The sequence below is a fragment of the Chamaesiphon sp. VAR_48_metabat_135_sub genome, from assembly GCF_031418915.1.
GTDB lineage: Bacteria > Cyanobacteriota > Cyanobacteriia > Cyanobacteriales > Chamaesiphonaceae > Chamaesiphon.
Window position 1 is genome coordinate 1 of the sequence record NZ_JANOJV010000206.1, and the last position, 44658, is coordinate 44658.

The 44658-nt window shown below is 44.6% G+C and carries 44 protein-coding genes and 1 pseudogene; 26 read left to right on the forward strand and 19 right to left on the reverse strand.

What is annotated here, in order from left to right; all coding sequences use genetic code 11:
- Nucleotides 1–891 (forward strand): TIGR04168 family protein (locus RMO55_RS14815; protein ID WP_310427674.1); only part of this gene is annotated, 891 nt, incomplete at its 5' end.
- 69 nt (nt 892–960) lie between these two features.
- Here RMO55_RS14815 and RMO55_RS14820 read toward each other — a convergent pair.
- Nucleotides 961–1452 (reverse strand): thioesterase family protein, encoded by a 492-nt coding sequence (locus tag RMO55_RS14820; protein WP_310427676.1) that lies wholly within the window; start codon nt 1450–1452, stop codon nt 961–963.
- Nucleotides 1453–1481: 29 nt separating this feature from the next.
- On the opposite strand from RMO55_RS14820, the gene RMO55_RS14825 reads away from it, so the two are divergent.
- Nucleotides 1482–2537 carry an aromatic ring-hydroxylating dioxygenase subunit alpha gene (locus tag RMO55_RS14825; RefSeq protein WP_310427677.1) on the forward strand — a complete coding sequence of 352 codons (1056 nt, stop codon included), beginning with the start codon at nt 1482–1484 and terminating at the stop codon, nt 2535–2537.
- Between the two features lie 64 nt (nt 2538–2601).
- On the opposite strand, the gene RMO55_RS14830 is transcribed toward RMO55_RS14825, so the two are convergent.
- The 3 genes from RMO55_RS14830 to RMO55_RS14840 form a co-directional block, all read right to left on the reverse strand.
- Nucleotides 2602–2940 carry a DUF760 domain-containing protein gene (locus RMO55_RS14830; protein ID WP_310427678.1) on the reverse strand — a complete coding sequence of 113 codons (339 nt, stop codon included), beginning with the start codon at nt 2938–2940 and terminating at the stop codon, nt 2602–2604.
- Nucleotides 2941–3138: 198 nt separating this feature from the next.
- A complete protein-coding gene (gene scpB, locus RMO55_RS14835) occupies nt 3139–3714 on the reverse strand; it encodes an SMC-Scp complex subunit ScpB (RefSeq protein ID WP_310427680.1) in 576 nt (191 codons plus the stop codon).
- 120 nt (nt 3715–3834) lie between these two features.
- Nucleotides 3835–4098 carry a TIGR02450 family Trp-rich protein gene (locus RMO55_RS14840; RefSeq protein WP_310427682.1) on the reverse strand — a complete coding sequence of 88 codons (264 nt, stop codon included), beginning with the start codon at nt 4096–4098 and terminating at the stop codon, nt 3835–3837.
- A 49-nt stretch (nt 4099–4147) separates the two neighbouring features.
- Between RMO55_RS14840 and RMO55_RS14845 the strand changes: the two genes are divergently transcribed.
- A complete protein-coding gene (locus RMO55_RS14845) occupies nt 4148–4333 on the forward strand; it encodes a DUF1272 domain-containing protein (RefSeq protein ID WP_310427741.1) in 186 nt (61 codons plus the stop codon).
- A 32-nt stretch (nt 4334–4365) separates the two neighbouring features.
- Here the strand turns inward: RMO55_RS14845 and RMO55_RS14850 are convergent, their stop codons facing one another.
- The 3 genes from RMO55_RS14850 to rpmG all read right to left on the reverse strand — a co-directional run bounded on the left by RMO55_RS14850 (nt 4366) and on the right by rpmG (nt 7157).
- Nucleotides 4366–6372 carry a ribonuclease R gene (locus RMO55_RS14850; protein ID WP_310427684.1) on the reverse strand — a complete coding sequence of 669 codons (2007 nt, stop codon included), beginning with the start codon at nt 6370–6372 and terminating at the stop codon, nt 4366–4368.
- Between the two features lie 320 nt (nt 6373–6692).
- Nucleotides 6693–6908 carry a 30S ribosomal protein S18 gene (gene rpsR / locus RMO55_RS14855; RefSeq protein ID WP_310427686.1) on the reverse strand — a complete coding sequence of 72 codons (216 nt, stop codon included), beginning with the start codon at nt 6906–6908 and terminating at the stop codon, nt 6693–6695.
- A gap of 54 nt (nt 6909–6962) precedes the next feature.
- Entirely contained in the window at nt 6963–7157 is a 195-nt protein-coding gene (gene rpmG / locus RMO55_RS14860; RefSeq protein ID WP_310427688.1) for a 50S ribosomal protein L33, read from the reverse strand.
- Nucleotides 7158–7287: 130 nt separating this feature from the next.
- Between rpmG and RMO55_RS14865 the strand changes: the two genes are divergently transcribed.
- On the forward strand, nt 7288–8019 hold the full coding sequence (locus RMO55_RS14865; RefSeq protein WP_310427690.1) for a cytochrome c biogenesis protein CcdA: 732 nt from the start codon (nt 7288–7290) through the stop codon (nt 8017–8019).
- A gap of 297 nt (nt 8020–8316) precedes the next feature.
- Nucleotides 8317–9708, forward strand: a complete 1392-nt coding sequence (locus RMO55_RS14870) for a cytochrome c biogenesis protein (RefSeq protein WP_310427692.1) — start codon at nt 8317–8319, stop codon at nt 9706–9708.
- A gap of 39 nt (nt 9709–9747) precedes the next feature.
- On the opposite strand, the gene RMO55_RS14875 is transcribed toward RMO55_RS14870, so the two are convergent.
- Nucleotides 9748–12042 carry a PhoD-like phosphatase gene (locus RMO55_RS14875; protein WP_310427693.1) on the reverse strand — a complete coding sequence of 765 codons (2295 nt, stop codon included), beginning with the start codon at nt 12040–12042 and terminating at the stop codon, nt 9748–9750.
- Nucleotides 12043–12085: 43 nt separating this feature from the next.
- Entirely contained in the window at nt 12086–13279 is a 1194-nt protein-coding gene (locus tag RMO55_RS14880; protein ID WP_396134332.1) for a glycosyltransferase family 4 protein, read from the reverse strand.
- Between the two features lie 671 nt (nt 13280–13950).
- Between RMO55_RS14880 and RMO55_RS14885 the strand changes: the two genes are divergently transcribed.
- A complete protein-coding gene (locus RMO55_RS14885) occupies nt 13951–14166 on the forward strand; it encodes a hypothetical protein (protein ID WP_310427697.1) in 216 nt (71 codons plus the stop codon).
- A 41-nt stretch (nt 14167–14207) separates the two neighbouring features.
- On the opposite strand, the gene RMO55_RS14890 is transcribed toward RMO55_RS14885, so the two are convergent.
- Entirely contained in the window at nt 14208–15374 is a 1167-nt protein-coding gene (locus RMO55_RS14890; protein WP_310427699.1) for a pyridoxal phosphate-dependent aminotransferase, read from the reverse strand.
- Nucleotides 15375–15578: 204 nt separating this feature from the next.
- Between RMO55_RS14890 and RMO55_RS14895 the strand changes: the two genes are divergently transcribed.
- The 5 genes from RMO55_RS14895 to RMO55_RS14915 all read left to right on the forward strand — a co-directional run bounded on the left by RMO55_RS14895 (nt 15579) and on the right by RMO55_RS14915 (nt 18917).
- Nucleotides 15579–15941 (forward strand): VOC family protein, encoded by a 363-nt coding sequence (locus RMO55_RS14895; RefSeq protein WP_310427701.1) that lies wholly within the window; start codon nt 15579–15581, stop codon nt 15939–15941.
- Between the two features lie 173 nt (nt 15942–16114).
- The gene (locus RMO55_RS14900; protein WP_310427702.1) at nt 16115–17206 is read left to right on the forward strand and encodes a DNA polymerase beta superfamily protein; all 1092 of its coding nucleotides are present in this window, start codon (nt 16115–16117) and stop codon (nt 17204–17206) included.
- A 263-nt stretch (nt 17207–17469) separates the two neighbouring features.
- A complete protein-coding gene (locus RMO55_RS14905) occupies nt 17470–17982 on the forward strand; it encodes a GNAT family N-acetyltransferase (RefSeq protein ID WP_310427703.1) in 513 nt (170 codons plus the stop codon).
- A 36-nt stretch (nt 17983–18018) separates the two neighbouring features.
- Complete coding sequence (locus RMO55_RS14910; protein WP_310427704.1) at nt 18019–18228, forward strand: glycogen debranching protein; 210 nt, start codon at nt 18019–18021, stop codon at nt 18226–18228.
- 68 nt (nt 18229–18296) lie between these two features.
- Nucleotides 18297–18917 carry a PIN domain-containing protein gene (locus tag RMO55_RS14915; protein WP_310427706.1) on the forward strand — a complete coding sequence of 207 codons (621 nt, stop codon included), beginning with the start codon at nt 18297–18299 and terminating at the stop codon, nt 18915–18917.
- A gap of 1 nt (nt 18918) precedes the next feature.
- On the opposite strand, the gene RMO55_RS14920 is transcribed toward RMO55_RS14915, so the two are convergent.
- From RMO55_RS14920 to secE, 5 genes are all read right to left on the reverse strand, one after another.
- Entirely contained in the window at nt 18919–19305 is a 387-nt protein-coding gene (locus RMO55_RS14920; RefSeq protein ID WP_310427707.1) for a VOC family protein, read from the reverse strand.
- Nucleotides 19306–19569: 264 nt separating this feature from the next.
- Nucleotides 19570–20277, reverse strand: coding sequence for a 50S ribosomal protein L1 (rplA, locus tag RMO55_RS14925; protein WP_310427708.1), 708 nt, complete (start codon nt 20275–20277; stop codon nt 19570–19572).
- 67 nt (nt 20278–20344) lie between these two features.
- The gene (gene rplK, locus RMO55_RS14930) at nt 20345–20770 is read right to left on the reverse strand and encodes a 50S ribosomal protein L11 (RefSeq protein ID WP_309731566.1); all 426 of its coding nucleotides are present in this window, start codon (nt 20768–20770) and stop codon (nt 20345–20347) included.
- Nucleotides 20771–20783: 13 nt separating this feature from the next.
- Nucleotides 20784–21416, reverse strand: coding sequence for a transcription termination/antitermination protein NusG (gene nusG, locus RMO55_RS14935; RefSeq protein WP_310427710.1), 633 nt, complete (start codon nt 21414–21416; stop codon nt 20784–20786).
- The gene (gene secE, locus RMO55_RS14940) at nt 21413–21649 is read right to left on the reverse strand and encodes a preprotein translocase subunit SecE (protein WP_310427711.1); all 237 of its coding nucleotides are present in this window, start codon (nt 21647–21649) and stop codon (nt 21413–21415) included. Before secE ends, nusG begins: the two co-directional genes overlap by 4 nt.
- A gap of 469 nt (nt 21650–22118) precedes the next feature.
- Here secE and RMO55_RS14945 point away from each other — a divergent pair, with 469 nt between their 5' ends.
- The gene (locus RMO55_RS14945; RefSeq protein WP_310427714.1) at nt 22119–22898 is read left to right on the forward strand and encodes a sigma-70 family RNA polymerase sigma factor; all 780 of its coding nucleotides are present in this window, start codon (nt 22119–22121) and stop codon (nt 22896–22898) included.
- A gap of 119 nt (nt 22899–23017) precedes the next feature.
- Here RMO55_RS14945 and RMO55_RS14950 read toward each other — a convergent pair whose 3' ends face one another.
- Nucleotides 23018–23455 (reverse strand): NUDIX domain-containing protein, encoded by a 438-nt coding sequence (locus RMO55_RS14950; protein ID WP_310427715.1) that lies wholly within the window; start codon nt 23453–23455, stop codon nt 23018–23020.
- 118 nt (nt 23456–23573) lie between these two features.
- On the opposite strand from RMO55_RS14950, the gene RMO55_RS14955 reads away from it, so the two are divergent.
- Complete coding sequence (locus RMO55_RS14955) at nt 23574–24227, forward strand: glutathione S-transferase N-terminal domain-containing protein (RefSeq protein WP_310427717.1); 654 nt, start codon at nt 23574–23576, stop codon at nt 24225–24227.
- A gap of 23 nt (nt 24228–24250) precedes the next feature.
- Here the strand turns inward: RMO55_RS14955 and RMO55_RS14960 are convergent, their stop codons facing one another.
- Nucleotides 24251–25894 carry an HD domain-containing phosphohydrolase gene (locus RMO55_RS14960; RefSeq protein WP_396134334.1) on the reverse strand — a complete coding sequence of 548 codons (1644 nt, stop codon included), beginning with the start codon at nt 25892–25894 and terminating at the stop codon, nt 24251–24253.
- Between the two features lie 213 nt (nt 25895–26107).
- On the opposite strand from RMO55_RS14960, the gene RMO55_RS14965 reads away from it, so the two are divergent.
- From RMO55_RS14965 to RMO55_RS15005, 8 genes are all read left to right on the forward strand, one after another.
- Complete coding sequence (locus RMO55_RS14965; RefSeq protein WP_310427720.1) at nt 26108–27724, forward strand: mucoidy inhibitor MuiA family protein; 1617 nt, start codon at nt 26108–26110, stop codon at nt 27722–27724.
- 36 nt (nt 27725–27760) lie between these two features.
- Nucleotides 27761–29065 (forward strand): hypothetical protein, encoded by a 1305-nt coding sequence (locus RMO55_RS14970; RefSeq protein WP_310427721.1) that lies wholly within the window; start codon nt 27761–27763, stop codon nt 29063–29065.
- 160 nt (nt 29066–29225) lie between these two features.
- Nucleotides 29226–30683, forward strand: coding sequence for a chlorophyll a/b binding light-harvesting protein (locus RMO55_RS14975; RefSeq protein ID WP_396134331.1), 1458 nt, complete (start codon nt 29226–29228; stop codon nt 30681–30683).
- A 445-nt stretch (nt 30684–31128) separates the two neighbouring features.
- Entirely contained in the window at nt 31129–32175 is a 1047-nt protein-coding gene (locus RMO55_RS14985; RefSeq protein WP_310427723.1) for a chlorophyll a/b binding light-harvesting protein, read from the forward strand.
- A 209-nt stretch (nt 32176–32384) separates the two neighbouring features.
- On the forward strand, nt 32385–33353 hold the full coding sequence (locus tag RMO55_RS14990; RefSeq protein ID WP_310427724.1) for a chlorophyll a/b binding light-harvesting protein: 969 nt from the start codon (nt 32385–32387) through the stop codon (nt 33351–33353).
- Between the two features lie 82 nt (nt 33354–33435).
- Nucleotides 33436–33942 carry a flavodoxin FldA gene (fldA, locus tag RMO55_RS14995; RefSeq protein ID WP_310427727.1) on the forward strand — a complete coding sequence of 169 codons (507 nt, stop codon included), beginning with the start codon at nt 33436–33438 and terminating at the stop codon, nt 33940–33942.
- An 83-nt stretch (nt 33943–34025) separates the two neighbouring features.
- Complete coding sequence (locus RMO55_RS15000) at nt 34026–34763, forward strand: alpha/beta hydrolase (protein WP_310427728.1); 738 nt, start codon at nt 34026–34028, stop codon at nt 34761–34763.
- A gap of 3 nt (nt 34764–34766) precedes the next feature.
- Nucleotides 34767–34991 carry a hypothetical protein gene (locus RMO55_RS15005; protein ID WP_310427729.1) on the forward strand — a complete coding sequence of 75 codons (225 nt, stop codon included), beginning with the start codon at nt 34767–34769 and terminating at the stop codon, nt 34989–34991.
- Nucleotides 34992–35349: 358 nt separating this feature from the next.
- Here RMO55_RS15005 and mutL read toward each other — a convergent pair whose 3' ends face one another.
- Together mutL and RMO55_RS15015 are read right to left on the reverse strand one after the other, a co-directional pair.
- Entirely contained in the window at nt 35350–37053 is a 1704-nt protein-coding gene (gene mutL, locus RMO55_RS15010) for a DNA mismatch repair endonuclease MutL (protein ID WP_310427730.1), read from the reverse strand.
- Between the two features lie 334 nt (nt 37054–37387).
- A complete protein-coding gene (locus RMO55_RS15015; RefSeq protein WP_310427731.1) occupies nt 37388–37525 on the reverse strand; it encodes a hypothetical protein in 138 nt (45 codons plus the stop codon).
- Nucleotides 37526–37646: 121 nt separating this feature from the next.
- Here RMO55_RS15015 and RMO55_RS15020 point away from each other — a divergent pair, with 121 nt between their 5' ends.
- The 5 genes and pseudogenes from RMO55_RS15020 to RMO55_RS15040 all read left to right on the forward strand — a co-directional run.
- Nucleotides 37647–38663, forward strand: coding sequence for a TOBE-like domain-containing protein (locus RMO55_RS15020; protein WP_310427733.1), 1017 nt, complete (start codon nt 37647–37649; stop codon nt 38661–38663).
- A 155-nt stretch (nt 38664–38818) separates the two neighbouring features.
- Nucleotides 38819–40558 carry a hypothetical protein gene (locus RMO55_RS15025; RefSeq protein ID WP_310427735.1) on the forward strand — a complete coding sequence of 580 codons (1740 nt, stop codon included), beginning with the start codon at nt 38819–38821 and terminating at the stop codon, nt 40556–40558.
- A 171-nt stretch (nt 40559–40729) separates the two neighbouring features.
- Nucleotides 40730–41272: pseudogene (locus tag RMO55_RS15030) on the forward strand (RNA-guided endonuclease InsQ/TnpB family protein); the annotation flags it as partial.
- 545 nt (nt 41273–41817) lie between these two features.
- Nucleotides 41818–42297 (forward strand): universal stress protein, encoded by a 480-nt coding sequence (locus RMO55_RS15035; protein WP_310427736.1) that lies wholly within the window; start codon nt 41818–41820, stop codon nt 42295–42297.
- A 169-nt stretch (nt 42298–42466) separates the two neighbouring features.
- Nucleotides 42467–44658: chemotaxis protein CheB (locus RMO55_RS15040; RefSeq protein WP_310427738.1), on the forward strand; the 2192-nt coding region annotated here is incomplete at its 3' end.

Here is a 44658-nt window from a genome sequence, read left to right on the forward strand (position 1 = left end):
GCCATCGTCGGGGATGTTCACGACCAATGGGACAAAGATGATGCGATCGCTCTCGAACATTTGGGCGTAGATTTGGTATTATTCGTCGGGGACTTTGGCAACGAGTCGGTGGAGGTAGTCGCCCGCATTGCCAGTCTAGACATCCCCAAAGCGGCGATTTTTGGCAATCATGACGCTTGGTATACTGCCAGCGATTGGGGTCGCAGCAAGCGCACTTACGACCCACTGGTAGAAGATCGCGTTCAACAACAAATCGATTTATTAGGTGCGAGTCATGTCGGTTATGGGAAATTAGATTTACCCCAATTCAATCTGTCGATTATCGGTAGTCGTCCTTTTAGCTGGGGTGGCCCAAGTTGGAAGTATAGTGACTTTTATGAAGAGCGATATGGTGTTGATAGTTTTGCCGCTTCGACTGGGCGGATTGTGGAGATGGGCAATAATTCTACATGCGATCATCTAATTATCATTGGGCATAATGGCCCAACTGGACTAGGTGAAGAGCCGGAATCTATCTGTGGTAAGGATTGGGGGGAACCAATGATTGGTGGCGATTATGGCGATCCTGACTTGGAAGAGGCAATTTCCATCCTCCAAGCGCAGGGGAAATCGATTCCGCTGGTAACATTTGGGCATATGCACCATAAACTCAGGCATACGAAGGAACGCCTACGTCAGCCAATTATCGTCGCTCCAGATGGGACAGTTTATCTCAATGCGGCAAGGTGTCCGCGCATTCTGGCGACGATCGAACGTACCCTTCGTAACTTTTCGCTGGTTACTATTGTAGGTGGTCGGGTAATTCAAGCTGGTTTAGTCTGGATGACTGAAGATTTTCAAGTAGGTTTAGAAGAAGTCTATTGGAAGAGAATTGATTCTGATGACGGGTAATTAAACTCTAAAATTGTCTAAAACCTAGATGGTGGATATTGCCCACCCTGTTCACTATCCACTTCCCCACTACTCTCTCATTTTCACCAACGCATCTTTAACCGTATTTGGCAACTGACGCATAATTTTACCCTTTTCTCGATCGACAGCTACTAGTGTCACCATCCCAGTTAGATAAGTAATTTCTCGATCGATCGATTGAATCTCATATTCCCACACGATTCGCACGCCTTCCATATCGATCGTTCGAGTCTTGATAATTGCCGACTCACCCATCTTCAAAGCGCGGTGATAGCGAACAGATAAATCTACTACAGGTAAATCGCAACCCATCCCCACTAAATCGGCAAAATCAATCCCGATCGATGTCAAACATGCTACCCGTGCTTCTTCCATCCAAGTTAGATAAGTACCATGCCAAACAATCCCGCCATAATCGGTATGATGGGGATATACCACGATCGGGTATTCAAACCAGTTTTCGGAAATGGCTTGGTAAGCCAATTTTTCAATCGCACTCTCGGGGGGGATTTGGGAACGAATATCCGTAGATTCTGACATAATTGGTAGTTTTAATTAATAGAATAAAGATGTTGGCGATCGAACAGAAGCAAAATTTCCTCCGCAATATTTGGTATTATGCTTTACCTGGAGGACAACTTAAAACAGGTCAGATGTTTGCGAAACAACTCCTGGGCGAACCAGTTGTGTTTGGGCGGACTCTTAGCGGTGAGGTATTTGCACTGCGAGATATCTGTCCCCATCGGGCTGTACCTTTGAGTTGTGGACAGTTTGATGGTACAGAAATTGAGTGTGCTTATCATGGCTGGCGATTTGATGAAGCAGGTGAGTGTAAGCTGATTCCAGCTCTGAATGACAAGCAAGATTTGGATTTGAGTAAGTTTCAAGTTCGCAGGTATCCAGTACGGGAAGTACAGGGGAATATCTGGATTTATATGTCCGAGGGGGAAAGGGATCGCACCGAACCCACGCATCCAGTTCCGGTGGTGGCTGGATTTGAAGGTATGACTTATCAATCTGCATTTACGATGAAGTTTCCCTGCTTTATCGATCATGCCGTGGTAGGCTTGATGGACCCCGCCCATGTACCGTTCGTTCATCGGGCTTGGTGGTGGCGATCGGATGCTATTCTGACAGATGAAATCAAAGCCTTCGATCCTTCTCCCTATGGCTTTACCATGCGCCGTCATCGGTTGGAGCGACAAACATTCTTTTACAAGTTAATTGGTGGCGATGCGGAGGTAGAAATCGCCTTTGGGCTACCTGGGGTGAGGATCGAGCAAATTATTACCAATACCAATCGCGTTGCAAATCTAACTGTTATCACCCCGATCTCTGAGACAGAGACAGAAGTAACCACACTGTTTTATACGACGATTGGATGGGTTAAACCATTGCAGCCACTAATAACGCCATTTATCCGTACTTTTCTCGGTCAAGATCGGGATATGGTGGTAAAACAACAGATCGGATTAAAATACAATCCCCCATTGATGTTGATTAGAGATGCTGACACTCAGGCAAAATGGTATTATCAACTAAGATCGGAATTCACGAAGTCGAATGCCGAAGAGCGCGAATTTGTCAATCCAGTTAAATCGCAAGTCTTGCACTGGCGCAGTTAATCAGTTCGAGCAGATCGATGTCATCCCACCCGCTGCTGGTGGGAACGCTCCAAAATCCAAAATCCTAGGACCGATCGCCGTCGATCGAACTCGAACCTGTTAACATATCTTCCAGCTCCATGCGCTGTTCCATTTGACGCAGAAAATAGCCTGTCATCATTGCCGAACCCAGTAGATTCGCTAGGTTGTCTCGATCTGTGTTCACTTGGACGCTAAAGCCATCACTCGGCAACATTCCCAGTAAGCCTTGAATGTTGTGGGTGATAATATCTTTTACCTGGGGAGTTGTAGCCTTAGCGATTTGGGCTAAGACTTCTGGGGATTGATGTTGAAGATACTTGAGTAATTGGTTTACCTGAGCGTCTTCAGATTTGCGTTCCAGAAAATCAGGATTAAATGCCATTATGACTTAGTTAGATGGAGCGAGGTGAAAATCGGTTTAGTTTAAACTATTGACGTGATATGAATATGATACTGTGTTATCGATCGAATCGTAGTGAGAATATCGCTGCTATTAGTGTGCCCTCAGAACGGTTATCCGCATTCACCCACTTGAAATTAAGTTTAAAGCTAAAAAGATCGGCTGCCAATTGTACATTACTTAGTTTGACTCGGTAGTGAAATCCACCCCGTCATGCTCTTCATGCTCCACAGCAATAGTTTCTGCCTCATTTGCACTAATTGGCTCGGTAGTAGCTAATCCTAACTGTTGGATTGGTAAATCATTGAGTTCGTAGGTGCGGTTAAATTTATCTGTCACCTGCAATAGTGAGGAGCGACTTCCTGCTTGACGGCGTTTGCGGACGAATCCGACTTCGACGAGTTCTTGAACGTGTTGATAGGCACCACTTCCCCTTAATTCTACCAGATCGGTCTGGGTAATCGATCCCTTAATTGCGATCGCCGCCAATGTCCGTAATGCACCCGTACCGATTTCGGCGGGAATCATTTTGTCGATTAAAGTTTGGAAGGAGCCGCGTAACTGGAGCGTATAGCCAAGTGGGGTTTCGACTACTTCGAGGGCACTATCACGGTGGGCGTAGTCGTCCATTAGTTCCATCATCGCAGTTTCAGCGGCATCTCGATCGCACCCCGCACATTCAGCAATAAATGCTAAATCGAGGGGCTGTCCCTTGAGATATAAGATGGCTTCGATTTGACTGGCGAGACGAAACATTCTTTAGGGGTTAGGGATTAGGTTTTCATGTTAGTAGTTTAGACACTGCTCACCATCTAGGTTCGATCTCGATTTTAATCCAATAGATTTCGATCTGCTGACTGTACAGGCCACTCAATCTTACTCGAATAACACCAATTCATCTTTTTCTAGTGCCATTTCGTCGAGAGATTGCCAGCCTGGTTTCCATTGATTCGTATCTTTGGTGGCTTGAGCATTGATCCAAAACCTGACACTAGGATCGCAGGATGATAGCATTTCGGCAAATACCCACGGACCTTCATTCTTGCGATTGACTACTTGAAAATGTCGCCATCCCCACATTTTCTGGCTAGCCGTCCATTTCGATCCGAGTAAGTGAGGGAATTTTTGTTTTTTTGCCATGAGCGTGCAGTGGATTTGGTGAGAGATTAACCTAGTAGCAATAAATAACATTAGGAAAAATGCGCTCGAACTCAGACCAAATTGCGAACATTGTCATAAGATGTTGCTACCAGACTCGATCGAGGCACACATTTGTACCTGTGAATGTATATTTTGTGCTACTTGTACAGATGGCATTTCAGGCAATAATATTTGCCCAAACTGTTGTGGTGGCTTTGTTTTAAGACCGATTTGATCGTCAAAAAACTAGTGAGTAAGTCAAGAACCCTAATCTGATTGACTGATGATTTCCCGCAGATGAATGATATCCTGACGTGGATCGACTAGCACGACTTGAACTTGGATACGTTCGCCGATATCTGCCCAGCGCGGGAACTTCATTGCGAGTTCGATCCCTAAATCTTCGATCATAATTAGGGCTAGGCTTTCGTCTTCACGCAACCAGCGTAAGAAGATTGCATCCCATTCCCGCTCACTCGATCGATTAAAATACTCTAACGTCCAGTAGCGATTGGTTTGGCGTTCGACCATATTCGCTTCATAAATATTCGTCCCCAAACCGAGCATAATTTCCTGTAAGCGTTCGACTGTGAATGGTAGTTCGTCGCCGCGTAGGTGTGCTTTGATTTGGAAATGGGAGATTAAGTCGGTATAGCGGCGAATGGGCGACGTTACCTGAGAATAGGTGTTTAAACCCAATCCAGCATGTCTGGATGGAGAAGTTGACATTTCACTGCGTGGCATACAGCGACGGACGGCACAGGAGCGGGCAGGGCCGACTGGGATGAGAATTAGTTCTTCTTCGGGTGGTAGTTCTGGTTGAGGTTGTCCGCGATAGGGGAGAGGAAGATTATGATCTTGCCCGTACTTCGCCGCGACTTCGCCAGCGAGAATCATCATTTCGGCGACTAATTTCCGCGCGCGATTGTCTTCGATCAGTTCGATCGAGACTTCATCGCCATGCACTTTGACTGTAGACTCTGGCATGTTGATGTTAATCGAACCTTGGGAGAGTCGCCATTGCGTCCGCAATTTAGACGCTTTCGCAATTGTCTCAATTTCGCGTTCGCCAGGAATCCCCAATTGGAGCATTTCCTCAACATCCTCATAAGTGAGGCGGTAGGTCGGCTCGATCGTGCTTGTAGTTATCTCATATTCCGCCACCGCACCAGTTGGATCGAGAATTACCCCAAAACTAATGGCACAGCATTTTTGTCCTTGTCGCAGGCTCATTGGCCCTGTAGCCAGCTCCGGCGGAAACATCGGAATCATCCCTGTGGGGAGATAAATTGTGACGGATCTTTTCCGTGCTTCCAGGTCGAACCGATCTTCAGGCGATAATAGCCGAGTGGGATCGGCGATATGAATCCATAATTTTTCGCGTCCATCTGGCAATATTTCCAGACTCAAGCCATCATCGATCTCTTGGGTACTCTCGTCATCGATCGTGTACACCTTATGATGAGTAAGATCGACTCGGTGTGCTAAATCGAGATCGACAGGCGGATTAGTTAGTAGTTCATGCGCCACGGTTTGCATCTGGTGTGAGAAGTGAACGGGAGTCTGAGCGCGGCGCAGATGAATGTTTTCATGGATGCTCCACCAGCCCAATTCTACGAGTAGACTAAATACCGCTTGCTGAGTTTGAGATCGATTGAGGGCGGTCAGATATTCTCCCAGCTTTTGGGGTGGGGCATCAGGATTGAGGACGTATTTTTCGAGCACCTCTAGCCGCTGTTTGTCGGTGTCTTCCCATTTGACGGCGGTACCTGCTAGTTGCTGTTGAACTCGATCGATAAATCCTTGCTGTTCCCGTTCTTTTTGCTCTTTGACGGTGGCTTGGTGCTGGAGTTCGGTAACTTGAGCGCGACTGCGGGCTTCGTATTTGTCTTCTTTCTTGTTCTTAAAATAAATCTTATCGCCTGACAGCAGCACATGGGCAGCATAACAGAGGACGGGGGTGCGATCGGAATATAATAAGTCTGCTAAGGTCGGCGGATCGACAAGCTCGCCATCTTCTACTAACATTTCCCAAGCAACTTCTAGATTATCCGGATCGATATTCGGGGCGACTTCGGTGCTAAATTTATTAATCTCTGCTGGCTGTTTGCAGCTAATCCCAGCAACTTCATAGGTAATATCGCGAGGATGGAGCGTATGCGATTGAGTCCGACTATCGATCGCAACCCAGTGTTTTTTCCCTTCTGGACGATCGGCAATGGCTAAGCGACGTTCTCCATTGTGCCAAAATTCAACTAGAGTTCCCTTCTCCACCCCTATACTCTTCCTTTGCAGCAGTTAATTACTACATGTTATTTAGTTAGATTTCAGTCTTAGTGCTCCAACGGAGTCTTCTCCAGTCTAATGCGAATACAGGACAACCGCTAAATTTAACTAACAGCTAAAAATTTCGCCTTCAACTTTCAACTTCTTGCACCGATCTTAGCCGTAGCGTTGGCGATAGCCTGCTGTAGGCACAGCGTCTCCGTCAGGAGAAGTGTCAACTTTCCACTACATATGGGGGAATGTGAAGACATGAAGTTTGCTGGAAACATGTAAGCCACTAGCAACCCTCAGTCCTCATCCCTTGCTATTTAGCCCTCGACGTTGATGAATGGCATCAAAGCGATTTGACGAGAGCGTTTGATTGATAGTGTCATGTCTCGTTGTTGTTTAGAAGTCAAACCCGTGATTCTGCGGGGTAAAATTTTTCCACGTTCGGTGACAAACTTGCGGAGTAAATCTACATCTTTGTAGTCGATTGGTTCACCTGGTTTGATGGGCGATAACCGTTTGCGAAAATAAGCCATAAATGTTAGAGGGTAGTGGGTAGGGGGTAGGGAGTAGTGAATTTCACTAGTTACCTACTTAATCTCTTTGTGAGTCGTGTGCTTGTTGCAGTAACGACAGAACTTGCTCAACTCTAACCGTGCGGTGGTGTTCCGACGGTTTTTCATAGTTGTGTAGCGGGATACACCAGCAGAGCGTTTAGCAGTATTGCTACGGCACTCGGTGCATTCCAATGTGATGATAATACGAACGCCCTTTTTAGCTGCCATAATCTTTACAGACCCAACGCGGGAATAAAATAGACACAGTCTATAATTATCTCATGACTGTTACTCGATCGGCAACTAATTATCGATCGATTGTTAATTGTCATTGGCGATACTTTGTTATTTTATCCCTATGACTGACATTCAGACTGCATTATATCAACTCGAACACTTTGCCGATCGACTAGTCACTCAGCAACTGACTCAGATTACCTGGGTATCTGTCGTGACGATTTTCTCCGCTGGATTGCTCACCAGTCTAACGCCTTGCACCCTGTCGATGTTGCCAATTACGATCGGCTATATTGGTGGCTACGAATCCAAGAGCCGTTGGCAAGCAGCGCTACAATCGACATTTTTCTGTGGGGGCATCGCCACAACGTTAGCTGGATTGGGGATTTTTGCGGCGGTAGTCGGAAAAGTCTACGGTCAAATTGGCGTGGGATTGCCGATCTTCGTGAGTATCATCGCCATCCTAATGGGCTTAAACCTCCTCGACGCTTTACCCTTTCAACTTCCAGATTTTGGTGGGATGGATTGGATTTCCAAAGATTTACCGAGTGGGGTGCGTTCTTATCTATTGGGTGTCACCTTCGGTTTAGTTGCATCACCTTGTAGCACTCCAGTACTAGCAAGTTTACTCGCGTGGGTGGCGAGTACTGGAAATATTTGGCTGGGGGCAGTCTTTTTGCTAGCATACACCGCTGGTTATGTGGCACCATTGATACTAGCAGGTACATTTACAGCTTCAATTAAAAAGTTATTAGAAGTACGTAAATGGTCTGGTTGGATTACCCCGACTAGTGGGGTGCTATTGATTGGATTTGGGGTGTTTTCATTAATAACTAGAATTCCAAGCTTTTGATATTTGAGTTTGTTTGAATCGCCGCTTAGATCTTTACCCCACCCCAGCTTTCCCATTTATAAGGGTCGCTTCATACAAGAAAAAAATTCCTAGTTCACTTCAGTGAACTATTGCTATCAGCCCGAAATTCATTTCAGGGCGGTTGAAGACTAAGCCGTAAGGTTTTGCATCTTTCTTTTCTTGTGTAAAATTACCCTGCTTTATAAGGGGGGTTGAGGGGTAGATTAACCTAATCAGAATTCTAGTTAGAGTTCAACATTAAGTATCAAGACAAAGACAAATAAAAAATAGTAACAGATGACGATCGAATCTAACCAATCCAACGAAATATCCTCAATTAATATCCTCCAAATTTCCCAACGCTGGTGGAAGAAGAAAATAGTACCAGTCATTGCCAATCTTAAATTTGCGATCTCACTAGTACTAGTTATTGCCGTCTTGAGTATCACTGGCACATTAATCGAACAAGGAGAAACACCAGGATTTTATCAAACTAATTATCCCGAAAAGCCTGCCTTATTCGGCTTTTTGAGTTGGAAAGTAATTCAAGTTGTTGGGTTAGATCATGTTTACAGAACTTGGTGGTATTTAGGGATACTAGTACTGTTTGGAATTAGCCTCCTAACTTGTACCCTGACAACACAGCTACCGATGCTCAAGTCAGCACGGAAGTGGAAATTTTATGATAATCCTAAATTCTTTCAAAAGTTAGCCCTGAGTGCCGAAATTGACGATCGAGATATGGCCGCACTCACCGAACAATTGCAGGTAAAGAAATATAAAATATTTACAGAAGGAGATAAACTTTACGCACGGAAAGGTTTGATTGGTAAAATTGGGCCGATCGTCGTTCATGTCGGAATGATTCTAACTTTGCTCGGCGGTGTCTGGGGAGCAATGACAGGTTTCATCGCCCAGGAAATGGTAGCAAGTGGAGAAACATTTCAAGTCAAGAATATCCTTGATGCCGGCCCTTGGGCGAGCGGACAAATACCAAAAGATTGGTCTGTCAAAGTGAATCGATTCTGGATTGACTATACACCTTCAGGTACTATCGATCAATTCTATTCCGACCTGTCAGTCATCGATAATAATAGCCAGAAAGAACTCGATCGACAGACAATTCATGTTAATAAACCACTAAAATATCAAGGAGTTTACTACTATCAAACTGATTGGTCGATTTCTGGAGTGAAAATTCGCCTGAATAATAGTCCGATCTTTAGACTACCTATGGCTCAATTAGGCGACGGTGCTCAAAACCGAATTTGGGGAACTTGGATTCCCACCAAACCAGATTTAAGTGAAGGCGTTTCACTCCTCGCCAAAGACTTGCAAGGAACATTACTCGTTTATGATACCAAAGGACAATTAGTCTCCAGCGTGCGAGCTGGTAGCTCCGTCGAAGTTAATGGCGTAACTCTAAAAGTCCTCGAAGTAATCGGTGGTACAGGGTTACAAATTAAAGCCGATCCTGGAATTCCGGTCGTTTATTTAGGCTTCGGTTTATTAATGTTAGGTGTAGTCATGAGCTATTTCTCTCACTCTCAAATTTGGGCAGTAATTAAAGACGGTAAATTGTATCTAGGCGGCCGCACAAATCGCGCTCAAGTGGTGTTCGAGCGCGAAACGATCGACATCATCGAACGGCTCCAGTCTGTGGGTGAAGCTCAAGTTATCAGTAATTAAACCCGATCTCGTGGATACTGAATCGACTCATTACTTGGTTCAGTTCAAACTATCTGTTGGCAGCAGTCTTGCTTGGGAGCATCGATTTTGATTCACCTCCATTGCAATTTGATATCTGGAGATCGATAGTGGCACATCCACAGGATCGGACTTACATTGATGATAGTCTAAGTCAGCGATCCAGTAAACATCTTGGATAGCAACAATTGTTAGATCGTCTCGATGCCAACTAACGATCGCTAGATTATTAAAGCCAATTACTTCGCCACCACTATAAAAATATCTGCGAATTAATCGGTGTAATTGAACTAAGATATTATGTTCGACTGAGGTATTCTCTTCTAACTTAATTATTTTAAATCTAATCAATCGTAACTTTCCCCACCAATCCGGTTTAAAATCTCGATATAAATTGGTAAATAATCCTTGCCATTTCATCCTTGGTGGTGAAAATGTGCCCACACAAGTTCGCCTAAATTCTGGCAACAACAATGCTTTTAGCTTACTTTGGAGTATCTTAGCTAATCGCTCCTCGTTTTTGCAAGGACTGGCAGTAAATTGGACGAGTTGAGTCGAATTATGCTCTCGATCTCGATAGGTAAACTCCATCGCTCCGGCGTAATGAATATCGCCAGTGAGGACGATCGCTCGATCGCGAGTACGCGCGATCCGATCGAGTAATTCTGCCACTGCATCGAGGCGAATGTTCCAAGCATCACCGACATCAGTGGCGAACATTTTACCGCGATTGATTTGATGGTGATGTACCCAGTCGATTGCTCTGAGTCCGAATAAATTAGTCGGCAAAATAATCAACACTTCTTTGCCCTGAGCGAGATCTGAATTTAAGTAAGTAGTAATTTGAGCATCCAATCCAGACTTGCTTAATAACCGTGGGGGGGCATTCAGTTTAGCATTTTGAGGATAACCCCGCTGAGTCCGTGTATCACAGACGATCGCCAGATATCCACCACAATCGATCGTGTAATGCCAAGTTAAAGATTGCCGATCGCGAGCTAAAATTAAATCCTCTCCATCGATCGCAAACTCCGGTAAATTAGAGTGAGACTGGCGGGGCGGTAATCCCACATATCGACCAATTTCCTGTTCGATGGATTCATCATATCCCCGCGTATAAATTAACTCTTGTAACCAGCCAAACAATCGATAACCGCTCGTTCCTGGCTCGAATTGTGCTGGAGTATTACCCCATCCTTGAAATAAACTGTAGGCGAGTAACGCATTACTCACAACTCGTCGCCCTAGCGGTTTGCCCAACACCCGCAGACACCAAGCCTGATTGAGATTCCAGTCATCGCTGACATCATGATCGTCAAAGATTGAATAGGTGACAGTATTCGCCAAAACTCGACGCACAGCCCACAGCGACTGAATAAAGCTATGCATATCTGCAACTTCTCGATCCCAGGCTGCGGCTAATTTCACCCCGTCACAGCCCATCTGTGCCCCACTGGGTAACTGTTTTGGCCAAACTATCGGCGACCAAGCGAGTAAATAAGCAGCACAATATTCGCCCAATCCAAATAGGTGACTATGGACTTTCGATCGCTTGCGATGCAATCCCGCTGTAAAGCCACCGACTTTCGTAGCAATTTCACCCCGTTCGCCGCTCGGTAATTCCTTGAGTGTGCTATATCTAGGTCGATCCCATGTGCCGATTGGTAATTTTTCATCCCAGCCCAAAATTAATTCCCCTAAATGTGTCGCCACCCAAAGTAGGGGACTGGCGACATCATCACCATAGATTTGATCGCCTGTCAAAAATAATTGCTGGGGACGAGTATCCGGTGCATCGGCATTGGCAGCTAAAAGGCGATCGAGAATGGCGAGAGCATCTTGTCCGTCACCGTGGGGCTTGCGACAAGAACCGTGGGCAATTTTGACGCGATTGAGATCGATTGGTGGTAAGACAAAGGTCGGCAAATCGTGAGGGAAATAACTCACGCATACCGATGGATATTCAGCAGAAGTTAGAGCTGTAGCTAAATTATATTTAGTCTCCCCGATGGTAAATTCCAGATCGTAGGCATAAATTTCACCCCGATTTAATGTTTTTCCTTCAGGATTAGTAGCGGAGATCGTCACGATGTGGAGCGATGTCCCGACGGTGACTGTTTTCCGCACCCCATTCGCGATCGGTAGGTCGATCGTGCTACCGCAATCGAGAGTACTATATACCTGCAAAGATACCTGTGCAGGCAACCGCAAAGCTAACCACACTGTCACGACCTCCGTCGTCGTATGTCGCAACATCGGCCCCGCTAGGATGAGTGGCAGTCGATCGATATTTAATTCTGGAGAATCGTTAACCATACCGAACGATGATGATTGGTACCGTTATTCTACCTACTTTAGCCTAAAGCCGAATAGACTCTCTTACTCTTGTCAGCGCAGTAGTATAGACAGTCTCAGTTTGAACGGCAATTTTCCGCCAATTAAAGCGTTTCCCCAGTTCCTCATAGGCATTGTCTGTCAACCACTTCGCATAGCCAGGATTTTTTAGGACTTCCAAGATTCCCCAAGCCAGGGAATTGCAATCCCACTTCCAGGTGACTATCCCCGTTTTGGTATGCCTAACTACTTCCGCCAGTCCCCCAGCATCAGAAACTACTACTGGTACCCTAGCGGCGAAACTTTCTAGTGCGACGATTCCAAAGGGTTCGTACAGACTGGGAAATACCGCACAATCGGCAACGGTTTGGAATTTATCTAAATCTTCGTCAGACATAAAGCCAGTGAAAAAGCACTTCTCCCAAATCCCTAAATCCCAAGCCTGTTTTTTTAATCCATCGGTATTACCACCGCCGATGAAGATGAGTTTGGCATTACCACCCAGCTCCCACAATACTTTAGGCGCAGCATTGATCAGGACAAATATTCCCTTTTCATAGGTCATTCGTCCCACATAATAGACTATTTGTTCGTGGTCGGCGGCAAACCTGCGCCGAAAATCCCAGAAATCAAAATCTTTAGGACGTTGTTTTTTCTCAGGGCGAATTCCGTTGTAGATGATGCTAATTCTTTCCCAGGGACAGCGGAGGATTTGCCCGACTTCCTGGCGCATGTACTGACTACAAACGATCGTTTGTGCGGCTGCTTCCACTAATCGTGTTTCTTGAGAGTGGACGTATTCACTGCTGGGATTGTGAATGCCATTATGTCTTCCAAACTCTGTCGCATGAATGGTTGCAACGATCGGGATTTTAAAATTTTCGCTCAGAGAAATCGCTGTATCTGCTACCATCCAGTCATGAGCGTGGATCAGGTCGAAATCTTGAGTCATCTCCAGCAATTTCGCGCCATATTTGCTCATACTGTAATTCATATTGCCAATCCAGTTAAAGATATCTTGGCTGAATCCAGCGACGGGGACACGGTGGACGTAAATACCTTCGATAATTTCTTTGGCTGGTGCTTGACTGAATTCGACAGTAATGAGATGAATCTCATGACCTAATTTAACAAGCTCTGGGTACAACTCAGCACCGTGACGAGCGATTCCCCCAACGAGGCGCGGTGGGAATTCCCAAATGAGAACTAAAATTTTCATCGCTACTGGTTGCACTACCGTCCTTTTCCCTAATTGGCGATCGACCATTTGGCATTGGATTCAAATGCTGTGGACAATGGGAACTGAGAATATCTGAAACTCGATCGATCTTGCTAGATTTTGATGGTGGTAGCTAGATTCCTTCTATTATATCCAGAGATCGTTGGCGTTGGCGCAGCCTGCCGTAGGCACAGACTCTCCACTGGCGAATCGATTGGGTCTTTTACAAGGAGGAACCGAAAATTATATTCAATCCCGTACACTCATCGTAAACCTTCACAGCCGATTCACGATCCTTCCGACCTAAATTCTTAACAAAAAATTCCACAACTATTTGAGGGTTTTGTGGATTAATATGGGAAAGTCGATCCCCATGTCGATCGAGTGTGAATTAGCAAGTTTTGCCTCGATCCCTAAAATATAGTAACTAACCCAAGTTGCTAGTTATAGGTTTTTAGTGGGATGGGTGTTAGGTTTTAGCTGTTAGGTTTTAGGCTTTAGGTTGTATCCAATCGCTAATACCCAATACCTAATACCCAAATCTTTAACCTTGGTTATAACTAGCAACCTGCGTTAACTATTGTCTCTACCTACGAATAAGCTGTTGTTGCTACGAATTGAGTCGCAGCGATAATGGTACGAACCCCATCCCACCTCAACACTTTGTGTCAATGCAGGCTATTACTAAAATTATTTGTCCTAATTGTGGCAGTCCATCAGCCGAACGCCACAACATCCTCGAACAAGCACTCACTCGCACCCAATGTCGCGACTGTGACTATTTACTAGTAACATGTCAACGCACTAATCGCGTAGTCGAAGCCTACGCCCCAGGTATGGATTTTGGTAAATCCCGCAAAGCCATCCTCGTTCGGAATATGGGATAGGGAGTGTGGGGGTGTGGGTGTTTCTTACTCCCCCACACTCCCTATCCCATATTCCGAATAAACAGCTCCAACCGATCCATGCCTTTCTCGATCGTGGTGAGATCGGTAGCATAGGAGATGCGAATATGGTCATCTGCACCGAATGGTTGTCCAGGAATGGTGGCAACTTGCTGCTGTTCCAGTAACTGCCGGCAAAAATCTAGAGATTTGAGATTCGTGCTGCCAATATTAACAAAGGTATAAAAAGCTCCATCTGGTTTGGCACAAGTTAAACCTGGAATTTGATGCAGACGATCTAAAATTACCTGTCGTCGGACGACAAATGCTTGGCGCATAGTCTCTACACAGTCCTGAGAGCCTTCTAAAGCGGCGATCGCTCCGTATTGAGCAAAAGTACAAACATTCGAGGTGCTATGCCCTTGCAGGGCACTAGCGGCTTGAATCAGTGCGACTGGAGCAGCGAGATAACCGACTCGCCAACCAGTCATTGAATAAGCTTTGGCAAATCCATTACTAATAATCGTCCGCTGAAAAATGTCTGCACCAAGGGCACCGATACTGACTTGTTCGACTCCATCGTAGATAATTTTCTCATAGATCTCATCGGAGACCACGAGGATATCTCGATCGACAATCACTGTTGCCAACGCTTGTAACTCAGTGCGGGTATAAACCACACCCGAAGGATTGGATGGAGAATTGAGAATAAATAGTTTCGTCTTCGGTGTAATTGCAGCGTCGAGAGCCTCTGGCGTAATTTTATAGCCAGTACTGCTGTTGGTATCGACAATAATCGGAATACCGCCTGCTAATTTCACCATTTCAGGATAACTCAACCAAAATGGTGCCGGAATAATTACCTCATCGCCAGGATCGATGAGAGCCATCATCAGGTTGTAGAGCGAATGCTTGCCCCCATTGGTGACTAAAATATTGGCAGCATCGTACTTTAAATTATTATCACATTGGAGCTTATTCGCGATCGCTTCGCGTAGTTGCGGTTCCCCCGCCGCCGCACCATACTTAGTCTTACCCAAATCTAATGCCCGTTTCGCAGCATCTTTAATATGTACTGGAGTGTCAAAGTCAGGTTCTCCCGCACTGAAGCTACAGATATCTTTGCCATCCTTCTGCATTGCCTTCGCCATAGCGGAAATGGCGAGGGTAACAGATGGTTGAATTTCAGTGATGCGCTTTGCCAATTCCATAACTTTTTCTGAATACTCCCCAGCCATCTCGCCCAATGTTGTTACACTGTGTATAGACGATTTGTCTTTAGTTTTTTTAATATAGTTCCCCAAGCGTAGCAATTATAAACCCATTTGGGCGGCTTTAGGTTTTGTTTTGAGCTTGAGGTTCTCGTCATAGGGTGGGCAGTGCTTGCCAAAAAGGTTTCATGCTAATATAACATAATGATTACATCTGCTCTGGTGACGATCGCGAGTGTTGATTTCGATCGATTAGTAGAATTCTACACCCAGTTGCTGGGAGCTGCTCCCGATCGATATATTCCAAATGTTTATGCAGAATTTCCCATTGCTGGTTTACGGTTGGGGATTTTTCGCCCCAAATCTATCAACCAGGACGAATTTGGATATCATAGTCAGAGTGGGATGAGTCTATGTCTAGAGGTAGATAGTCTCGAAAGATCGATCGACAAACTCGCCAAACTCGGATATCCCCCACCAGGACAAATTACCATAGCCTCTCATGGTCGTGAAATCTACGCCTACGACCCCGATGGTAATCGCTTGATCTTACATCAGGGAAGTTGAAAGTTGCGGCGCGCGTCCGCCTTTGTTTCCCGATGGTTAAGCGCGACAAGACAGAAAGTTGAAAGTTATTAAATACCTCTTGCTAGCAGTCTGTCGAGCAACCGAAAATAATTGGTTTACTGAATTAAGATCGATCCTTTACCCCTTCTCCCCTTACCCTTTCTTCATAGCCTATGCAACGTCTAGAAGTCGAACAACGCACAATCTTAATTGGCTTGGCGGGTAGTCACGGTTATGGATTAAATCGTCCCGAATCAGATCTCGACTATCGGGGGGTATTTATTGCTGGTAAAAAGTATTATTTAGGATTGGATAAAGTCGAGCAAAAAGATGGTGGTTGGGATACCGAACCAGGGATATTTGATTTTCTCACGGGAGAAAAGGATACGGTAATTTACGAACTGAAAAAATTCGTACAGTTATTGGCTGGAGCTAACCCCAATATCCTAGAATTATTATGGCTTAAACAATATCCGATCGAGACTGAAGTTGGCAAATATCTAATTCAACATCGGCAAATGTTCCTGAGCAAGCGCGTCAAGCACACCTATTCGGGTTATGCTTTCGCACAAATCAAAAAAATCGAATCTCATCGCAAATGGTTGCTCAATCCACCCCAGGAAAAACCGACTCCTGAAAAATTTGGTTTGACAGCAGAACAACCATTGAACAAGGAAGAATTGCACGCTTTTTTGGAATATCTTTATAGCTTGGTGCGCGGTAAGATTGAGTATCTGTCAGAAGCTCAAGAATTGCATCAACTATTAACTGGAGATATCGACTATAAGGGATTGTTGAAACAACACCATCTCACCGATGATGTCTTAAAATACACCCAAAACCTAACGAATAGTCGTGGCGATTTTATTAAACTGCTCCAAAAAAGTCAGCAATATCAAAATGCCCTACGAGAGTGGAATGCTTACCAATCTTGGCTTACCAATCGCAATCCCACCCGTGCGGGGATGGAAAGGCAGTCAGGTTTCGATCTCAAACATGCGATGCACTGTATCCGATTATTACGCAGCGGCTTAGAGATTTTACAATCTGCTGAGGTATTTGTCGATCGACGAGATGTGGGCGATGCTGATGAACTCAAAGCAATTTTGTACGGAGAGTTTACTTACGAGCAAGTAACCGAAATTGCCGATAATTTGGTTGCCGAACTCGATCGCGCCTACGATAATTCTAGTCTCCCCCGCCATCCAAATCTAGCCGCCATTAATGAGCTGTGTATCGAGTTAATCGAAATGCAGGGATGGTAAATTTAGTGGATAGTGAATAGTGAATAGTGACAATATTTGTAGATCTGTAAGTTAGGTTGAAGAATAAAACCCCACAACGTTGCTGAACTGAGCTACTTTTGAAAAAAGTTATCTCCTCTTTTCCTAATCCCGAATTCCGAAACTAGATCTGAACGCCTTCGTGTTGGAGCAACCATTGTTTACGCTCCCATCCGCCTGCATAAACAGTAAATTTCGCTTTAGATTCAACTTATGCGATGACAAAGCCTTATACTTAAAGCCTAATGTTAAAAATTCGTCCCGCCACACCAACAGATGTCAATGCTATTTTTGAATTAATTTTAGGTTTAGCAGTCTATGAGAAACTAACCGATCGAGTGACTGGATCTAGCGATTTATTGCGAGTGCATTTGTTTGGAGATCGACCTTATGCTGAGGTAATTGTTGCCGAATTAGACGATGCTCCACAAGAGAGGCTACGCCAACGAGTAGTTGGATTTGGACTATTTTTCCATACTTACTCTACATTTCTTACTCAACCAGGACTCTACCTCGAAGATGTATTCGTCTTGCCCGAATATCGCCGTCAAGGTGTGGGAAAAGCTTTAATGATGGCTGTTGCCAAAATTGCTTTCGATCGAGGTTGTGGGCGGTTAGAGTGGTCCGTACTGGACTGGAATCAATCCGCGATTCAATTTTATGAGAGTCTCGGTGCTACTATTTTACCTGACTGGAAAATTTGTCGAATGACCGCCGAAACCCTAGCGGAGATTGCGACTAGATCGCAAACTGAGTAAAATTTGAGGAATACAGTACAGCAGGAATCGAGATTGATGCTAACAATTTGGGTAAACGAACAATTAGATCCTGGCGGATTGATGTATGCCTGCATTGCGACTCGGAGCGAAGAATTAGCCAGAGAATGTCATGAATCTTTCGATCGGCATCTTACTACCGAGCAAAAACAACTAGGCTGGATTGCTAGTCTTCGCACGGTTGGATCGTGGGATGAAGTACCAGTTAATTCCCTAAATTTGGGTTAAATAGAATTAAGCGTTGAGAAACCGCGCCTTGGAATACAAAGTCCGCCTATGCGGACTGAAATACTTGTATGAATCCTCTCTCTGTTGTAAAAAACGCGCCAGCAACAATTCTGTTCATTGATTATGAGAACGTTACTCAAGTCAGACTGGTAGATCTCCAACAACCCAATCTCAAAATCTTTATTTTTGTGGGTTGTGCTCAAGTCAAAATTCCGTTCGAGCTAGTCAGAGAAGCGCATCTATTGGGTGAGGCGGTGGAGTGGATTGGGGTGGAAGGTAGTGGCGCAAACGCGCTAGACTTTCATATCGTCTTTTATTTGGGTCAAATTAGCCTCAAATCTCCGGCTGCTGACTATGTAATTCTCTCACGCGATCGCGGTTTCGATCCGTTGATTCAACATCTTGCCAAGCGCGGTATTTCCTGTCGCCGCATCGATAGTTTGGATGTGTTATCTGGTCGGACGGAATTGACATATTCTCAAGATTTTCTTTCTGATATCGCGATCGCTAAATTATCCGCTGCTATTCCCAAGAGCCGACCGAAAAAGAGATCGACTTTATATACGTATTTAAAATCAGTTTTAACTAAATATCAACCGAGCGAGCCAGAAATAAAACAATTACTCGATAGTTGGTTCGTGACTGGAAAGGTTACTGAAATCAAGGATAAAATTAGTTATAAATTTTGACCTAAACCTCATATATTTCCAAAGGTAATTTATCTGGGTCTTGAAAGAAAGTAAATTTCTTACCTGTTATTGGATCGACCCTAATTGGCTCTACATTAATCCCCTGGGATATCAAATAATCTACATTCTCTTCGATATTGTCCACCTCAAAAGCTAAATGTCTCAGCCCACAGGCTTCTGGCTTACTCGGTCTTGGGGATGGAGACGGAAATGAAAATAGTTCGATGGTGTCTCGATCGGAAATCTTAAGATCTAGTTTATATGAATCTCGTTCAGATCTATAAGTCTCATGAATTACGGAGAACTTGAGGATATCGACATAAAACTTTTTCGATGCTTCGTAATTAGAGCAAATTATCGCAATATGATGGATTTTATTTATTTTCACTTTTATTTTCCTCGATCTAATAACTTTATTAAAAGTTAGTGAGGCTATAGGGTGTGTTAGCAACAGCGTCGCACCAACCCACCAGAATAATTGTGGGTTATGCTATCGCTAGCGCACCCTACAAAAGCTTGGTCCTACTCTATAATCGTAGCGATATATCTTGGGATGAAGATCTCGACATTCTTATCGAAAAGGAGAGTAGGGGTAATTCATGAATTACTCCTACTCTCCTTTTCTCGTGTAAATAATCGAACTATTTACTAATTATTCTGCTTTAATATCGCGGAGAGTGCTAATATCGACTTCGATCGAAGGCCCCATCGTTGCAGAGACGTACATACTGCGCCAAAAGCGACCCTTAGCACCAGAAGGACGGTTACGATCGATACTTTCTTGGAACGCCTTCAGATTGACGAGGAGGTCTTCAGGAGCGAATGCTGCCTTACCGAAGAGAATATGCACGATCCCAGCTTTGTCTGCACGGTACTCTAGTTTACCAGCTTTGAACTCGGCGATCGCTGCGCCTAAATCGGTAGCGACAGTACCCGCCTTGGGCGAAGGCATCAAACCGCGTGGACCGAGAACCCGACCTAATTTAGCAATCTGGGGCATCATATCAGGAGTAGCGATCAATAGGTCGAAATCCATCTTTCCAGCAGCGATTTCGGCAATTAACTCTTCAGAACCAGAGATATCGGCACCAGCAGCAGCAGCTTCAGCCACCTTTTCACCACGGGCGATGACAGCAACGCGGATAACTTGTCCCGTACCTTTTGGTAGAGCAACAGTCGTCCGTAATTGTTGGTCAGTATACTTAGGATCGATACCTAGACGGACGTGAACTTCAGCAGATTCGGGAAATTTAGCAGTAGCTGTCTCACCGATTAGTTTCATTGCTTCGAGGGGTTCGTAAGCACGAGCCTCGATTTTCTTGGCTAATTCTTGATAACGACGGGAATACTTTTTGGTCATGATTTTTACTGGGGTAACTGGCGAGGTTTAACCTCTCCCCCAAATATTGGTTGTTGTGGATAAAAAACTAGTCAACGATGGCGACACCCATATTGCGGGCAGTACCAGCCACGATTTTCATCGCTGCATCGATGTCATTTGCATTGAGATCGGGTAATTTGATTTGAGCAATTTCTTGTAATTGCGCCGAAGTAATTTGACCGACTTTTTTCTTGTTGGGTTCGTTGGAACCAGTTTCGATTTTGGCGGCTTTCTTAATTAGTACGGAAGCAGGAGGTGTCTTCAGTACGAATGTAAAACTTCGATCTTCAAAGATCGATATTTCTACGGGGATGACCGTGCCAGTTTGCTCGGCAGTTTTGGCATTATATTCTTTACAGAATGCCATGATATTCACACCATGTTGACCCAGGGCTGGGCCGACAGGAGGTGCGGGGTTAGCTTTACCAGCATTGAGTGCTAGTTTGACGATTGCGACTACTTTCTTTGCCATTGGATGTGTTTTATTAGCCCTGTCTTTGGACTTGGTTAAATTCGAGTTCTACGGGGGTATCTCTACCGAAGATAGAGAGCAAGGCTTTTAGTTTACTCCGTTCGGGACTCACTTCAACGACCTCACCTGCAAAGTCCTTAAATGGACCAGACATTACCATTATTTTATCGCCTTCGGTCAGATCTGTCTTCACAACCGGCTCTTGCTCGAGAGCTTGTTTAAAGATCCGATCTGCTTCACCGCGAGAAAGCGGTAGTGGTTTGACGTGTCCGCGTCCGCGCCCATAGCCGCGTTTCTGCTCTGAGCCGACGAAATTGATCACGTTGGGGGTATTTTTAACTACCTGCCATGCATCATCATCCATCGACATGCTCACTAAAACATAGCCTGGGAAAACTTTTTCCTCTGCGGGTGTCTTGGTACCATCTTTTTTGAGCCGGATGGTAGGAGTTTGAGGAATCTCGATCTGGTAAATTCGATCGCCCATCCCAAAGGAGTGAATCCGTTGTGACAAGTCAATTTTGACTCGATTTTCACATCCAGATGCTACTTGGACAGCATACCACCTGGCAGGTTCTTTGGCTTTAGGTCCACGATCTCGTTCGTCAAGATCGTCATCGATATCTTCGTCTCGAATAAAACTCATACAAACACCTTACCAGCAGCCCAGCTAAACAGGTTGTTGACCAAATAAATGGTCGTAGCTGATAGAGAGACCATCGCAATTACAGCTAAGGATTCACTAATTAGTTGTTGACGGCTGGGCCAAATTACTTTGGTGAGTTCGGCTTTACTATCTTGGATGAGTTGAACCGGATTGAATCCAGATGTTGATTCGGCTACTGCTGGTTCAGTTTTGGGTTCGGCTTTTTTGACCATAGTCTCTAACTTCTCTTTACGACGAGAGGATCTGAGGTTAACAGATTTCTAGTTTACCTGAAATTTTTGTCTCCTGCGCGGCTAATTAACTGGTGCTGCTCAATTGAGATCTGAAAGGGGAGTGGGGGTGTTGGGGTGTTTATTACTCCCCCTACTCCGTTACTCCCTTTATGAATTACCAATTACTGTTACCGCATCGACATCGTAGTGTTTGTCTTTACGTAAATCCACTGACTTAACAAAAAAACACCAAACAGTATTTCCGTAGATCGACGCTGTTAGGAATCGGGGTATGTAGACAAGAATGTAGCAGTGGAGAGAAACAAGTAAATAAGTCCCAACCGAAATTGATTGCTTGCACTAATTCCCTAGTTTCCGATGTCCGAACCCCTCTGATGTGATTATGCCCATTTATGTGCAAATTGCATCACTCCAACAGCATCTATCTTGAAATAAGGTTCTTTAAACGATGGCTACTCAGGTTTCCGCTCATTCCGAATCGATTTCTCTACTGATGAACTACTATCAACAGCCCAGTGTCAAGGTTCGTAATCAGTTAGTTTTATTGAATGCTGGTCTCGTCAGACAAATCGCTCATAGAATCGGTCGTCAATGTGCAGAACCCTATCAAGATTTGGAACAGATTGGTTACTTAGGATTAATTCGGGCGATCGAACGCTTTAATCCTCACCAAGGCTGTGCATTTAGCTCTTTTGCAGTTCCATACATCAGAGGCGAAGTCTTGCACTTCCTGCGCGATAAGAGCAGTGTCCTGAAGATTCCTCGCCGTTGGCAAGAACTCCAAAAAGAAGGCGAAAAAGTTCGTCAACAACTAACAGCGAAGTTGGGTAGAAAAGTTCGCGATGAAGAAATCGCCGCTGTCTTGAATGTGTCTGTGAACGAATGGCGTGAAACTCAAGCCGCAGAGCACAATCGTCAAGCCTTAAGTTTAGATGCTACTGTAGGACAAATGTTGGACTGTCCAGTTACTTTGGGTGACAGCTTACCAGACAATCGCGAACAACAACGTCAATATGTAGAAGAAGAACGCCAGCAACTAGAAGGTGCGATCTCCGAACTCGAATCTAAAACTAAACAAGCCATCGAATTTGTTTATATCAAAGGATTACCTCGCAAGGAGGCTGCTAAAAGAATTGGGGTCAGTCCGATGACCGTTACCCGCCATCTACAACGCGGTGTTAAGCAATTATCTACACTCTTACACCCAGAAGAAGCATTGATGACCTAGTTCACGAAAACCTCGCCTGCTAAGGCGAATCGAATCAACGCTGAAGATCTAGCATCCGCCTAGTGTTCGCATAACTGAATTCGCTGTCTAGGCTGCAAAAAAATGACCCTTTTTACCAGCTAAATTATCAAGAGGATTGAGTCATCCTCTTGTTTTGTCATGACTACGGTATCATTATTTGCCAAATAGTCTTTAATTCTTTCGATTTGTTTTTGAATTGTATTTTGTGGTATTTCATTAATATGAAAATACTTTATCTCTTTTGCTTCTTCATTAATTTGAATATCGCCTGAAACGATTTTGCATTTATAGGAAAAAACCAAGTCATTGTGCTCTGGCTTTGAGTATATTCCAATCAGTTTCTCTACTACAATATTTAATCCTGTTTCTTCTTTTACTTCTCTAATGACACACTCCCATGGTGCTTCACCATCATCGACACCGCCACCTGGTAAATTCCAGAGATCGTAGTCATTCCTCAAGCACAAGAGAATCCTATTTTCTGAATCCACAATGATTGCAAATGCACCAATCGTAAACGTTTGCTTTACACTCATTTTTCCTCACAAATAAAAATAATATCTGCAGCATTTTGCTAATAGCAATTATAGCTCAATTCGATCTATATTTTTGCAGTGTAAATGCAGTAAGATAAGGTGTCGATCGAGAATTTATATGATGAAACTTTATTATAGTGTCACGTCACCTTATGCGCGAAAAGTGCTAGTTCTGATTCAGGAAAAAGGCTTGGGAGATCGGGTCGATCTGACATTGTGCAATCCATTTGCCGATGTCGAGAAACTACAACGAGTTAATCCCCTGCGCAAGATTCCGGTCTTAATTCTCGATGATGGTAGTTCTCTGTATGATAGTCCGGTTATTTGTGAATATCTCGATAGTCTCGGTGGCGTACCTCGACTCCGCGCTTTACAAGTAGACTCTCTGCAAGAAAATCGAGATATTCCGATGATTCCGACAACCGGAATAGATCGATTTAATGTGCTACGCCAACAAGCGATCGCGGATGGAATTATGGATGCAGCAATTGCGATTGTGATGGAAACTCGCCGCACTGATGCCGAGCAATCGACAGCGTGGATAAACAGATGGGCAACAGCAATTAATGCTAGTTTAGATGTCCTAGAAACAGAGATTCAAAATAGTGATGATAACATCGATGTTGGTAAAATTACGATCGGTTGCGCTTTGGGATATTTGGATTTCCGTTTGTCCGACTTACATTGGCGGAACGAGCGAGGATACTTGACGAAATGGTTCGATCGATTTGTCACTCGCAAATCAATGAAACAGACAGTCCCAATCGATTAATCTACAGATATTTGGTAAATTGTCTAGCCATTAATTCTATTATCTACAATGGCGTAAACTTGACGCTGCTCGAATAGAGCTAAAAGATTGCTGTCGATCTTGCCTGCGGTGGCTTCTTGACGTAAGATTGCTAAGGTTCGATCGAGTGATAAACGCGGTTTGTATGGTCGATCGCTGGCAATTAATGCATCATAAATATCGGCGATCGTCATAATCTGTGATTGGACGGGAATTTCACTAGCCGTTAAACCTTGGGGATAACCGCTACCGTCTAGTTTTTCGTGGTGAGAAACAGCAATATTGGGGACATATTTGAGATGTTTCGTCCAGGGGATTTTGCGGAGAAAATCGTAGGTATGGCTGACATGAGATTCCACGATTAACCGTTCGGCGGCGGTGAGCGAACCTCTGGGAATTAAGAGTTGTTCGATTTCGGCTGGGGTAAGCAGGGGTTGGAAATTACCATCGAGATCTCGGTAGGTATATTGTGCTAGTTGCTGTAGATCGGTGACAATTTCATCTAATTTTTCGGTAAATTCTGAGGTACAAACGACATCGGGTTGGTTGAGTTTATTTAATAGTTCCCAGTAAGATTGTAATCGATCGAGTCTAGCTGTCAAATCTCGCTCTAATTGTTGTAAATAGCCACAGTGGAGACAATTATCTCCCGATTGGTGATGATGTCCCAGGGGTGAACTGAGTAAGTAGGTAAATTTCTGCTCGGCGCATTCTAGTTCCCAGGTACGGCGGAGCAAATTGAAGCGATAACTGAGTTCGGTGAGTTGATGGGGATAGAGTTTTTTACCTTTTTGAACGATGGCTTCGGGAATACTAATTTTGCCAAAGTCATGGAGCAGTGCCGCGTAGCGAATTTCCTGGATCTGACGATCGCTAAAGCGGATCGATTTTAGCATTCCCGTGTCCACCGTATTGACTTCCTGACTCAGCCGCACGCTCAAATTGGCGACTCGCTCTGAATGTCCTGCGGTGCTGGGATCGCGGTTTTCGATTACCTGTACGGCGGCTGTCACAAATCCCGCAAATAGCCCCTCGATGCTCTCTAAAAGGTGATTGCGCTCGATCGAAATTGCGGCTTGGGAAGCCAGGGAGCGTACAATTTGTTGTTCCCATTCAGAATAGGGTTGAGTAATCGAGAGCGCGTTCTCTGGTGTAATCTGGAGATCGGTTTGGATCTTGCGATCGATCAGTTGTAATACGCCAATTGTTTCGCCCTCCCGATTTTGCATCGGTAATACCAGTACAGAGACAGTGCGGTAGTTAAATTCTAGATCGAAATGGCGATCGAATTTGTAGGGCACATCATCGCCAAGTGCATACGCATCAGGAATATTCAGGATTTTGCCTGTAGTTGCGACATATCCCGCCAGACTCTTAGGATTGAGGGGAATACTCTTCAACTGAACGGAAATATTTGGGAGAGAATCAGTCTGCGCAGCTTTAAATATTAACTTTTGTTCGCTATCGCTCTGATCGACCAAATAAACGCTACCCGCATCACTACAGGTAATTTCCCGACTTTTTGACAAAATTAAATCGAGTAGTTCTGTTAAATTAAGACAATCGGACAGTGCCGTCCCGATGGCCAGTAATTGCTCGATCGTTTCCCGTTCGGTGGTAATACTGGTAAGTGAGTGGGGAAATGTCAGCACGAGTATACCAAGTTACTATACGTAAATACATTCAGGTCTGAAACTTTTCAGCTTCGATCTTTGGCATAATTCGACGACGCTCTCCACAAGATGCGCTACTGTGCGGAATCGTGGGATTCGGTGAATGTCAGGTTCCAGATCGATTGGGATGGAATTTATCTCCCTCTTAATTATATCAAACCCAAAATTTTTTACTAAATCACCATCGTTATGTCACTATCGATCGATACTGAAATTGCTGCTGTTACTGTTTATACCGATCGTGCGCTAGTTACTCGGCAAGGGAAAATTAGTCTTGCAGGGACAGAACGAGAATTAACCGTCAGTAACTTACCGACTACCCTCGATCCCGAATCCGTCAGAGTTGGTGGTAAGGGTCAAATTGGAGTCAAATTACAGGCAGTGACTGTCGATCGACAATATACCACCGAACCCGTCGTCGATCGCATCGCTCAACTGACAGTTCAAATCGAGCAATTAGGCGCAGACAAACGCCGTCTCCAAGCGCAAATCGACACCATCAAGCTTCAAGCCAACTTTATCCAAGGTTTGCGCGAGAAGACGCAAGAATCATTTTCGCGGAGTCTAGCACGCCAGCAAATCGGGCTAGAAGATACCCAAAACTTCTTGGACTTCATCGGTACCAAAACTACCGAATACGCCTTTGCAGGGGAAGATTTGCGCCAGCAGCAGCAACAAATTGACAAGCAGCTTCAAAGCCTCCGACTTCAACTAGAGGAAGTCGAGACACCCTATAGTAAAGAGAGTTTTGAGATCTCGATCGCGATTGAACCTGCTGGAGCTGGTGAGTTTCAACTAGAATTAAGTTATGTGGTTAAACGAGCTTATTGGACTCCTCTCTACGATCTGCGAGTTCAAAGTACCAGTAAGACAATTCAACTAAATTATCTCGCCGAAATCGTCCAAACCACAGGCGAAGATTGGGCAAATGTTAACTTAATTCTCTCCACTGCCAAACCAGGTTTAGGTACGCTCCCACCTAAATTAGATCCTTGGTATATCGATGCACCTGTACCAATGACGATGCGGAGCAGAAATATCGGCTCTAAATCGTCAGATATGGCGATGGAAATATCTGCTTCTGCACCAATGCTCGTTGGTGCTAAGATGGCTCGAATGCAAGAACCAGACACTCTGTTAACGATGGAATATGAGGCGGAAACTGTCGTCGCCGAAATATCTCAACAGGGGAGTGTAGTGACATTTCAACTTGGGGGTGGTGGAAATATTCCCAGCGATGGAAATCCTCACAAAGTGACTATTTTTAATGATAATTTTGCCTGTCAATTCGAGTACATTGCAATGCCAAGATTGGTAAGTTTTGCTTATCTACAAGCCAAAGCTAAAAATAGATCTGATGGGGCGACATTATTACCAGGCAAGGCGAATATTTTTCGAGATGATGTATTTGTCGGCACGAGTAATTTAGAAAATATTGCGCCAGGGCAAGAATTCAAGCTTAATTTAGGGATAGATGAAGGAATTAAGATCGATCGAGAATTGATCGAACGTCAAGTCGATAAAACGTTCCTCTCTGGCAATCGGCGGACTACTTATGCTTATCGACTGAGTGTGACTAATTTACTCAATGGAGTAAATCACATTTCAATTAATGACCAAATTCCCCACAGTCGGAACGAACAAATAAAAGTAAAACTCATCAAAATCAATCCTCAAATTCAACCAGGCGAATTAGGTCGATTAGCATGGGAAATAGATCTGCCAGCTCATAGCAAAACCGAAATCAACTATCAATTCTCGATCGAACATCCCGAAAATATTCACGTACAGGGATTGGATATTTAATTAATAATTAACAATGGATAATTACGACTTATTTTAATGGATCGCAATCGTAAATTAATTCAACTGTGGCAACAATTTATTCCGTTATCTTTATCCGATGTATCGATGGCATTGGGCGATCCTTTAACGACGACTACCCTGGCTCATTTACCAGACGCGAGAACTAATATTGCTGCTGTCGGAGTGGCAAAAGCAATCGCGATTTTCTGTGAAAGTCCGATTATTATGCTGCTTCATGCGAGTAACGCGCTTGCACCTACTCAAACATCCAGACGAGCGTTATGGAAATTTACCTTAATTGCCAGTGGAGTGATGAGTTTCCTGCTTGCCCTGACAACTTTACCATTTATTTTTGCAGTCATTGGTGAAGGCTGGTTGGGCGTTTCTCCGAGCTTGAGTAGTTCGATTCGATCGACTCTCTCAATCGTTATTTTATGGCCATTGGCGATCGGTTGGCGCAGATATTTCCAAGGTTTATTAATCCACAGCGGACAAAGTAACGCAGTCGCTCAAGCGGGAATAATTCGGCTCTTAGTTGTCGGTGGAATTCTCGCTGGCGGATTTATGCTCAAAGCGAATGGCGCGGTAGTCGCGGGGATGAGTTTAGTTTGGGGTGTAATTGCCGAAGCTGTAGCTGTCACCTATCTGGCGCGAAAGTTGGGCGCGACTCAACTACCAGAGCTTGTATCTAGCCCTGAATTACCCCAAGATGTAGCTGGAGTCTGGAAATTTTATGCCCCCTTGGGCGGGACGATGATGCTCGGATGGGGGGCGAGAGCGGCTCTATTGGGGATTGTGGCGCGATCGAATGATGGTAGTATTGCTTTAGCTGCTTGGCCTGCTGCTTGGGGTTTAGTCTTAGTTATCGCCAATTCGACCCGGATGGTACAGCAAATCATCATTCGCAATCGGAAATTAATACCCGATCGAATCTTAATTAGTTTTGCAATTAGCGTTGGCATATTCTGTTCGTTGATTCTATTATCTCTTGCTGGAACACCGATGAGCGAACAGGCAATTAGTTATTTTATCGGACTCGATCGAGACTTAATCGATCGAGTCCGTCCGGTATTATTAATCTGTGCGATCATGCCACTATTAGTGTCGGTACAGAACGCGCTGCAAGGTTTTTTAGTTAGTGAAGGACGCACCTGGGGCGTAAACCAAGCCGCTTGGGTAGGTGCGATTGTGATGTTAGGTACGGCGTATTTAGCATCACAATTAGGCCAAAATGGCGCGATTTCTGCAGCAATTGGCATGATTGTTGGGAATGTGGTGGAAATAAGTTATTTGTTTTATGGCTGGCGATGGAGACTTAAAAATAGGCAAGACAATGTATAAATGCTATTGCTGCTACTCCGAGGATACTCCCTTATCCCGATTTAGACACAAAACTTTATTTTCAAAATAAATGATAGTTATTCTCAATAGATGTGTTAATATCTTTTTAACAGCTTATTGATATAGATAATCAATAAGTTAATTCGATCGAGGTACATTGATGACGAGTACAGCAGTAAATCCACCGCAGCTCGCTCCTTGGTGGGCGGGAAATGCGAGATTAGTAAATCTTTCAGGCCGACTCTTAGGAGCGCACATCGCTCATGCAGGCCTGATTGTGCTCTGGGCAGGGGCAATGACCCTATTTGAAATTTCCCACTTCGACACCAGTCAGCCGATGTTCCAACAGGGATTGATTCTCCTCCCCCACTTGGCAACATTAGGTTTAGGTGTTGGAGCTAATGGGCAAATTATTGACACTGAGATCTATTTTGCGATCGGCGCGGTGCATTTGATTAGTTCGGCTGTTCTCGGTGCGGGTGGTATTTATCACTCTGTGCGTGGGGAAGCAATCTTACCGCAAGACTCAACTTTCGCTGGCTCCTTTGGCTACGACTGGAAAGATACTCAAAAGATGACCACTATTCTGGGGATTCATCTAACGCTCCTGGGTGCTGGGGCTTGGCTGCTAGTTGCCAAAGCGATGTTTTGGGGTGGGCTATATGATGCGGCTTTAGGTTCGGTGCGGGTAGTGAGTGACCCAACACTGAGCGCGGGGCACATCTTTGGTTATCTCATCGGGCTACATGGCAGCGCAGGGATGGCATCGGTTGATAATCTCGAAGATATCGTCGGTGGACATATTTGGGTGGGTTTACTCTGTATTGCTGGTGGCTGTTGGCACATCACCACGACTCCTAGTCGGTGGGCGAACAAAGTGCTGTTTTGGTCTGGGGAAGCTTATCTGAGTTATAGCTTAGGTGCGCTTGCCTATATGGGCTTTTTTGCAGCTTACTTTGTGACGGTCAATAGTACCGCATATCCTGAGGTCTTTTATGGCCCAGTGGGGTTGAATATCGGCGCAGAAACGGACGCAATTACGGTGCGGACTTGGTTGGCTACTAGTCACTTTGTCTTGGCTGTATTGTTATTAACTGGGCACATCTGGCACGCAATCCAAGTGCGGGCGGCGGCGGCGGGTTTCGATTTACGTCGAGGCTCAGTAGTTGCTACCAAAAAACCGGAACGAGGTGATTTGGATACGCCAATTAATGCCAATGATTTGACTATCTCATTATTGAGAAATCTTCCTTTCTATCGTGAAGGGTTGGCTCCCTTTAGTCGGGGATTAGAGATTGGGATGGCGCATGGTTACTTCTTACTCGGCCCATTTGCCAAACTCGGCCCATTGCGGGATTCTGAGCTAGCTAACTTAGTGGGATTGATGTCATCGATCGGACTACTACTGATTCTATCTGTTTGTCTCTCACTTTATGGTACGGTTTCCTTCCCGAAAACTAGACCAGCGGTTGGGGTTTTACCCGCTGGATTAGATACTACGGAGACCTGGAGTCAGTTTACAGGCGGGTTTACAGTCGGTGGTATCGGTGGTGCTGTTTTTGCCTACTTCTTACTCGCTAATAGTGGGTTGTTTGCTCAGATTGCTGCTGGGGGCTAAAGACTGAGAAATTTGGTGGAAATTGCTTTCCCCTGATTTCTCAGCACAAATTAAAACATTCTAGTTCGATGATATCGCAAGTCCCAAGGACGTTGACCCAATTTTTCTAAGTTGGGTATCTAGAGTCTGCTTCTCCCCTTTCCAAGGGGAGGTTGGGAGGGGTAAAGATCTATGACAGTAACAATCATAGGTATGTGATTTCGCAACCCCTAACGACAATTTATTGGCTTGTGGGTTAGGGCGGGTTTGTTCTTTCGTTGTGGAGAGGTTGCGAGTATATCTAGCATAAACCCGCCCCTACGGTACCCGTACATGCGATGTCCGTATTTACGATACCCGTATTTACGATACCCATAGCTATGTTGGATTTCCGAATCTACCATCACAAATTCATCCGCCTGCGGTTGATGAGCAAATTAAACGATTGATTGAGGTTAATTAAACAATGCAAACTTACGATAAACCAAAGGTTCAGTATGGCTGGTGGGCGGGTAACGCTCGCTTTGCCGATAAATCGGGGTTATTTATCTCTGCTCATGTCGGACAAGCTGCGCTGACAATGTTCTTTGCAGGGGCGATGACACTGTTTGAACTGTCTCGTTATAATGCTGCTACCCCAATGGGCGAGCAGGGTTTAATTCTATTACCTCACTTAGCTACCCTCGGTTTTGGTGTTGGTAAAGGTGGCGAAATTGTCGATACCTATCCAATGTTCGTCATCGGTGTGGTGCATTTGATTTCTTCAGCGGTTTTGGGTGCGGGTGCTTTATTCCACACTTTCAAAACACCTGAAAGTTTAGCAAGTGCAAAAGGTAAGGCGCAGAATTTCCACTTTACTTGGGACAATCCTAAGCAGTTGGGGATGATTCTCGGACATCACTTACTGTTCCTCGGAGCGGGGGCGATTTTACTCGCGCTTAAAGCGATGTGGTGGGGCGGTTTGTATGACTCGAATATCCATGATGTGCGAGTGATTACTGAGCCTACTCTCGATCCTGCAATTATCTACGGTTATCAGACTCACTTTGCGACGGTAAATAGTCTGGAGGATTTAGTCGGCGGACATATCTATGTCGGTGCTTTACTAATTCTCGGCGGGGTATTTCATATCGTCAAAGAACCATTACCTTGGGCGAAAAAGGCCTTGATTTGGTCTGGTGAAGCGATTCTCTCCTATTCTCTGGGTGGGATTGCATTAGCTGGGTTTGTGGCTGCATACTTCTGCGCTGTGAATACTCTGGCTTATCCACCCGAATTCTACGGTGCAGTATTAGACGTGAAATTGGGAGTATCTCCTTATTTTACCGATAGTGTGAAACTACCGATCGGTCATACCGCCCGCGCATGGTTAGCAAATGGTCATTTCTTCTTAGCGTTCTTCTTCCTCCAAGGTCACTTGTGGCACGCATTGCGGGCGATGGGCTTTGATTTCCGTCGGGTAGAAAAAGCTCTGAATGGCATCAACGAACCAGTCGCATCTTCCGCTGAATAGTTACCCCCCAACCCCCTTATAAAGCGGCGTTTTTATTAGGGGGTTCCCCCCGAATAAAAAAACGACAAGACAGGGGGCTTCCGACTCCCTCCCCGTTATAAGGGGAGGGCTGGGGTGGGGTAAAGATCTCCGCTTCCACACAAATGAATCCAAGGTGCGTTACGGCTTCGCCTAACACACCCTACGAAGTGCTATTTACGTGAGAAAATATGACAATATCTCTACAAAGATCGATCGCCGAAGATCGCCCAAAACTAGCATGGCTAGTCGGGAATGCCCAACTAGTCAACCTCTCAGGACAACTACTCGGCGCACATATCGCCCATGCCGGATTAATTATGTTTTGGGCTGGCACAACCGCAATTTCCGAAGCCCTGCGCTTCCAGCCCGATGTACCCTTCGCAGAGCAAGGATTTATCCTCCTCTCCCACCTAGCTACTTTGGGCTGGGGTATAGGTGCGGCTGGTGCGATTGATACATATCCTTATTTTGTCATCGGAATGCTGCATTTAGCTGCTTCGGCGGTACTAGGTGCGGGAGGACTGTATCATGTCTTCCGCGCTCCGGCTAATCTCAAAGATGGACAAGGGCGAGTTGCTAAGTTTCATTATGAATGGAATGACCCCAAAAAGTTGGGTTTTATTCTCGGACATCATTTAATCTTCCTCGGTTTTGGTGCTCTAGCTCTAGCGGGTAAGGCGATGTGGTGGGGTGGAATTTACGATTCGGCAACTCATCAAGTTCGAGTAATTAGCGAACCGACGTTGAATCCGGTAACAATTTTCAGTTACCTGGGTGGACTAAACAATGGGGTTTGGACACCGATGGGAATGGCTAGTGTCAATAGTTTGGAAGACATTATTGGTGGACACTTATGGATTGGTGCAATCTTACTTGGTGGTGGTGCATGGCATATTTTGGTTACGCCGACGAAGTGGGCGGTGAAGATGCTGCGGATTGAAGCTGATGCAATTTTGTCTTATAGCTTGGGTGGTTTAGCTTTTATGGCGTTAGTTAGCTGTGCCTTTGTTGGGTTCAATACTACTGCTTTTCCAGTCGAATTTTATGGGATCGATCGAACTGGGCCAGCTACAAGTCAATTTTTTCTAGCTATTACTGCTCTAGTAGGACATCTTTGGCACGCTTATCGCGCTCGGATGGTTAGTGGTGCCGCGTAATAAGTTGGTGCGTTACGGCTTTGCCTAACACACCCTACAGGTTGTTTGAATTTTCACGCATTTATTAATTGGAATTGAAAGTATGTCTAAAATTGGACTTTTCTTTGGTACACAGACTGGTAAAACTGAAGGGATTGCCGAAATGATTCGGGATGAATTTGGTGCTAGTGAGATCGATTTACATGATATGTCTCAAGTAAGTGTCAGTGATTTTGATGGATATACCAAATTAATCATCGCTTCACCAACTTGGGATATTGGCGAGTTGCAAAGTGATTGGGATGGCTTTTTCCCAGAACTTGACACTATGGATTTCAAGGGTAAAACTGTTGCTTATTTTGGTACTGGCGATCAGTTAGGCTACTCGGACAACTTCATGGATGCCGTTGGAATGCTGGAAGCAAAAATCACAGCGCGCGGTGGTAAAACGATCGGGTATTGGTCAACTGATGGCTATGATTTTACCGAATCTAAAGCAGTAAAAAATGGTAAATTTGTCGGTTTAGCGATCGATGAAGATAACCAATCAGATTTGACTGACGAACGAGTTAAAGCTTGGGTAGCTCAAATCAAAAAAGAGTTCGCATAATAAATATTATCTCCTAAACTCAGCAGTTGAACATCGGTGGTGAATTTACCACCATTTTTTTAAATATTAATATCATAATTCATATGAATAAATTTCTCTGGGTTAGTGCTAGCCCTAGCCTAAAATACTTTCACCGCCGTCTGCTCAATAACTTGTCGAAAGTTGTCGAACTGGAATTTTGGGAATACTATCAAACATTAGATGAGAGTAGTTCGATCGAGGGTGCAGTTAATTTATTAGATGAACATCTATCTACATCCGATCGTCCCGTTCATCTCATCGGGCATGGAATCGGCGGTGTAATTGCATTAGGTTATTCTCGCCTATATCCAGCCAAAGTTGCATCATTGACATTGCTAAGTGTTGCCGTTCAGCCAGGGATTAATTGGCATTCATACTATTATACTCAATTGCAATCCTTACCATTTAGTCGGGACTGCATTTTGAAATCAGTTGCTAGTAATTTATTTCCGTATACTTGTCCTAGTCATGTTCATGATTTAGTCGATCGATTAGGACAAGATTTAGTTGAGTCTCCATCCAATCACTCACTATTTAGATTAGATATTCTCATCGAAGGTGGTGTCGAAATGCCATTGATGATTTGTGCGAGTCAAGACGATCCAGTGATTAGTTCTCCCGCCTTATATGGTTGGAATAGTTACTTCAAATCAGTAGATACAATTTGGTGTTCTGCAACAGGCGGACACTTTTTTCACCACTTTCATGCTGAATTAGTTGGCTACCAAATTCAACAATTTTGGCGCAAGTCAGAACCAGGATTAGTGTTACATCAACTTGCTAGTGCGGAGTTCAATTAATCGATGGTTATCATCTGCTTTATCCTGACTTGGGTCACAATCATTAGTGCTTGTTTGACGTTGGCGCATAACTGGAAAACAGGATTTATCTATGTCAAGCGACTACATCAAGTCCCTTGCCATAATTGCAAATATTTTACTAATAGTTGCTATTTGAAATGTACTGTCAATCCCCATCTTGCTTGCTCAGAAGAAGCGATCGATTGTCGAGATTATCAACCTCAATAAAACTAAAAATGCTCATGGGTAAACTAAAACCAAATCGCAAGCTAGTATCTTCGCCAACAAGCATGAATCGGATCGCGACGATCGTTAGAGAAAATTGGGATGAAATCTGGGAGATTGTTCAGCAAAGAGCGCGAACTGAGATTTATCAAAAAAAACTCTATTCAACTAGAGAACCAATTATAAAATCCACATTACGCACTTCGGGAAAGTAGCATGAAAAAGGCCTAATTTTGCGTTGCCAAGCTGGGTAAGTTACTATAATTTATAATCAGTAATATCAATAACCTTTCGAGTCTTCGTGACCAGCATTTGTCGTAAAAATTGAAGTGCGGAATGTGGGTTAATTATCAATTATCAATTAAATCCCATGACTCTTTCCAATCACCCAATGACGACGGAAAGATCGAGCCAAACTACTTTCCTTAAAAGAGAGATAAATCGGTCTACCATGAGGACAAGTACGGGGATTTCGGGTGCGTTGCCAGCGATCGAGTAAACTTTGCATTTCGGGTAAACTCAATGGTGTCCCATTCCGAATCGCACAGCGACAAGCAACCGCGACTTGTGCGGCTTGTAAATCTCCACCCAAGCTGAGTTCGATAATCGCCGCAGCTAGATCTTCTCGCATTAGTAATGGTGCTGGAGCCGTCCGAATTGCCGATAAGCCTTCACCAAATGGCTCGATCGTTAATCCGATCTGTTGTAACTGCTCGATCTGCCGCTCTGACAGGTGAGAAAGAATAATTGGCGGCTCTAGCGGTAAAAGTTGCCAAGCAAGGGTTATTTGCTCGTATAGTACCCGCTCGTGAGCAATATGTTGTTCGACCAACCACAGTCCATCGGTGTGTTCGGCGACGATGTAAGTATTCAGCACTTGTCCAACAGCACGAAGTTCGAGTAATCCTAATCCATCCCCGTCATTAGTAGAGATCGATCTATTGGGAATATGATAGGCACCCTGCTGTTCGGCGACTGTTAGTAGTTTACCAATTCGGCTGGTTTGAGTGGTGTCGTCACCGCTGACTTCAACATCGAGATTCAGGGCTGAGTCGATCGCTTTCAACACTTCAGACTGCCAATATTCTATCTGTTGAAGGTAAATCTCTACTTTCGCTGGATGACGATTCCAGTCAATGTAGTGAGGTGGAATTTGAAGATGGAGAAAACAGACAGGATATCGATCTCGTGGTAATGTTCTGGCTAATCCACTAACGATCGTTTGCTCCAATTCTGGTGCTCTGACAATTCGCCCATTCACAGCAACTTTCACCCAATCTAATCGATGACGGTGACAGCGATCGGGCAATCCTAAGGTTAACTGAATTTTGGACTCCTCCCCCACTCCCTCACTCCCCCACTCCCCTACTCCCCTACTCCCCACAATATTCAGCTCTACATACTGAAGATCGCCTACTCTGATTTTTGGCAATAGTTGGGGGATAATTTGTTGACTGGTTTTACTTGCAACGATCTGAAACCACGGACGACTTTGTTGTTCTATCGTCCAACTGACATGGGGATAACATAAAGCCAGATGATAAATCACCGTCTGAACTTGACGCAATTGCTGGTTGAGATTTGGTAAACCTTCTCGCCTAGCTTCCCATTCACCAAACAGATTTTCGACATTAATTATCGTACCAGGAGCGATCGCGACTTCCTGTTGAGTCAAGACTTCGCCCTGATGGTTGTATACTAGGTGCCAACCATCACAACTATCGCGGGGACGACTATAAATTTCGAGATCGGCAAGTTGAGCCAGACTATGGAGAGCCTCACCGCGAAATCCCAAACTGGTGATGTGAAATAAATCGTCTCGATCGTCAATTTTACTCGTACTATGAGCCGTAGCCGCAACCTGCAGATCTGCTAGTCCGATTCCCATCCCATTATCAGCTACCTGAATCCGCCACTTATCGGGAAACAGCGAAACCGTAATCCTAGAAGCTCCAGCATCGATCGCATTTTCACATAATTCTCTGACAACAGCTCCCAGAGAGTCAATAACTTCCCCAGCCGCAATTAAGTGGATTACATCGATAGGTAGAGGATGAATCGGCATTTAACAGCTAACAGTCAGAGCATTAGATTAACCCAAGTTGCTAGTTATGGGTTTTTAGTGAGATGGGTGTTAGGTTTTAGCTATTAGGTTTTAGGTTTTATCCCATCGCTAATACCCAAGACCCAATACCAAAATATTTAACCTTGGTTATAACTAGGAACTTGCATTAGATTATCAAATTGCACCAAAAACTGCTCCGCTCATTAACCGCCCACAAATTGCGGCTAGCGGATCGATGCGGGCATTTTTACCATTACTGCGAGATCCCCGACTTCAGAGGTCGGGAATCTGTCCTAACCAGCTTGGCAATTGCTATAATTCTTACTATTAGCTGTTAAACCGCGTAAGCGTTTTGCATCGCCCAAATAACCAGGAAGAGAATACCACCCAGCACGATCGCTGAAGAGATTGCGATCGCTACTGGAGTATCAGCTCCTTTAAATTTCATGATGCCCCGATCGAGATCTGACATAATCGCAATAATAATAGTTTCTCCATACTAGTATAGCAAAAATTGCTAACTGACAACCAGCCGCCGATGCTAAGATACGATAATTCAATCGATTGCCAGTAGATCGAGTCGCGCAAAAATTGTGGGCATCGCATTAGAAAACATCTCCAAATGCTTTGAGAGCTTTCAAGCTGTCGATTGCGTCAATCTCGAAATCAGCCCTGGTTCATTAATCGCACTGCTTGGCCCTTCTGGATCTGGTAAATCGAGCTTGCTCAGGCTGATCGCAGGCTTGGAAACACCCGATCGAGGCAGAATTTGGCTTGCAGGGACAGATGCGACCAAACAGAGCGTCAGAGAGCGAAATATCGGCTTTGTCTTCCAAAATTATGCCCTCTTTAAACATCTCACCGTTCGCCAAAATATTGCCTTTGGTTTAGAGATTCGCGGATTAGCACCCCCACAGGTCGAAAAAAAGGTCGCAGAACTCCTAGACTTAATTCAACTGGCTGGTTTAGGCGATCGATATCCCGCCCAACTTTCCGGCGGACAACGCCAACGGGTAGCCCTCGCCAGAGCTTTGGCGATCGAGCCACAAGTACTACTCCTCGACGAACCTTTTGCCGCCGTAGACGCTAGAGTCAGAAAGGATTTACGTGGCTGGTTGCGTCGGCTCCACGACAGGTCTCATGTTACCACGGTCTTTGTCACCCACGACCAAGCAGAAGCAATGGAAGTCGCCGATAAAATCGTCATCATGAACAAAGGAAGAATCGAGCAAGTCGGCACTCCTGCGGAAATTTACGATAATCCAGCCAATGCTTTTGTGATGGGTTTTATCAGCAGAGTAAATATCCTCTCCAGTAGTTCCAATATCTTCCACGCTCATGGGTTAGAAGCTACCAACCCCCAAATGTTTCTCCGCCCTGAAGATATCGCCATCGAAACCAGCTCAAATACTACTAATGTCTCTGCCAAAGTAAATCGCTTAATTCATCTCGGCTCAGAAATTCAAGCAGAATTAGCTCTAGATGATGGACAGGTAATTATGGCACATCTCACCAGAGAAAAATTTGACAGTCTCCAGCTCGAACCCCAGCAGCAGGTCTTTGTCAAGCCTAAACAAGCTAAATCTTTTCCAATTGATTATTCAATTTAGTCTAATCCAATCATAAATATCGATCGCTGATTCTCATGCTAATCTCGATTCAGTTATTGCTAATATATTTACAGAATGGCTGTGTGCTATACTACAAGAGCGGAATCAAAAAATAATTGGGTGACTAAGTTGTTTATCAAAACTAGCAGGTTAGCATGGCAAATATCACAGGTACACCAGGTCCAGATTTACTAACTGGTACATCCGAAAACGACACCATCTTAGGGTTGGGGCTGTTCGATCGAATTATTGGCAGCACTGGTAGCGATATCATTGATGGTGGTGATGGATTCGATACAGTTGACTATGGTAACTTAGGTGTCACCGTTGCTAATGCGCCTGACGGTAGTCAGGTTGTTACAAAAAGTGATGGTGGGATCGATAAACTAATCGGCATTGAAAGAATCGTCAATCCCACAGGTACCGAAGGCGCAGATGTTCTACGGACTGAAAACGTAGATTTTAATACACTTCAAGGTGGTAATGATCTAGTCAAAGCACTAGGCGGAAACGACCGAATCATTGGTAGTACGGGCACTGATACCATCGATGGCGGTACAGGCTATGATACGCTTGATTTTACGGGGACAACATTGAGTAGTGTTACAACACCAAATAGTTTGGGACCATTGGGACCTATTTATTTGTCAACCGATGGCGATCTCGTTACTAACCAAACGAATCCACGAGCGATGCCGTACCCAGGAGCCTTAATTAACAGCAGGCTCACCAGCGTTGAGAAAGTTGTTGGCGATCCGACTCAATCGAATACTATCTATCAGTTTCCATCTGTTGCGAATACAACTAACCGGATGGAGCTAGATTTATCAAAGAATCAACTCACAGCTTACGATAGCTCTAATAACTCTCGGATTGTTAAGTTCCAGAATTTTGACAATGTTCAAATTCAGTCGGGGAGTAGTCGGATCGTCGGGAACGATCGTGACAATATTATCACAAATATCGACGGCTTGCGAGGACCAGGAATTAGCGACGATCTGATTATTGGTTCTAAAGGTAATGATACTCTTAATGGTGGTTCAGGTAAAAATATCGTTGACTATAGTAACCTCGGTCGTGCAGTGAAGTTTTCGACCAACTACCAGATTGTAACTACAGAACCACGTTTTCCAGGAGATACCATTTTTCGGAACATCACGGCAAAAGCAACAATCGACAAGGGTAGTTTTGGAAAGGATACCATTGTCAACTTTCCAAAAATTATCGGTGCGACTAGTAAAAACAATACGGTAGATACTACGACTGATATTGATGGAGCTAGTGTAAATCTAAATCTAGCTACCAATTCTCTGACTGTGAATATTCCTCAGGGGGACACTTCATTTGCGATCGCCGATAAATACGAAGTTATCAATTTTGTCAATGCTATTGGTACGAAGGGTAATGATACGATCGTTGGTGCTAATCTAAGTGGTAAATTAACTGGAGGTGGCGGTAACGATACCATTACTGGTGGTAATCAAAACGATACGATCTCTGGCTCCGATAGCACTGCACGAGGCGTTGGTGAAGTCGATACTCTCACAGGTGGCAGTGGACGAGATAATTTTATCCTCGGCAATAAAAATGGTGCCTACTATGTCGGTAATGGCAGTAATGATTACGCCACAATTACTGATTTCGATCTGTTTGAAGACTCGATTAGTATCGGCAAATTGAAGAATTATAGTTTTTCACTTGAAGACACAAATACAATCGATCTGTTCTCTGGCAAAGATGTCAATACTCGCGATCTCATTGCCAAAATTCAGATTGCTGGCGGGATTAGTTCTGTGGCTAGTAACTCTCGTTCGGTCGCTGGATCTAATCCGAATCTTGATGCGATTATTTCTAAGCTCGATATCTTATCGGGATCTGCATCTAGCGATGCGTAATTTCTAGATCGATCTAATTTTAATTCTGGTTGGGTGTCTTTTTAGCTAGACAGGCGGGAATCCCCACGTCCATACCCGCTTCGGGTTGGAACGCGAGAATGAAAGACGAGTGAGCGGACGATTCCACCTGCTCACGAGACGCAAAAGCGTTAGCCGCGCGGAAGATGAGCAGAGGCTAAACTAGCTGTAGCCAAAGTCCATGCAAAAATAGCTAGAGTACGTGAAGATTTCCGACACAAACTATCCCGTAAAATAGTTAACGAAAACCAAGTTATTGTGGTCGAGAATCTGGCAGTAAAGAACATGGTAAAAAATCATTGTTTGGCTAAGTCCATAAGTGATGCTGGATGGGGAATGTTCTGCACTATGCTTAAATACAAAGCAGAAGCAGAGGGCAAAGTCTACCTAGAAGTAGGTCGATTTTTTCCATCTTCTCATTTGTGTTCTAATACATTACTGTCGTTGCCAAAGATGGATCTATCGGTGCGTGAATTTGATTGTCCCCACTGCGGGAAGCGACACGATCGAGACATCAATGCGGCAATCAATATCAAAAATGAAGGCTTACGGATATTGGCGTTGGGAACCAGCGTTGCTGCTCCTGGAGGCAATGTAAGACCAAAACAGTATGGGCGTAAGTCTACTGCTGTGGCGGCTGTTGCCCTCGAAGGGAGAAGCCCCCTTCATACTGGTACTCCAGTTGAAGGCGGGTAGTTCACGCACCCCTTTTTTTAGGTTAGCATCATACTTTTGCATCATATCAAATTAAATTGAGTAAATGACAGATTAGCTCCTCCCCTTTATAAGGCTACTGTGTATACACAAGTCGGCTAGACTTCGTTTTCGATGGTGCTCTACCCCCCCAACCCCCCCTTGTAAAGGGGAGGGGCTTTACTCCCTCCCCTTTACAAGGGGAGGGCTGGGGTGGGGTAACACAGACTACGCATCAACTCAAATAACTTGTGTATACACCGTAGCCCCTTTATCAGGGGAGGTTGGGCGGGGTACATATCTGTCGCTTTAATTCTTTAAATTGATATCATTTTCAAGACTCGATCGATCTTGGTAAGTTGAACTTTTTACCCTTGCTCTTTTCTTCATTTAGGTGGGAGAGCCGTTGAGTGTCTATATTTGTCTCAACATTTGGGCGATCGAGCGTTGATCTGACGATTTCAACTAGAATGTAACTAATAACTTAATACCGTCATCAATCTTCATCGATCGACTCCAGCTCAAAATTATTGAGGAGAATGAATTTGATGTTGCAAAAAATACTAATCGCAACGGGTGACGCTCCAGAGTCGGAAAAAATATTAGCAACGGGATTAACACTTGCAGAAAAATTTGGTGCTGAAATCGGGATCTTACATGTTCTCAATCTATCGCCAAATGGGTTTGAGGCGATGGGTAGTCCATTGATGGGGGGTACTTATCCCATTATGAACGATCTAGCAATCCAACAATATCAGCAAGAATTACAAGCCCGCGAACAAGATGGGATGGAAAGGCTCCAGTCTTACGCTAGACAGGCTCACGATCGACATATTAAAGCCGATATTTATCAAAGTCTGGGAGATCCAGGTCGAACTATCTGTGAATTAGCCACAAATAATCTAGCGGATTTAATTGTGATGGGACGGAATCAAAAATCGGTCTTGAGTGAGATTTTTCTGGGTAGCACCAGTAACTATGTCCTGCACCATGCACCCTGTTCGGTGATGATGATTCAACATAACTAAATCGGAAATTGTCTCGATTCGATCTGCCAGATTAACTGAATCATTTAACATTCAAATCGTTGAGGTTGTCAGTTGGCAATTCCAAATCCAAACTTTTCAACAATTCCCCCCAAAATATCAATTCAGTAACGTCAATTCCCCAAATCACGATTTAACGTAGCTCGATCCCATGACTTCTGAATCTTCCCCCGCATCACCACAATTAAACCCTGCTAAATTTCCGATTGTCGGCGTGGCTGCGTCTGCTGGTGGTTTAGAAGCATTTACCCAACTACTCGAACATCTCCCTGTCGATACTGGGATGGCTTTTGTGCTGATTCAGCACTTGTCACCAGATCATCAGAGTCTATTGACAGAGATTCTGGCGAGAGTGACAAAGATGCGGGTGTGTGAGGGCAAACATGGGCTGGAGGTGGAGCCGAACCAGGTGTATGTGATTCCGCCGAACGTTAAAATGGTGCTCTCTGGTGGCGGTGTGCTGCAACTATCACCCCGTGAGAAGGTTTTTGGTAAATACATGCCTGGAGATGCCTTCTTTGTCTCGCTGGCGGCGGATCGGGGTAATAAATCGATCGCGGTGGTGTTGTCTGGTGGTGATGGGGATGGTTCGTTGGGTTTGACGGCGATTAAGGCGGCGGGTGGGGTGACGTTTGCTCAGTGTGAGGATACCGCAAAGTTTGATAGTATGCCGAATGCGGCGGTGGCGACGGGGAATGTCGATTTTGTGTTACCGCCGGAGCAAATTGCGGCGCAATTAGTTGAGCTGAGTGGCAATCCGATGTGGACAAGTCCACAGCCGATGATTGTTACGGATGGATTGTTGGCTGCTCCGACTGCTTTGGCGACGATTTTTTCGTTATTGAGATCGAGTACGGGCGTTGATTTTAGTCATTATAAACCTAAGACACTCGATCGCCGGATTCAGCGACGGATGTTGTTGTGTAAGTTGAAAAATTTGGCAGATTATGCCGCATATTTACAGGTACATTCGGTAGAAGTTAAGGCATTATATGAGGAGATTTTAATTCACGTTACCAGCTTTTTTCGCGATCCTGAAGCTTTTGAATTGTTGAAAACTAAAGTTTTTCAGACAATTACTCAGCACAAATCGGCGGAGTCGCCGATTCGGATTTGGGTGGCGGGTTGTTCGACGGGGGAGGAGGTTTATTCGATCGCTATTTGTCTATTAGAATTCCTAGCGGAGCGCGTGATCCAGCGACCAATTCAGATTTTTGCGACGGATATTAGTGATTTATCGATCGAGAAAGCCAGATCGGGAATTTATACTGAAAATCAGATGGTGGATGTCTCGCCCGAACGTCGTCTTCGGTTCTTTTATCCAATTGAAGGGGGGTATCATATTAGTAAGGCGGTGCGAGAATTATGTGTATTTGCCCGTCAAGATCTCAGCACCGATCCGCCGTTTTCTAATGTCGATTTAATTAGCTGTCGGAATGTGTTAATTTATCTCGGCGACGCTCTCCAACGGCGAATTATGCCGATCTTTCATTACAGTCTAAATCAGACTGGTTTTCTGTTGCTCGGTACGTCAGAAAGTACGGGAAAATCTGGAGATCTATTTACAGTTGTCGATAAAAAGCAGCGGATTTATCAGAAAAATCCTATGGCAACTCAATCGACATTTTCATTTACCCCCAGCAGTTATCCCACGATTAAAGTCGTAAATGAGCGCGGAGATCGTCAGTCAGTTCCGGCGGCGGCACAAGGGTTTGACCTCCAAGAAAAGGTCGATCGATTAATTGCCGATCGATATACGCCTGTGGGGGTAGTAGTTGATGATAAAATGCAGATTTTGCAATTACGCGGTGAGATAGACAGGTATCTGAAATTAGTTTCGGGTGTTGCTAATCTGAATTTATTTAATCTGGTCAGATCGGGTTTATTAGTCGAACTACGGGCGGCGATTTATCAGGCGCAGCAAAGTAACTCAACCGTCACTAAAAATGGACTGCGGCTCGAAGAAAGTGACCGTTCTAGTAGCTTCAATCTTCAGGTAATTCCGTTTAACATCTCTACCTTAGCAGAGCGGCGTTTTTTAGTCTTATTTGAAGATGCCCCGATGATCCCGATTAGTAACGATCGACAGATCGATTCGACACTTACTCAAAGCGATATAGCAGACGAAAATTCACGACTCAGACAAGAACTGAACACGGCAACTCAGGAACGCACGGCGACGCAGGAATATTTACGCGCAGTAATCCAAGAGCAGGAATATAGCAACCAAGATCTAAAAGTTGCTAATGAAGAAATCTTGTCCAGCAATGAAGAATTGCAGAGTACAAATGAGGAATTAGAAACTGCCAAGGAAGAAATTCAGGCAACTAATGAAGAACTAAA

Excerpts from the sequence above, each read along its gene's own strand:
- nusG (WP_310427710.1), bottom strand. The coding sequence starts at position 21,416 with ATGAGTTTTATTCGAGACGAAGATATCGATGACGATCTTGACGAACGA.
- RMO55_RS14825 (WP_310427677.1), top strand. The coding sequence starts at position 1,482 with ATGTTGGCGATCGAACAGAAGCAAAATTTCCTCCGCAATATTTGGTAT.
- RMO55_RS14830 (WP_310427678.1), bottom strand. The coding sequence starts at position 2,940 with ATGGCATTTAATCCTGATTTTCTGGAACGCAAATCTGAAGACGCTCAG.
- RMO55_RS14885 (WP_310427697.1), top strand. The coding sequence starts at position 13,951 with ATGCAGGCTATTACTAAAATTATTTGTCCTAATTGTGGCAGTCCATCA.
- secE (WP_310427711.1), bottom strand. The coding sequence starts at position 21,649 with ATGGTCAAAAAAGCCGAACCCAAAACTGAACCAGCAGTAGCCGAATCA.
- RMO55_RS14900 (WP_310427702.1), top strand. The coding sequence starts at position 16,115 with ATGCAACGTCTAGAAGTCGAACAACGCACAATCTTAATTGGCTTGGCG.
- RMO55_RS14990 (WP_310427724.1), top strand. The coding sequence starts at position 32,385 with ATGACAATATCTCTACAAAGATCGATCGCCGAAGATCGCCCAAAACTA.
- rpsR (WP_310427686.1), bottom strand. The coding sequence starts at position 6,908 with ATGGCTTATTTTCGCAAACGGTTATCGCCCATCAAACCAGGTGAACCA.
- RMO55_RS15005 (WP_310427729.1), top strand. The coding sequence starts at position 34,767 with ATGGTTATCATCTGCTTTATCCTGACTTGGGTCACAATCATTAGTGCT.
- mutL (WP_310427730.1), bottom strand. The coding sequence starts at position 37,053 with ATGCCGATTCATCCTCTACCTATCGATGTAATCCACTTAATTGCGGCT.
- RMO55_RS15015 (WP_310427731.1), bottom strand. The coding sequence starts at position 37,525 with ATGTCAGATCTCGATCGGGGCATCATGAAATTTAAAGGAGCTGATACT.
- RMO55_RS14895 (WP_310427701.1), top strand. The coding sequence starts at position 15,579 with ATGATTACATCTGCTCTGGTGACGATCGCGAGTGTTGATTTCGATCGA.
- scpB (WP_310427680.1), bottom strand. The coding sequence starts at position 3,714 with ATGTTTCGTCTCGCCAGTCAAATCGAAGCCATCTTATATCTCAAGGGA.
- RMO55_RS14915 (WP_310427706.1), top strand. The coding sequence starts at position 18,297 with ATGAATCCTCTCTCTGTTGTAAAAAACGCGCCAGCAACAATTCTGTTC.
- RMO55_RS14985 (WP_310427723.1), top strand. The coding sequence starts at position 31,129 with ATGCAAACTTACGATAAACCAAAGGTTCAGTATGGCTGGTGGGCGGGT.
- RMO55_RS15000 (WP_310427728.1), top strand. The coding sequence starts at position 34,026 with ATGAATAAATTTCTCTGGGTTAGTGCTAGCCCTAGCCTAAAATACTTT.
- RMO55_RS14965 (WP_310427720.1), top strand. The coding sequence starts at position 26,108 with ATGTCACTATCGATCGATACTGAAATTGCTGCTGTTACTGTTTATACC.
- RMO55_RS14865 (WP_310427690.1), top strand. The coding sequence starts at position 7,288 with ATGACTGACATTCAGACTGCATTATATCAACTCGAACACTTTGCCGAT.
- RMO55_RS14910 (WP_310427704.1), top strand. The coding sequence starts at position 18,019 with ATGCTAACAATTTGGGTAAACGAACAATTAGATCCTGGCGGATTGATG.
- RMO55_RS14970 (WP_310427721.1), top strand. The coding sequence starts at position 27,761 with ATGGATCGCAATCGTAAATTAATTCAACTGTGGCAACAATTTATTCCG.
- RMO55_RS14820 (WP_310427676.1), bottom strand. The coding sequence starts at position 1,452 with ATGTCAGAATCTACGGATATTCGTTCCCAAATCCCCCCCGAGAGTGCG.
- RMO55_RS15035 (WP_310427736.1), top strand. The coding sequence starts at position 41,818 with ATGTTGCAAAAAATACTAATCGCAACGGGTGACGCTCCAGAGTCGGAA.
- RMO55_RS14975 (WP_396134331.1), top strand. The coding sequence starts at position 29,226 with ATGACGAGTACAGCAGTAAATCCACCGCAGCTCGCTCCTTGGTGGGCG.
- RMO55_RS14870 (WP_310427692.1), top strand. The coding sequence starts at position 8,317 with ATGACGATCGAATCTAACCAATCCAACGAAATATCCTCAATTAATATC.
- RMO55_RS14890 (WP_310427699.1), bottom strand. The coding sequence starts at position 15,374 with ATGGAATTGGCAAAGCGCATCACTGAAATTCAACCATCTGTTACCCTC.
- rpmG (WP_310427688.1), bottom strand. The coding sequence starts at position 7,157 with ATGGCAGCTAAAAAGGGCGTTCGTATTATCATCACATTGGAATGCACC.
- rplA (WP_310427708.1), bottom strand. The coding sequence starts at position 20,277 with ATGACCAAAAAGTATTCCCGTCGTTATCAAGAATTAGCCAAGAAAATC.
- fldA (WP_310427727.1), top strand. The coding sequence starts at position 33,436 with ATGTCTAAAATTGGACTTTTCTTTGGTACACAGACTGGTAAAACTGAA.
- rplK (WP_309731566.1), bottom strand. The coding sequence starts at position 20,770 with ATGGCAAAGAAAGTAGTCGCAATCGTCAAACTAGCACTCAATGCTGGT.
- RMO55_RS14880 (WP_396134332.1), bottom strand. The coding sequence starts at position 13,279 with ATGAAAATTTTAGTTCTCATTTGGGAATTCCCACCGCGCCTCGTTGGG.
- RMO55_RS14955 (WP_310427717.1), top strand. The coding sequence starts at position 23,574 with ATGATGAAACTTTATTATAGTGTCACGTCACCTTATGCGCGAAAAGTG.
- RMO55_RS15025 (WP_310427735.1), top strand. The coding sequence starts at position 38,819 with ATGGCAAATATCACAGGTACACCAGGTCCAGATTTACTAACTGGTACA.
- RMO55_RS14840 (WP_310427682.1), bottom strand. The coding sequence starts at position 4,098 with ATGGCAAAAAAACAAAAATTCCCTCACTTACTCGGATCGAAATGGACG.
- RMO55_RS14945 (WP_310427714.1), top strand. The coding sequence starts at position 22,119 with ATGGCTACTCAGGTTTCCGCTCATTCCGAATCGATTTCTCTACTGATG.
- RMO55_RS14875 (WP_310427693.1), bottom strand. The coding sequence starts at position 12,042 with ATGGTTAACGATTCTCCAGAATTAAATATCGATCGACTGCCACTCATC.
- RMO55_RS14950 (WP_310427715.1), bottom strand. The coding sequence starts at position 23,455 with ATGAGTGTAAAGCAAACGTTTACGATTGGTGCATTTGCAATCATTGTG.
- RMO55_RS14905 (WP_310427703.1), top strand. The coding sequence starts at position 17,470 with ATGTTAAAAATTCGTCCCGCCACACCAACAGATGTCAATGCTATTTTT.